Source organism: Lactobacillus xujianguonis (assembly GCF_004009905.1).
GTDB classification, from domain to species: Bacteria; Bacillota; Bacilli; order Lactobacillales; family Lactobacillaceae; genus Lactobacillus; species Lactobacillus xujianguonis.
Genome location: NZ_ML136873.1, coordinates 57,508 through 114,250 on the forward strand (window position 1 = coordinate 57,508; position 56,743 = coordinate 114,250).

Consider the following 56,743-nt stretch of genomic DNA (forward strand, 5'->3'; position numbering starts at 1 on the left):
CACTTACAACTTCGCCTGCGGGATGGATATGTTTCATGGAAAGGTTGTTGTTAAATAATGAGTATTTTTTCAAAGAAGCAAACTAAAAAAGTTGTCGTTAACGCTAAGAATCATGGCTATAAGCCCGAAGTTGTAACCTTCAAGCAAGGTAAGGAGGCCCAATTAAAATTTATTCCTTCCGATAGTATGGGCTGCATGAATGAAGTAGTTTCTAAAGATTTAAACTTTGACCAAAAGTTAGATGGTCAAAAAGAAGTAGTCATTAACATCCCCACTGACAAGCCTGGTACTTATACCTACGCTTGCTCAATGGATATGTTCCATGGAAAGGTTGTCGTTGAATAATGAAGCTTTCAAATATTAAGCGCTTCTGGATCTCCTTTATCTTGGCGATTCCAATGCTCATTCAGATGCTAGCAATGCCCTTCCACTGGATGATGCCTGGCTATAACTGGATTGCCCTAATTACCACAACGATTATTATGGCGATTTCAGCTTTGCCATATTGGAAGAGTGCCATTGCGGCCTTCAAGAAGCACGGCGCTAACATGAATACTTTAGTAGCAGCTGGGACTTCAGTTGCCTACTTCTACAGCATCTTTGCCATGCTCACTGGCCGGCCAGTTTACTTTGAAAGTGCTGCTTTCGTCACCATCTTCGTCTTACTTGGGGATGCGATGGAAGAAAAAATGCACAACAATGCTTCTAACGCCTTAGGTAAATTAATGAGTTTGCAAGCTAAAGACGCTGAAGTAATGCGGGACGGTAAGTTTGTCAAAGTTCCTTTAGACCAAGTTAAAGTCGGCGATTTGATCCGCGTTAAGCCTGGTGAAAAGATCCCAGTTGATGGCGTCATCACTGATGGGACAAGCACTCTGGACGAATCAATGGTTACTGGTGAAAGTATGCCCGTAGTTAAGCAAGTCGGCGATACCGTTGTTGGTTCAACGATTAATAGTAACGGAACCATCACCTTTAAGGCCACTAAGGTTGGCTCTGACACAATGCTGGCTCAGATTGTGGACTTAGTAAAAAAGGCCCAAACCAGTCATGCGCCAATCCAGAATTTAACGGATAAGATTTCTAATATCTTCGTACCTGCTGTCTTAATCATTGCGATTTTAACCTTCGTAATCTGGTATGCTTTCTTGAACGCTACGCCAGTTGAAGCTATGCTCTTCGCTGTTTCGGTAGTGGTGATTGCTTGTCCATGTGCCTTAGGTTTAGCTACGCCAACTGCCCTAATGGTAGGAACTGCTCGCAGTGCTAAGATGGGTGTTTTGATTAAGAACGGTGAAGTCTTACAAGAAGTCAGCAAGATCGACACTGTTGTCTTCGACAAGACTGGTACCATTACCGTTGGTAAGCCTGAAGTGACTGACGTTGTTGGAGATAAGCAAACTGTATTAACTGTCGCTGCTAGCCTAGAAGAAGCTTCTGAGCACCCTTTGGCAACAGCGATTATGAAGAAGGCTCAGGACTTAAAACTGGCTCCAAGTAAGATTAAGAACTTCGCTGCCATTGAAGGTAAAGGTGTCCGCGCTACTTATGAAGGTCAAACAGCCTTTGTCGGTAGTGACAAGTTATTAACTGATATTCAGATTGATGATGACTTAGCTAATAAGGCAACTGCTTTACAAAATGAAGCTAAGACCGTGGTTTACGTCGGCTTAGGCGAGCAGATTATCGGGTTGATCGCTATTCAAGATGTACCAAAGAAGAGCTCCAAGCAAGCTATTTCTGAATTAAAATCCCGCGTCCTGAAGACGGTTGTGCTTACTGGGGATAATGAAAAAGTGGCTCAAGCTATTGCCCAAGAAGTTGGCATTGACCAAGTAATTGCTGGCGTTTTGCCAACCGAAAAGGCGGAGCAGATTAAGAACTTGCAAGAACAAGGCCGCACTGTTGCCTTTGTCGGGGATGGGATTAACGATGCTCCTGCCCTTTCAACCGCTGATGTAGGAATTGCCATGGGTTCAGGAACCGATATTGCCATTGATTCTGGTGGAATTGTCTTAGTGCAGAATGACTTGCGCGGAGTAGTGAGAGCGCTGGATATTTCGAAGAAGACTTTCAACCGGATTAAGTTGAACCTCTTCTGGGCCTTGATCTACAACACAATTGGGATTCCGATTGCCGCTGGCTTATTCATGGGGATGGGCTTGACCCTGAGTCCGGAATTAGCTGGTTTAGCAATGGCCTTCTCATCTGTGTCTGTGGTAACCAGTTCTCTACTTTTAAATAAGACTAAAATTGCTGGTGATACATCAAAAGCGTAGCTTGAAGCTACGCTTTTTTTATTAAATCATATAAATAGCCTTGTATCTTCACGTAATCTCCTTATAATTTTAGCTGTACTTATTTTTTAGCACGTTTCACATGAAACAGTGCAAGAAAAACACGAGGGAGTTAAAAATGGATTTTTCATGGAAACAAGATCTACCTGCCGACCTACAAGCAAAGGTCGACAAGGTTGATCAAAAAATTGCTACACGTTTAAACGAAATTGACGAGCAAGTTTTCTACAATCAACAACGCGTCTTAGAATTATTCAGAAAGCACCACGTTGGTGAAGAAGACTTAGTACCATCAACTGGTTACGGCTATGATGATATTGGTCGTGACAAGATTGAACAAATCTACGCCGACTACTTCAAAGTTGACGATGCTTTAGTTAGAAACCAATTTTCTTCTGCTACTCAAGCAATTTCTGTTGGTCTCTTCAGTATGTTGCGCCCTGGCGACACGCTCTACTACTTGACTGGTACGCCTTATGACACCATTCAAGAAGTGATCGGCTTAGCTGGCAACAAGCCCGGCAATATGAAGGAATGGGGCATTAACTTCAAAGCTACTGAATTACTTGATAATGGTGAAGTGGATTACGAACAAGCGCGCAAAGACTTGCAGGACAAGTCCATCAAGGTCGTAACGATTCAACGTTCACTTGGTTACGCCGTACGTGCCAGTTTCACGATGGCCAAGATCAAGAAGATGCTTAAGTTCATCAAGGAAGTTCGTCCAGACGTGAATATTTTCATCGACAACTGCTACGGTGAATTCTCCGAATGTGAAGAACCAACCTTCTACGGTGCCGACATGATGGCTGGTTCCCTATTCAAGAATGCTGGGGCCGGAATTGTTAAAGGTGGGGCCTTCTTAGTTGGTCGCAAGGACTTAATTGAAGGTGCTGGTTCACGCTTGAACGTTCCTGGTGCAGGTAAAGGCGAAGGCCCAACTTGGGGCTTCTTGCGGGACATCTACCAAGGCTTCTTCATGGCTCCTCATACTACTGGTGAAGCCTTGAAAGGAATGATCTTCACTGCTGCTTTACTTGAAGAAATGGGCATGCAGGTTGCACCTAAATGGGATGATCCGCGAACTGATATTGTTCAAACCGTTACCTTCGGCAAGGCTGATCCAATGGTCAAGTTCTGTGCAGCTATCCAGCACTACTCACCAATGAACTCATTCGTTGATCCTATTCCTTATCACCAAGATGGTTACGAAGATGACGTGGTCATGGCATCAGGTAGTTTCACCGAAGGCTCAACCATTGAATTATCTTCTGATGGTCCTTTGCGTCCACCATACCGGCTTTACATTCAAGGTGGTTTATCATACGCTCATGACAAGATTGCCATCACTCATGCTGTGGAAGAAACTTTTTATCAAAAATAAATTTTAGTCAAAAAAGGCTACAGGGAGTTCATGCTCCTTGCAGCCTTTTTGCTTACTCATCTAACTTCTTCCAAGCCTTTTTCGATCCTCGATTGAGATCTTTCTTTAGCTTGTAATCTTGCCAATCTTTAATGAATAATAAATCCAAATTATAGCCGGCTGGATAAAGGTCTTTTGCTTGTCGCCGTAGCCTTACCCGCTTAAGCGGTACTTCCACAAAGTTTTGTTCAACGAAGACCACTACCTTACCGGCAGTTTTTGCTTTTTGATAGAAAATTGCTTCTTTATTTAAACTCTCGACAAAAACAATATCACCCTTATGAAGGTGCAGGTCTTGGCTTGCCTGTTTAATAGTCTTTTTAAAAGTAACTGTACTTTCAGCAAGTGGTAATTCACCCGTCTTTAAGATCTTAGCAGCACTCTTTAAGACGCGGTCTGACATCCCTGACCGTCCCGCAATCCACAGTGCCCGGCTCTCCCCTGCTTGGTTCATGATCAACTTATAAGTCGGTGTCAGCTTTTTTAAATCAAAGTCCATTGAAGCGGTCATGAAGGCTGGGCTCTTCACGGAATAATCTTTAATGGCGCTATAATGCGTGGTTGCGATGACTAGACAGCCTCGCAGCTGTAATTCTTGCAAAATCGCAATTGCCAGTGCGGACCCTTCATTTGGATCCGTGCCACTGCCTAACTCATCCAAGACAATCAGACTATGCTTCTGCGCTTGGGCCACAATCTGACTAATCTTGACAATTTCACCTGAAAAAGTCGACAAAGAATTATCAATGTCCTGTTGATCGCCAATCAATGAGAAAACGTGATCACAGACCGGAATCTGACACTTTTCAGCTGGTAAAAACAGTCCTAATTCAGTCATCAAGACACTTAAGGCAATGGTCTTCAAGGTAATCGTTTTCCCACCAGCATTTGGGCCAGTGATGATGAGACCACGTTGTGGTTGACCAATTTTCACTGATAAAGGAACCGGGTTAGCCAATAAGGGATGGCGCATTTCGCGTAAGACTAGTTCATTACTCGTGTTTAAATCTGGCCGGGTGCCACCGATCGCTCTAGCGTATTTCGCCCGCGCCAGAATCACATCAAGTTCAGTAATAATTTGTAAATTATGCTCAATTACTGTTAATTGCTCGAAAACTTCAGCAGTCAACATCCCTAAGATTTGCCATTCAATAGCTGAAATTTGAGCAGTGATTTGCGTTTTACGTGCAATCAAGTTAGCCGCCTTAGTCGGTTCCATGTAGACTGTTCCACCATGATTAGAGACGTCAACTACTTGTCCTGGAAAGCTTTTACGGTAATTGGCTTTTACCGGTACAGTATAATGACCATCCTTTTCTACGACCAACTTCTCTTGCAAAGCTGCTTGATATTTTTTACTCTGCAACAAGTGCTGCAAACTATTCTTTAAGTCGGCATTGATTTGCTTCACCTGCACGCGTAATCTGGCTAGGTCATGGTCAGCGTGACTAGCTACTTCTCCATGTTCCACCTTTTGATAAATTTCATCTTCAAGCTGAGTGAGAATTTCAATTTCAGTTCCATAACTAATTAAAATTGGCGCTTGTGCTTGTCGCAGTAAGAAGCGCTTCAATAGTCGGTTCACCCGAATGAAGTCGGCTACTTTTTCTAATTCGGCGGCAGACAAAACTAAGCCCTTACTTACCTTTTGCAGTAACGGCTTCAGTGAATCTGATGATACAAACGGCACATGTAATCCGCGCTGCAAGATTTCAACCATTTCGGCAGTTTCATTCAGCAGCAAAGTAGTCGCGTTTAAGCTTGTCTTCGGCGCCATTTGTGTAATCAAGCTTTTGGCTTCTGGCGTGGTGGCGTAACTGGCGACTAATTCTCTCACCCGATCAAGGCCGAGTTCATCATTATTTATTTTGTTCATTAATTCGTATCCTCAAGAAAATTCAGTGATAGTTTGACACTTTTTCTAGAGGAACAAGTATTTAAGTCCCTCTAGACTAAAATACAATGCTTAGCATATGGCATATTTCCTTTTCTATTTTTTGATTAGGTTAATGATACTATGGAAGTTAAAGATTTGCCAAGATTTTTTAGATGAAGATTAGAAAGATGTCAAAGACGATTATGATGGTTCATTATTTTTTACTTTAGCTTCATTTAAATTACTTAAAGCTAAGTTTACTTCTGCAATTGTTGCCTGCTTGTTATTCAAAACACTCTTAGCTTTTTCAATGTACCAATTATATCTAGATTGATAGAAATCTCTATTATCTCCTAACTTAGCTTGATCTAATGCTTGCTGTAACTTCATTTTATTAGATAAAGTTTCAACTTGACTTTCTTGCTTAGCCTGTTTGTAAGTATTAGCTACCCTTAATTTTGGTCCAAATGCATATCTAGTTCTGGTAGCTTTAACAAAGGCATTTTCCCAGGTATCTGTATCTTGGTAATGCCAAAAATCTTCAATTTGATAGAACAATTCCGTTTTTTTCACTAAGAATCCAAATATATATTAATTTCTTAACAGGAATTACTGTTCCACTAGCAAGTAATGCATTTTTAGTTTTTTCTTTTTGACCATTAATATCGTACACGTTATTAGTTTTGACATACACGTGAGGTGTTTTATTACATGACTTTAAATTCTGTATAACTTTAGTTTTGAGATCTAAGTTTTTAATATATTCCTCTTTAGTACCTTTAATATGATAGAAGGTTTCGTATCCTTCTGTAGGATCATCTTCTCTTAGTTCGCCTATCCCATCAATAGTAATTTTGGTCCTTGGAGATAATCTTCTTATTATTACTAAAGGATCCTTATCACCATAAACTGGAATTGATTTATTCTTAGTTTCAACTTTAAGTTCATTAACACATAAGTAATTCTTGTTTATTAAGTAAACATTAGCTGCCTTAATAAAACCACCATGTCCAATACTGTAGAATTTTTGTCTCTTAATTGTATGATATGGTAAATAATAATAGCGGTAATCTATAGTCACATAATAATATAACTTACCATACGGCTTTATTGATCTTATCTTGTCAGTATATTTAATTAAAGCGTTCTTTTTTAATTTTACAATCGGCCATAAATATCACTTTCTGCTTTTTATAGACAACAATTAAAAAAGCCTACTCTTCAACTAAGAAGAATCGACTCTTTTATGCGCACAAGTGTGTATAATAAAAGCAACGAATTTACGACAGAGGTGAGTTTCATGAGACGAGCTGTTTATCCTGCAGTTTTTGACGATTCCAAAAACGATGAAAAAGATTATTACTCAATTGATTTTCCTGATGTACCTGGAGCCTTTAGTGAAGGACATGGTCTAGCTGATTCACTCTATAACGCTGAACAAACATTGGGCTTAGCTTTATATGACATTCCAGATAACAAGTTACCTAAACCAACACCAATTGCCACTGTAGAAAAGTTCTGCAAAGTACATTACCCTAATGCTAAAGTTTATCCTGTTGCGGCTGATCTCGATGAGGCTGCTAAAGAAGTAGTGCCTGTGATGGTCCGAAAAAACACTCGAATCCCAGGTGATATTGCGGTTAGAGCAGAAAAAGCTGGGATCAATTTTTCTAAGACCTTAACCAAATCACTCGAAAAATAATTAGCAGCTTTAAATCAATAGAAAAAGCACTCTTAAGAGTGCCTTTTTTCATAGCAGCGTAATCTTCTTTCCCTTAACCTGAATGCGGCCATCTTTTTCCAGCTCTTTTAGCTTGCGGCTAAAAGTCTCCGGCGTAATGCCTAAGTAACTAGCTAAGTCTTTCTTTTTTAGCTGCAAAGTCACCGTCATCGTGCCCTGCTTCTTCTCTAAGTCCTCTAAATGCGCCATAATTCTTTCTTTGGCATCCATCGAATTACGCCGCACCGTATTTTGCTCAACGGTAATTAAACGCTGCCCAAAGTCATTAAGTAGGTTAAGCGCTAAATCGGGTGTTTCATGCAATAGTTTTTGAAAATCCTTCCGCGTCATTGAGCACACCCAAGTATCCGTAGTTGCCTGCACATAATTTTCCCTGCTTTGGTCACTAAACAGGTGCTCCTGGCCCTCAGAATCACCCTTGTTTAAGGTGCCCAAGACCACTTCTTTTCCATCTTCGTTCAAGCTATAGACCTTCGCGTGCCCCTTATCCATGACCAGCATGCCGTCTTTGCCATCAAAGGGCTGACGAATCAAACTACCTTTTGGAAAAAACTCCTGGTGAGCTGAAATCGGCACGAGTTTTTCTCTTAATTCAACGGGTAAATTTCTAAAAATTTCTGCTTTACTCAAGCAAGCTAATGGAGAATGATTTTTTTGCATTTTCCTCGCCTTTCTTGATTTAGATCAATTTTATTATAGCAAGTTCTTTCTAAAATAAAAGTTGTCAAGTGTTAGAAAAACAATTCGCTCTCAATTGGTTGTATATTAAAGATGCAACTAACAGTAGTATCTTAGAAAGGACTTTTATCATGACAAAATACATTGCACACATTACCGCCTTAAACGCTGATAAAATTGGCTGCAACCCTCACGGAACTGCCGAATTTACCGAAAATGGTGACAAATTGCACATCAAGGTTGAAATGTTCGATACCCCAAAGAACATCGAACACTGGGAACACTTCCACGGTTTCCCTGACGGCAAGGATGCTAATGTGCCAACCATGGCTCAAGACAAAAATCACGATGGCTTCATTGACTTACCAGAGACTGAAGAAGTTTCAGGAACAACGATGGTACCATTAGACGATGCACCACAAGACATGAATATTCCCCATGACGGCTATCCTGTTGCTGACAGCGAAGGTCACTACGAATACGAAATTGATGTGCCATTGAAAGACTTACAAGCTAAGTTTAAATCTGCCTTTGGTACCGACGACTTGCAATTAGACAAGCGGGTCGTTTACGTTCACGGTGTCCCAAAGGACTTAGACTTACCTGACACAGTTGGTGGTTGCGTAATGAGTTACGATGCTCATACTACTTTGCCAATTGCTGCTGGTAAGATTGAAAAAGCTTAATAATTTTCTCTAAAAACCTCATCATGTATATTTGACATTTAAGCCCCAGGAGGCTATTCCTTGGGGCTTTTTTGCATTATTCACTATCTTTTGATAAGCTATTATATATAATATTTTTTTAATTATATTTTTCAGAAGAAAGGAGCCTTTTTCTCCGCTCATGAATAAAGAAGAAAAGCAAACCTTGCCGCCTAAGAAGAGTTATAAAAAAGCACCCTTGATGCCAGTTCACCTCCGGGTGTTAGTTGCGGTTATTTTAGGTCAAATCGCCTGTGGCTACGCCTTAGGAATCTCTGGTACTGCTCTGTCTAACGCCGCTGATTACATCAAGATTAGTGACACTTGGACGGGGTTGATCGGAGCTGGTGCCTTAATTGGGCTGGCTGGGAGTTTAATCGTAGGTCGCCTATCTGATAAGATCGGTCGCCGCCGTTTGTTAATGATGAATATGTATTTCTTAGCAGCTTTACTTTATTGCACCTCTTAACCGCTAATTTCTTGCTCACCCTTACTATTAGAATCGCCATTGGTTTAATGATTGCCGTTGACTATACGGTCGGTAATGCCCTCTTGACCGAATGGCTACCTAAAGGCGAAGATAGTAAACGTCAAAGTCATTTATTGATTTACTGGACGATTGGCTTTATTATTGCTTATCTTGTCGGAAGTAATTTATCTGGTTTTGGCGCTTACACTTGGCAAGTTATTTTAGCCACTGGTGCAGTACCTGCTTTAATTACTGCCATCTTCAGATCAGTCTTTCCTTTACCAGCTTCTCCAAGTTGGTTGGCCAGTCAAGGTAAGGTTAAACGCGCTAATAAAGTCATCAAGAAGCACCTTGGTCGTAAATGGGGAATTCCTAGAAAGTTTCTCAAGCGCAACAAGCCTAAAAAAGATATTTCCTGGGGAATATTATTTAGCAAGCAATATCTTCGGCGGACTTTAGTCGGCGGAATCTTCTATGCCTGCCAAGCTTTTGCCTTCTTTGGAATCAGTATTTTCTTACCAATCCTTTTTAGAAGGAATGGGTGTTACTGACAGTAAGATTTCTGGTGTCATTTATAACGGCGGGATGTTCATCGGGGTTTTATTCGGAACTTTCATCTTCAATAAGATCAGCCGGCGCGCCTTCTTAATTAGTAACTTCTTGATTTCTGCTGTTTTAATTGGTAGCTTAGCTTTGATTCCAGGAATGAATTCAAACCTGCAATTAGGAATCTTCACTATCTTTGCTGTAATTCTTTCATCTGGCTTAGTCTTAGATTATCCATATCCAACGGAATTATTTGACATTAAGGTTCGTGGTACTGGGGGTCGGAACAGTCATCACTATTAGCCGAATTGGGGCGGCGGCTGGTACTTTCCTTTTACCTGTTTTAACTAATGTTGGTGGAGCTAATTTAGCCATGCTGGTTTGTGGCTGCGTTTTATTATTCAGCTTCATTGTCTGCCTAATTTGGGCACCTGAAACTTCACCTAAATTTATGAAAGACAAGCCACAACAATAATTATGGCTGTCAAAAAGGCGTTATCTTCTGCGATAACGCCTTTTTTGTTTACTTTTGAATTAATTTTTTATCTTTGAACTGATACTGTTTTTGGCAAAACATCTCCAAAAACTTCTGATCATGCGACACTACCAAGCAAGTGAACTGTGCTTGCTTTAATAACTTGGCAATCGCTGTGACACTTTCTGGATCAAGATAATTAGTTGGCTCATCTAGTAATAGAATTTTCTTTTCACTTAAGTACAGACTCTTCATCAGTGTTATCTTCGCCAATTCGCCACCACTTAAAACAGTTAACGGTGTATCTAAATCGGCGAATAGATCTAGTTGGACAAGCAACCGCTTTACGTCTGCTTTAGCTAAATCGGTTTCTTTGAAGAATTGTTCCACTGTTTGTTTGGATTTGGCTACTGTATCATTAAAGCCTAAATAAATCGCTTTTTGGCCCCAAGTTTGTTCAGTGAAATATTGCTCTAAGTATTTAAGTAACGTTGTTTTACCAACACCATTCTCACCCAAAATTCCTATCAGTTCTCCAGTCTTCACTGTTAAACTAGTTTCCTTTAACAATTCTTCCTTTTGCGGACTAAGTAACTGAGGAATTCTTATTTGATACGAGCGCAATTTCTCGTTAGTCGCATGAATCTTAGGCAAATAAATTTGATGCTGATAAAAACTTGCTTGCTTAGGTAACTTTTTGAGTTCTCGCTCAGCGCGTTTAACACGAGCATTTAAGCTCTTTTGCACACTATCTTTACTCTTGGTGACTAATCGGCCTGGATCATCCCTAGTCGGACGATATTGAGCAAAACGCACGCTTTTATCCCTTAGACTTGTAATCCTTGCCGTAATTTGTTTCTGAGCAATTGCTCGTTTTTCATTAAAATTAGCAACCTCTTGTGCTTCAATCTTCTGCTGCTGCACAAAATTATCATAATTACCCGGGAAATTAATTAGCTGATGCGGTCGCAAAATCAAAGTTCTTTGACATACTTGATTAACAAATGACAAATCGTGGCTTGCGATTATTATGGCGCCATCATAATGTTGCAACAGATATACCAGATTTCGGCTATTTTCTGCATCTAAATAGACCGTTGGTTCATCAAGTAAAAGAATTGACCCTGGCAACCAAATGGTATTTTCTATTAGCTCCAGCCGTTTTTCTCCTGCACTTTTTGCGTCAAATTCGCCCTCATAATCGATCTGCGGAACATAGTTAATGTCCCCGTAGCAGCGAATTTGACCGCTATCAGGCTTAATTTGACCGCAAATCAAGTTGAAAAGCGTGGACTTGCCAATCCCATTTGGCCCAATAATGGCTACTCGTTCATTTTGATTAATTGAAAAAGTTAAATCAGTAAATAAATCACGCTTTGGGTAAGCGAAACTGACATGTTGGACATTTAAAATAGTTGTTTGCTTAAATTTTGTATTTGACATTATAACCTGCTTTTTCTAAAAAAGTCAGGATCTGTCATCCTGACTAACGAACGTTGGACAGGTTTTTACGAATTCTCATAACCACACCTTATTTCTATTTAAGATGAATTTATTATAAAATTATTAAAATGAATTGTAAATAAAAAGTTGAGTGCTTACCACTCAACTCTTTTGATTATCCATCTAATTCAACTTCTTGCAGTTTCTTCATTTCATCGTAAACTTTGCCACGTTCATTAGAGTCAACTGCCAGCACTAGCATATCACCAGCCGCAATCTTGGTTTGCCCATGAGGAATGATTTCTTCGCTGCCGCGACGAATCATCTTAACTAAGGTATCCTTTGGCCAAGCAACATCAGCCACTTTTTCGTCTACTAAGCGGCTGCTTTCATAAACTGGTACTGTTAATTGATCTTCATGACCAGACGCCTTAGCCACCCCATTTTTACCTTGCATTGCGTCAGCCAAGCTATCGTAGATTGGGCGACCGCCTAACATTTCATCAACTAAGAGCGCGATAAAGGCAACCACTGCTAACGGCATTAAATGTAAAAGCGAGCCAACCATTTCAGTGATCAAGATAATTGCTGTGAACGGTGCACGAATAATCGCTGCAAACAGCCCTGCCATTGAGAAAATTACCAAGTTAACAACTAACTTTTGTGGTAATAAACCAAGTTGCACCATTAAAGTCCCATAAGTAGCTCCAATCAAAGCTCCCATGGTTAAGATTGGTAAGAAGATCCCACTTGGTAAACCTGAATCATAAGAAACGATTGAGAAAACAATTCGTAAAATAAAGAAGAACGCTAAAACGCCAACTGTAATCCAGCCCTGCGTGGTAATTGTCTTTGATAATGACAAGATTAAACGATTACCAGGACCCGTAATTAATGGCCAGAAATAAGCAATTGGCATCAAGATTGCCAACGGAATTAAGCCATGAAGCCAGCGTGGCAACGCAGTGATTTTTTGATAAACCTTTTTCAAGCTAAACAGGCTTAACTTATAGCAGTGTCCAATTAATCCTAAAACAACGCCTAATAAAAGCAAATGCCAGTACAAGCCGATTGGAAAAGAGTGGTTGTACGAAATTGCTAAGGAAGGCTTCAAGCCAAAAAAGTTAGAAACCACGAAATTAGAAGCAATCGCGCCTGCTAAGGCATTAAGCCAAACACGTGGTGAGAAGTTATGAAAGACCTCCTCAAGAACAAATAAGGCCCCTGAGAGCGGTGCACCAAAAGCAGCTGATAAACCACTGGCTGCTCCTGTTGCCAGCAATACACGCGAATTAGTTTTGGTTTGCTTAAAGCCTTCACCAACACCTTGACCGATTGATGAACCTAACTGTAGCGATGGTCCTTCTGGCCCTAAGAATAGACCGGTCCCAATGACAAGGATTCCGCCAATTAACTTCCGCCATAGAATTGGGAACCATTTAACTGACAATTTTCCTTGTAATTCAAGTTTTACTTCAGGAATCCCAGAACCACCAACGTGTGGTTGGTGCTTAACAAAATAGCCTGCAATGACGCCAACTAAGCAAAATCCAATCGCGATTACTAATAGCCACCACAGATTTTGATGAGCTAAGGCAAATAAATGTAGCCAAAAGCCTGATGTCTTTTCAATGCCAAACCTAAAAAGTCCTACTACTGCACCAGTTAAAATCCCTACAACCAGTGCTTCTAATAGCAGTGTCAAAGTCGTTGTTTTCCCGTGCTTCATAATAACCCCGCTTTTCATAAAATTCGACAGTTACTATTCTACAACAAAAAAGAGAACTCCCATAGGAATTCTCTTTTTTGTTACACGTGTAACTACTATTTTTCTTCGTACCATTCAGTATGGAATGTACCTTCACGGTCATTTCTTTGATAAGTGTGAGCACCAAAGTAATCGCGTTGACCTTGAATCATGTTTTGTGGCAAGTTTGGATTGAAAATTGATTCCAAGTAATTAAGGGCAGCGCTCGAAGTTGGCGTTGGAACACCAGCCTTAGTTGCAAATTCAACTGACTTTCTCAAAGCTGGTAAGTTTTCTTCCATCAACTTTCTGAAGTAGTCATCTTGGAACAAGTTCATGAGCTTGTCACCTTTATCGTAGGCATTTTCAATATCCTTGAGCATTGCGGAACGAATAATGCAGCCTGCTTCCCAGTCTTGGGCAATTGACTTGTAACGCAAGTCCCAGTTGTAAGCTTCAGCAGCCATCGTTAATTGTTGGAAGCCTTGAGCATAAGCAACAGCTTGAGCTAATTGCAAAGTCTTTTCAAATTCGTCAACTAAGTCACTGGAAATTTCACCCTTGTAATCAAACTTAGTAGGCTTAATACCACTCTTAACTGCCAAGTGTGCTTGCTTACTCATGAACCGAGCCATTACCGCTTCAGCAACCACTGTAATTGGAGCACCAAGAGCTACACCATCTTCAAGCATCCAGTTACCAGTGCCCTTGTATGAGGCAACATTTAAGATGTGGTCAATGATATGATCAGAAGTTAAGTCATCTTTTTGAGCTAAAACTTTAGAAGTGATTTCACTTAAGTATGCTTCAACCTTGCCGTGGTTCCACTTGTCAAAGATGGCAGACATTTCATCATTGCTCTTATGAGCAACGTCACGCAATAAGTTATAAACTTCCGCAAATTCTTGCATAATGCCGTATTCAATACCGTTGTGAACCATCTTGACATAGTGGCCTGCCCCTTCAGGGCCCATGTAGCTAACACAAGGTTGGCCTTCCTTATTCTTAGCTGCAATTGCTTCTAAGATTGGTGCAACCTCGTTATAAGCTTCTTCATCCCCACCTGGCATTAAGGCAGGACCATTCAAGGCACCTTCTTCACCACCGGAAACGCCCATTCCGATAAAGTGAATGCCATGCTTTTCCATTTCGTGGTAACGACGGTTGGTGTCGTGATAATTGGAGTTCCCACCGTCGATTAAAATATCGCCCTTATCAAGAAGTGGTAGTAACTTTTGCAAGGTTTGATCAACTGGATTACCAGCCATAATTTGAATCAAAATTTTACGTGGCTTTTCAAGAGAATTAACAAACTCTTCCCAGCTATAGCAAGGCTTTAACTTGTCATCTTCATACTTAGCAAAAGCATCAACTTCTGGCTTATCAATACTAAAGCCAGAAACTGAAAAGCCATGATTTCTTACGTTTAAAGCGAGGTTTTTACCCATAACGGATAAACCGATAACGCCAAATTGTTGCATCTTTTCATTTCCTCCATAAAAAACTCTACTACCATTATACGAGTAGAAAAGAAAAAAGCGAAATCAAAGATTTCGCTTTTTTTATTACTTTTTATCAAGCAAATTAGTGTTGTGAAGCACCTGAAGTAGTATCTGGTTCTGGATCTGGTTCTGCTTCTTCTTCATGTTGAGATGCACCTGAAGCAGCATCAGTAGCAATACCATACTTTTCAGCAAAGTAGCTGAATGGCTTCAAGTCTTCTGCTTGATACTTCTTGACGAAGGCTGGATCGTCAAGGGTGTTCAATTCAGTTGAGTAAGGCATTTCGTGAGTGTACTTAATGTCGATCAATGCAGGACCGTCAGTTTGTTTCCATTCCTTAACTGCCTTTTCGAATTCTTCCTTGGTACGAACAGTGTAACCCTTAACGTTCATACCTTCAGCAACCTTAGCCCAGTCGTTACCTGGAATAAGAACACCTGATAATGGTTGGTTTGATTCATCTTCTTGTTCTGCTTGGATGTAACCAAGAGTGTCGTTACTGAAGACAATGTTCAAAACGTGCATGTTGTAACGAGCCATAGTTAACAATTCTTGACTCATCATAGCAAAGCCACCATCACCGGCTAATTCCCAAACTTCACGGTCTGGGTAAACAGTTGCTGCAGTAAGAGCTGCTGGAGCACCGTAACCCATAGTTGCGTGTAAGCCTGAAGTAGTCCACTTTTGGTCATCGTGCATCTTAAGAAGACGTACGTGGTCCATGTTGACGTTACCAACATCGATTGCGAAGACTGCATTGTCTGCAGCTTCCTTGTTAATTACATCCCAGATTGGTTCAGGACGTACAGGCATTTCCTTTGAATCCTTGAAGCTGTCTTGCCATGCATCCCAGTTTTCACGGTCTGCCAAAGCTGCCTTGTAAAGTGGAGTTTCTTCCTTGTCTTCACCGGCATCGATGATTGCACGAAGAGCCTTCTTAGCATCAGCTAACATTGAAACATCAACTGAGTGACGCTTACCAAGCTTGTCTGAGTCAACATCAATTTGGATAACCTTAGCATCCTTAGGGAACCATAATACTGAGAATGGTGAGTTGTTACCAACCCAAACTACCAAGTCAGTGTGGCTTTGAATTTCGTTAGGAGCCTTTGAACCGATACGGCCGATAGTACCCATGTATGCTGGGAAATCATCTTCAACAATACCCTTACCAAGGTATGATGAAAGAAGTGGAGTCTTGAACTTGTTAGCAAATTCCTTCAATTCTTCACCGGCATCAGCTTCTCTAGCACCGTTACCGAAGTAAACAACTGGGTTCTTAGCTTCCTTAAGAAGCTTAACTGCGTCTTCAACTGATTCCTTAGTTGGAGCAGCGTAATTTGGCTTAACGTGGTTTTGGTAAGTTACACGGAAGTTGTCATCAATCTTTTGCCAACCAAGGTCCTTAGAAATAATTAAAACAGCAGGACCCTTCTTTGCGTAAGCTTGACGAATAGCTTCATCCATCAAAGTTGGAATTAAGTCAGCAGTCTTAGGTTGAGCGCACCATACACTAGCATCTAAGAACCACTTGTCTTCATCAAATGCTTGGAAGAAGTCAATGTCTTGACGACTAGTTGGAACGTTAGCAACGATTGCTACCATTGGAGTCTTGTCAAACTTAGCATCGTACAAACCATTGTAAAGGTGAGCAGCACCAGGACCAGCTGAACCAAAACATACACCAAGCTTACCAGTCAACTTGTATTCAGCAGAAGCAGCTAAAGCACCTGCTTCTTCATGACGGACTTCGATAAACTTGATCTTGTCCTTAAAGTCGTGAATGGCGTTCATACTTGAGTCGAATGAACCACCTGGGAAACCATAAATATGATCGATATGCCAATCATATAACACCTTTAACATAGCGTCTGCGCCGTTAATTTTTGTCATTATAAGTGCATCTCCTTAAATAAATATCATTAATCTCAATACTCATTAAAACATAAATATTCACAATTGCAAACGTTATTTATCACTACTGCCACAACGGTGTAAACGTTTTTAGAAAGAATGTGATTTCACAAACTTGAAGAATAAATAAAAATTTATGACGGCGCTTTAACTATCATTAATGTGAATTTTTTATCAATCTATTCTATTAATAACTAAAAAATTGATATATTTTTTTACTTTTTTTAAATAAAAAAATTTTTGAAATTTTTGATAATTTTACTTATCTCTAAATTATTTTCAACCGTGTTATTTTTGCTAAATGCTTTTAAATCAGTGCTTTAGCTTATTCTTCTAGGAGCAAAAGGTAACATTAATCACTGGAATGTAATTAAATTTACTGATTTTATCTAAAAGCGAATTTTTTATCCACAGAATTAAAAAAGAGCACTTGCTTTACTCAAGTGCTCTTTTATTAGACTGTTGATAATTTTTTATTTTTGAATTTTGGCGTACTTTCCGTTTTGAATGTAGACACTTAAAATAGCCAAGTCCGCTGGATTAACACCAGAGATTCTTTCAGCTTGAGCTAAGGTTTCTGGTCGAATCTTTTCAAACTTTTGCCGTGCTTCAGTTGCTAAGCCTTCAATGGCGTTGTAATCAATATCAACTGGAATTTTCTTAGCTTCTTGCCGGTGCAAACGATCAATCTGCACTTGTTCTTTCTTAATGTAACCAGCGTACTTGATATTGATTTCTACTTGTTCTTTAACATAGCGATCATCAGCCACCTTTTCGCCAGTTAATTTTTCAATATCATTAATCTTAACCCGCGGTCTTCTCAAGAACACATCTGCCTTTAAACCAGCGCTCAATGGATCTTCACCAATATTAGCCAAATAAGTTTGAACTTCTTCAGTTGGATGGATGGTAATTGCTGCTAAGCGAGCTTTAGCGTCTGCGATTTGCTTTTTCTTTTCTTCAAATTTAGCAAAACGTTCATCAGAAATTAAACCTAATTGGTGACCATATGGCGTTAAGCGCAAGTCAGCATTATCATGACGCAAAATCAGCCGATATTCAGCTCTAGAAGTTAATAAGCGGTAAGGTTCATTAGTACCCTTAGTTACCAAATCATCAATTAAAACGCCAATATAAGCCTCATCTCGGCCCAAAGTAAAGCCAGGCTTGCCTTCTGCTCTTAAAGCGGCGTTAATTCCAGCAATTAAACCTTGACCAGCTGCTTCTTCATATCCAGAAGTTCCGTTCATTTGACCAGCAGTAAAGAGATTCTTGATCTTCTTAGTTTCCAAAGTATGGGTCAATTGCCATGGATCAATGACATCATATTCAATCGCATAACCTGGGCGCATCATTTCCGCATGTTCAAGTCCTGCAACGGTATGCAGCATTTTAAGTTGCACTTCTTCAGGCATTGAAGTCGAGAAATCACCAACATAAACTTCCTTGGTATTTCTACCTTCTGGTTCAAGGAAAAGTTGGTGACGATTCTTGTCCGCAAATCTGACCACCTTAGTTTCAATTGAAGGACAATAACGTGGTCCTACGCCGACAATATCTCCAGAAAACATTGGTGAACGATCAAGATTATCATTAATAATTTCGTGCGTCACTGGATTAGTGTAAGTCATCCAGCAAGAAATTTGATCCTTTAAATAATCTTCATCCCTACTCTCGTATGAAAAGTGGCGGGGAATCTTATCACCAGGTTCTTCTTCAGTCTTTGAGTAATCAATGGTATTGCCATTTACTCGTGGAGGAGTACCAGTCTTAAACCGGCGCAACTTAAAGCCAAGTTTTTCCAAATTCTCAGATAATTTAATGGCCGGAATCGTATTGTTAGGACCAGATGAATAATTCAATTCACCAATAAAAATGCGTCCGCGAGCAGCTGTCCCCGTAGTCAAGACGACGCTTTTAGCATGATATTCGGCCCCAGTATTAGTAATTACACCGTGGCAAACACCATCTTCAACTACTAATTCATCGACCACAGCTTGACGCAAGGTCAAATTCTCAGTGTTTTCAATGACATCTTTCATGTGTTCATGATATTGCCACTTATCAGCTTGTGCCCGCAAAGCCCGGACTGCCGGACCCTTACCAGTATTTAACATCCGCATTTGAATGTAGGTCGCATCAATGTTTTTACCCATTTGCCCGCCTAAAGCATCAATTTCACGGACAACGGTTCCTTTAGCAGGCCCGCCAACTGAGGGGTTACATGGCATGAAGGCCACCATATCAAGGCCAATCGTTAGTAGCAATGTTTTTTGCCCCATATGAGCACTAGCTAAAGCTGCTTCTGAGCCAGCATGCCCTGCTCCGACAACAATTACATCATATTCATTGGAATTATAAGTTTTCATTTTATTCATACTTTTCCCCTAAAACTACTTACCTAAACAGAATTGACTAAAGAGTGCGTTAATTAATTCATCTGGCGCACTATCACCAGTAATCTCACCTAATGTATCCCAAGCACCATTAAAGTCAATTTGCGCAATATCAACTGGAATCTCATTTTCGACGGCCTTAATCACATCTTGCAATTGCTTTTTAGCCTTTTGCAATAAGCCGGCTTGCCGCTGGTTAGTGACCATCACTTGATCATTAGAGTTTTCAATTCCTGAGAAGAAGAGCTTCTTGATCAAATCTTCCAATTCATCCAAATTCTTTTCTTTCAAGATCGAAGTTGAAATTACTGGGCTATTAGTCATTTGCTGCATCTTTTCAATGGTTAACTTTTGTCCAAGATCCAACTTATTCAAGATGATAATCCGCTTTTTATTTTTCGTTTCTGCAATTAAAGCTTGATCTTCTTGGGTTAAATCTTGGCTACCATCAATTAACAGTAAAACCAAATCTGCCTGCTTGAGCGCTTTTTGCGAACGTTCAACCCCAATTTTTTCAACCTTGTCTTCCGTATGATGAATCCCAGCCGTATCGATTAACTTCAGCGGAACACCCTTAACTGAAACATATTCTTCCAAAGTATCCCGCGTAGTGCCCGCTACATCAGTAACGATCGCCTTATCACTTTGGGTTAAATAATTTAATAAAGAAGATTTACCAACATTAGGCTGACCTACAATTGCTGTCGCTAGACCGTTACGCAAAATGGTTCCTTCTTGAGCGGTTTTAAGTAAGCGGTCAATCTTCTTAATCACATCGTTAGAAGTATCAGCCATCTGTTTAGCCGTAATTTGATCAGCATCGTATTCTGGATAATCGATATTAACTTCAACGTTGGCCAAAGTATCGAGAATTTCCTTGCGCATTCCGCGAATTTTTTCTAATAAACCGCCTGCTAGTTGTCCGACAGCCACTTGCCGTGCTTTATCAGTTTTCGCACGGACAATATCCATCACACTTTCAGCTTGGGTCAAATCAATCCGGCCATTCACAAAAGCCCGTTTTGTAAATTCTCCTGGATCAGCCATCCGTGCTCCGTTAGCCAGCAATAATTGCAAAATATGGTTAGTGACTACAATCCCGCCGTGACAGTTAATTTCAACCATATCTTCACGCGTAAAAGTCTTAGGCGCTCTGAGGACCGTCACCATTACTTCATCAATGGTCTTATCAGTTTCTGGATCAATAATATGGCCATAATGAATGGTATGCGTTGCTACCTTGGTTAAATCTGCTCCTTTAAAAACATGATTAGCAATTTTAATTGCTTCTTCGCCTGACATGCGCACAATTGAAATCCCACCTTCACCAATTGGGGTTGAGATCGCGGCAATCGTATCAAATTCAGTCAAAGTTTGAGCCATCATCTATCTCCTTTTTCCAATAAAAAAAGCGCATTATGCCATCACGAACAAACCTCATGATGGATAAAGCACTTTGACTACTTTATCTAAAAATGATTTTAGATTTAATATTCAATTATTATTTGCGTCTTAAACGCTTGTAGGTTCTTCTTATACGACGTTTACGCTCACGCTCAGCCTCAGCCTTGGCTTCTTGTTCACGCTTATACTTAATTGGATTTTGTAAAATAAACGTTTGCACTGCCTGGAAGAGGTTAGAAACTACCCAGTAAAGTGTAATCGCAGATTGGAACCAAATTGCCATTACACCAACCATAATTGCCATTCCGTAGGTCATCACCTTCGTCATCATATTTTGTGATGACTTAGGAGTCGACATTTGACTAATATAGGTTGAAATAAAGGTAAAGATCATCGCCAAAATCGGCATGATGTAATATGGATCGGGTTTACTTAAATCCATCCATAAAAAGCGCCCATTTTGGAGTTGTGGCGTCCGCCAAATAGCTTGATACAAAGCATACATAACTGGTAACTGAATTACTAGTGGTAAACAACCAGTATACGGATTAACCCCAGCTTCTTTATATAGCTTATTGGTTTCTTGTGACAATAACTGTCTTGACTCTGCATCGCGTCCAGGATATTTCTTCTGTAATGCACTAACTTGTGGCTGAATTTGTTGCATCTTAGAAGTACTTCTAATTGACATTGCATTTAGAGGCAACAAAATAATTCTGACTAAAATAGTAAAGACAATAATTGTCCAGCCATAATTATTTCCAAGAAGCTTAGCAAGCCAAAGCAAAAATGCAGAAACGTAATAAACAATCCAACGATCCCACCAATTTCCACTTGTATGAGAAATTGGCGCCATTTGTTGACTGGAAGTATTAGTAGCACATCCGGTCAAAACTACCGCGATCGTCAAAACCGCAAGAATCGCAAGAAGACGTTTAACATTTTTCTTTGTTAAAATGTCTTTCACTTTTCACTTTCCTCAATTTCATCTGGCATTTCTTTCATGACGTGAGCCAAGGTCAGAGCATGAACTAAATTTTTGCGTACCTCAGTCATGTCAAAGTTGCGAGCATAAGGCCGAGTAATTACCAAAAAATCAGCTTGCGGATCAATTTCCACCTTCTTTTCGGTAAGTACTGCCCGAATGTAACGCTTGAGTCGATTGCGAACAACGGCAGTATGACCGACCTTCTTACCAACAGAAATTCCCACCCGGAAGTGTTTGTTTTCTGTTTTTTCTATCTTATAGATAACAAAAGCTCGATTAGCGATTGATTCGCCTTCTTTAAATACATGCTGAAAATCTCTTTCAGACTTTACACGATATGATTTTCTCAAAACGTTTCATTCCACTCTAGTAGACTAAAAAAACCACTGGGATTCAGTGGTTTAAGCAGATAAGACTTTTCTACCCTTTGCACGGCGTCTTGCTAAAACCTTACGGCCATTTGATGTGCTCATACGCTTCATAAAGCCGTGAACACGTGAACGGTGACGCTTCTTAGGTTGGTAAGTTCTTTTAGTTGACATAAACTGCACCTCCATTTTTATGTGCCAACTGCACAATTTCTTATCTAGAATAGCATGATTACGCAAAAAAACCAAGTATTAATTGAAAAAAGTCAAGCCCTAAAACTCCTTTTTCGGCTCTTTTTTTGTTTAAAAGCAATGTGGATAAAAGCACCCATTTTTTGTCCACAATTTAAAATCCACAGACTTTTTCTCAGTTTTTTTCACATTCAACAAGGTGTGGAAAACAAAATAAACATGCTTGTGCATAACTTCTGTATTTCAGATGTTTCTAAGTGACAAGCAAAAACATTTATGCACAACAGCCTTGTGGATAAAGAAAATAGTCATTTTTTCATTTCTTTGCTTGTGGATTACTGTATAATAATTATGCACAGTCTGTTAATTCTACTTTTAGTATTTTCGGTTGTGGAAAACTTTCAACTTCAATAATAAAAAATTTTTTATTTAGGAGGAATGTTTTTTGTTCAATATTGACGATTTTTGGCAACACTTCAATGACGAAATGCGCATTCGTTTTAATGAAGTTGCCTACAATGCTTGGTTCAAAAATACAAAACCTCTCTCCTATAACAAAAATACTCATGAGTTAAAAATTTCTGTTCAAAATCCCGTTGCAAAAGGGTATTGGGAAAAAAATCTTGCATCTCAATTAATCCAATCTGCTTACGGCTATAATGGAATGGAAATTTTACCTGTCTTTCAAATTGAAGGTGAAGCTGGGCCTGAGCGGATAGTAACTCCGGAACCGCGTCAACCAGCAAAACAAACTGTTACTCATCACCAAAATGATGAATTCACCAAAGATTTGAGTTTAAACGACAAGTACACCTTCGATAATTTTGTTCAAGGGGAAGGTAACAAGCTCGCTGCTGGTGCTGCACTGGCAGTTGCCGACAGTCCAGGTAGTTTTTATAATCCTTTGTTTATTTTTGGTGGAGTTGGTTTAGGTAAAACCCACTTAATGCAAGCGATTGGTCATCAAATGCTAGCTGAGCGACCAAATGCAAAAGTGGTTTACATTCAAAGTGAGACCTTCGTCAACGACTTTATCAATTCCATCAAAAATAAAACGCAAGACCAATTTCGGGAAAAATATCGGACTTGCGATTTACTGTTAGTGGATGATATTCAATTCTTCGCTAAAAAAGAAGGCATTCAAGAAGAGTTCTTTCATACTTTTGAGACTCTTTACAATGACCAAAAGCAAATTGTAATGACTAGTGATCGCCTGCCAACTGAAATTCCAGATCTCTCAGAGCGTTTAGTTTCAAGATTTACTTGGGGACTCCAAGTTGAAATTACTCCTCCTGATTTGGAAACTCGGATCGCCATTTTGCGGCGCAAAGCTGAAGCAGAAGGATTGACAGTGGACGACGCCACTTTAAATTACATTGCTTCACAAGTTGACACTAATATTCGTGAACTAGAAGGCGCTCTAGTAAAAGTCCAAGCTCACGCAACAATTGAAAAAGAAGATATTAATGTTAACTTAGCCCATGATGCTTTAGCCGATTTAAAACTCGTTCAAAAGAATCGCGGATTGCAAATTTCTAAGATTCAAGAAGTTGTGGCTAACTATTTCCAAACCTCAACAGAAGAATTAAAAGGTAAAAAGCGGGTACGCCAAATTGTGATTCCAAGACAAATTGCAATGTATCTTTCTCGCGAATTAACTGACGCTAGTCTACCTAAGATTGGCCAAGAATTCGGCGGAAAAGATCACACTACGGTCATGCATGCTTGCGATAAGATTAAGAATCAAATTAAGATTGATTCTGATATTAAATCGGCAGTATTTGAATTGACGCAAATGCTTGATCGCTAATTTAGCGTGTGGACAAAAGTCCTAAGTTTTGCACATGTTATTAACTTGCACTATTCCTTTAACTTGGGATTTGTGGAAGTTTTCAACAGAATACACAGGGCCTACTACTACTAAGTAATAAAATATATAATTAAATAAAATAAACGTACTCGTAATTAGGAGGCAGAAATGAAATTTACAATTAACCGTAATTTGTTCATTGAAAATTTGAATAATGTCATGCGTGCCATTTCTTCAAGAGCTACTATTCCAATTTTAAGTGGGATTAAGTTAGTTCTCTCAAATGAAGAATTGACCTTAACTGGTAGTGACACTGATATTTCAATTGAGATTAAAATTCCTGTTAGTGAAGACTTAACTGTTGAATCAACTGGATCAATTGTCTTACCAGCCCGTTTCTTCAGTGAAATTATTAAGAAACTTCCAGGTAAAGACTTCTCTTTTGAAGTAATGGAAAGTTTTCAAACTAAGATTTCTTCAGAGAACAGTGAATTCACTATTAATGGTTTAGACGCTAATAATTTCCCAAGATTGCCAGAAATTCCAGATGAAGCAACTTTCAACATCGCCGGCAAAATCTTACGCGAGATTATCAACGAAACCCAATTTGCTGTTGCTACTCAAGAAAGTCGCTTAGTTTTAAGTGGGGTACACTTTACTTTTAGTCCTAACACAATTAAAGCCGTTGCCACTGATTCTCACCGTTTGTCTGAACGTGAAATCGTTCTTGAAAATGGTCCCCAAACAGCAACTGATTTGATTATTCCAGGTAAGAGTTTGCAAGAATTATCACGCATTATCGGTGAAAGTGATCCTGAAATTACAGTATGCCCAGGGGACAATCAAGTTTTGTTCAAGAGTAATAACATTTCCTTCTACTCCCGCTTACTTGATGGTAACTATCCTGACACTGACCGCTTATTGCCAACTGAAAGCACGACTAGTGTTGAATTTGACTTAGCAGAACTTTCAAGCGCACTTGACCGGGCAAGTTTGTTGACTCATGAGGGAAGAAACAACGTAGTTGACTTAGATCTTGATGTGGAAAACCAAAAAGTTAAGTTAAGTGGTACTTCTGCTGAAATCGGTAATGTAGAAGAAGAAGTTAGCTTCAAGAATCTGGAAGGTAATAATCTTAAGATTTCATTTAACCCAGATTATTTACGTGATGCCCTCAGAGCTTCAGTTACTGATGCAGTAATTATGAAATTCACCCAACCATTACGGCCATTCACAGTTACACCAAATAAAGATGACATTCAATTTGTGCAACTAATTACGCCAGTTAGAACATTTTAATTTTGATAAGTAGACAAGGTTCACCAAATGGTGGACCTTTTTTACTGTCTTTTTACGTTAAGTCCTCAAAATTGACGTTAAATTATTTTTAACCTCAAACACTATGATCAGGTTTGGTTAACTACAAAACGCTCAAAACGCCCAAAAACGGCGTTTTAGTTTGTTTTTTACTTCATAAACGAATATAATTAGATAGGGAAATAAAGTGTATTGAAGGTGAGTGCTATCAAGGAATTTACAATCAAGGGTGAATATATTACCTTAAGCCAATTTTTAAAAGAAGAAAGTATTATTTCTTCTGGTGGCGAGGCAAAATGGTATTTGCGTGAAAATCCAGTAATTTTGAATGGTGAAAGTGAAAATCGTCGTGGCAAGAAATTGCATCCTGGCGACACGGTTCAAGTCGGTGATGCGGAATATCAATTTCGGCAAGCCTAATGTACCTAGATCATTTTAGTGTGCAAAATTACCGCAATTTGAAGCAAATCGACACGCATTTTGATCCTAACGTTAATATTTTCATTGGTAAGAATGCCCAAGGTAAGACTAATCTCTTAGAGGCAGTTTATTTTTTAGCTTTAACAAGGTCCCACCGGACAAGTAGTGACAAAGAATTGATTCACTTTGGTGATGAGTTTGCTAACGTTCGCGGGCAAGTTCATAAGAGTCAAGTGGTCTTGGATTTGAGGGCCTTAATTACCAAAAAGGGTAAAAAAGTTTGGATCAATCGAGTTGAACAAGCTAAATTGTCCAAGTATGTTGGGCAATTAAATGCGATTTTATTTTCGCCGGAAGATTTGGATTTAATTAAGGGTGCTCCTAGTTTACGACGACGCTTCATGGACCAAGAATTTGGGCAGATAAACGCAGAGTACTTGTATTTTGCCAGTAAATATCGGCAAGTTTTAATTCAAAAAAATAATTATCTTAAGCAGCTGGCTAAGGGTGAAGCAAAAGACCAGATCTTTTTGGATGTGTTGTCAGATCAATTAGCAGGAATTGCGGCCGAAGTTATTTCGCGCCGCTTTAAATTTTTAAAATATTTAAGTCATTCCGCTAGTTTAGCCTATCAAGAGATTAGTTTAGCAGGTGAAAAGTTGACATTGACTTACCACCCTTCGGTAGCAGGTATTAATGCTGACGATAGTACTGAGAGTATTTATCAAAAGGTACTAGCTAACTATCAAAAAAATAAGCAAACTGAGATTAGAAAAGGAACCACCTTGTCTGGTCCGCATCGAGATGATCTTGAATTTAAACTTGATGGCAAAAACGCCCACTTGTATGCCTCGCAAGGCCAACAACGTTCAATTGCTTTAAGCATTAAATTAGCTGAAATTAGTTTAGTGCATCATTTAAGTGGCGAATATCCGGTCCTACTCTTAGATGACGTAATGAGTGAACTTGACCATGATCGTCAAAGCGCTTTATTAAACTATATTCACGGTAAAACACAAACTTTTATTACCACTACAGATTTAGAAGGTATTTCCTGGGAAATTATCAAACAGCCGAAGATTTATCATATTGACTCCGGCAAGATTAGTTTAGAAAAGGAGAGTTAAATGGCTGATAAAAAAGAAAAACTTGAACAAGTTAAGCACTATGAAAAAGAAGCTGATAAATATAATGCTAGTCAAATTCAAGTTTTAGGTGGACTTGAAGCTGTTCGTAAGCGCCCTGGTATGTATATTGGGACTACTAGTTCACAAGGTTTACACCATTTAGTATGGGAAATTATTGATAATAGTATCGATGAACGATTAGCTGGTTTTGCTAGCAAGATCGAAGTTACTGTTAATGAAGACGGCAGCGTTACCGTACAAGATGATGGACGTGGGATTCCAGTCGATATTCAAGAGAAGACTGGTCGGCCAGCTCTAGAAACTGTCTTTACTGTTCTTCACGCCGGAGGAAAATTCGGCGGTGGCGGATACAAAGTTTCTGGTGGTTTGCACGGTGTAGGTGCCTCAGTTGTTAACGCTCTTTCCACTAAGCTAGATGTTACCGTTATGCGGGATGGTAAAAAGTATGCCATTGCCTTTGATCACGGCCGGGTTAAGGAAGAAATGAAGCAAGTGGGAACTGTGCCATTAGATCAACACGGAACGATTGTCCACTTCTATCCAGATCCTGATATTTTTACTGAAACAACCACCTTTGATGACAAGATCTTAAAGAACAGAATTCGGGAATTGGCCTTTTTGAATAAGGGCTTGAAGTTAACCTTTACTGATAAGCGGAAAGAAACTGCCGAAACTGATGTCTATAAATTTGAAGGCGGAATTAAAGAATACGTTGCCTTTTTGAACAAGGATACGGAAGTCTTATTTGATGAACCAATTTATGTTGAAAGTGACTATCAGGGCATCAACGTTGAAGTTGCTTTGCAATATACCAACGGCTATAAAACGACTTTAATGACCTTTGCCAACAACATTCACACCTATGAAGGCGGGATGCACGAAGCTGGCTTTAAGACGGCTTTAACACGGGTAGTAAACGATTATGCTCATAAAGCTAAAATCTTAAAGGATAAGGACGATAACCTTTCTGGTGAAGATATTCGTGAAGGGATGACAGCAGTAGTTTCTGTTAAGCACCCAGATCCGCAATTTGAAGGCCAGACTAAGACTAAGTTAGGTAACTCTGACGCTAGAACTGCAGTTGATAAGGCCTTTTCAGAAACCTTTAGTCGCTTCTTGATGGAAAATCCTGCTGTAGGCCGGAAGATCGTGGAAAAGGCACAATTAGCTGAACGTGCACGGACAGCTGCTAAGCGTGCGCGTGAAGTTACGCGAAAGAAGTCAGGGCTAGAAATTGCTAACTTGCCAGGTAAACTAGCTGATAACACCAGTAACGACCCAAGTATCTCAGAGTTATTCATCGTCGAAGGTAACTCTGCCGGTGGTTCTGCTAAGCAAGGACGTTCACGGTTAACGCAAGCTATTTTGCCAATTCGTGGGAAGATTTTGAACGTGGAAAAAGCCTCAATGGATCGAATTTTAGCTAACCAAGAAATTCGTTCTTTGTTTACAGCTTTAGGCACTGGCTTTGGGGCTGATTTTGACGTTTCAAAAGCCCGTTATCACAAGTTAATCATCATGACTGATGCCGATGTCGATGGGGCCCACATTAGAACTTTGCTTTTGACGCTCTTCTACAACTACATGCGTCCAATGATTGAAAAAGGATATGTTTACATCGCTCGTCCACCTCTTTACCAAGTTCGTCAAGGTAAAGTAGTGAAGTATCTTGACACTGACGAAGAGTTGCATGATTACTTAGGTAGCTTGCAACCAAGTCCTAAGCCAGTTGTTCAACGTTACAAGGGGTTAGGTGAAATGGACCCAGAACAGCTTTGGGAAACAACCATGAACCCAGAAAACCGGCGCCTTGATCGGGTTAGCCCAGAATATGCTAAAGATGCCGATGCTGTGTTTGAATTACTCATGGGTAACGAGGTTGCTCCACGGCGAGACTTCATTCAAAAGAACGCTAAATATGTTGAGAACTTGGATGCTTAGGAGGTTTTAAATGGATAACGATAATCAAATGCAGGATCATAGAATCCGCAACGTTGACTTAACTAGCACCATGCGTAGTTCATTCCTAGACTATGCGATGTCAGTTATCGTTGCACGTGCTTTGCCAGATGTACGTGATGGGTTAAAGCCCGTTCAGCGTCGTATCCTTTACGGAATGAGTGAATTAGGTGTTACCCCTGATAAGCCTTATAAAAAGAGTGCCAGAATTGTTGGGGAAGTTATGGGTAAGTTTCACCCACACGGTGACTCCTCAATTTATCTCGCAATGGCTCACATGGCACAAGAATTCTCATATCGCTACATGCTAGTTGATGGGCACGGTAACTTCGGTTCTGTCGACGGGGATGAACCAGCCGCAATGCGTTATACCGAAGCTAGAATGAGCAAGATTGCCGTTGAAATGCTTCGGGATATCAACAAAAATACGGTTGATTGGCAACGTAACTATGATGATACTGAAAATGAACCAGTAGTTTTACCAGCCAGAATCCCTAACTTGTTAGTTAACGGAGCAAATGGGATTGCCGTTGGGATGACTACCAACATTCCACCACATAACTTACGTGAAGTAATTGGTGGTTTACATATGTTGATGAAGAACCCTGATGCCACAACCAAGGACTTGATGAAAGTTATTCCTGGACCAGACTTCCCGACTGGCGGAATTATCATGGGCCGTGGCGGAATTTACCGGGCTTATGAATCTGGTAAGGGCAATATTGTTGTTCGTGCCAAAACTAATATCGAAACTGAAAAGAGTGGCCGTGAACGAATTATCGTCAGTGAAATTCCATACATGGTTAACAAGGCTGAATTGGTTAAGAAGATTGCGGATTTAGCTCGTGAAAAAATTATCGATGGGATTACCGGTGTGCGGGATGAATCCGACCAGACTGGGATGAGAATTACTATCGATATTCGCCGGGATGCCAGTGCTAGTGTAGTTTTGAATAATTTATTCAAAGAAACACAAATGCAGGCTAACTTCGGAATGAATATGGTTGCCATTGTTGATGGTGCCCCACACTTCTTAACCTTGAAGCAAATGCTTCAATACTACTTGAATCACCAAGAAGATGTGGTTACTCGCCGGACTAAGTTTGAATTAGCTAAGGCCGAAGCAAGAGCTCATATTCTTGAGGGGTTATTAATTGCCCTTGATCACATTGATGAAATTGTTAAGATTATTCGTCAAAGTGAATCTAGTGATATTGCTAAGGCAGCTTTGATCAGTCGCTTCGGTTTAGATGATAAGCAATCACAAGCTATCTTGGACATGCGGCTGGTACGGTTGACTGGTTTAGAGCGTGACAAGGTTAAGGCAGAATATAAGGATCTGCAAGCTAAGATCGCTGATTACAAAGACATTTTGGCTCACCATGAGCGGATTGATCAAATTATCTATGATGAATTACTTGATATCCAAAAACGCTTCGGTGATGATCGCCGGACTGAAATCGGTGCTAGTGAAGTAGTTTCAATTGAAGATGAAGATTTGATTGAAAAGCAAAATGTCCTTTTGACTTTAACTCACCGTGGTTACATCAAGCGGATGCCAATCACCGAATTCAAGACTCAAAACCGTGGCGGTAAAGGAATCAAGGGGATGGGTGTTCAAGATGATGACTTTATTGAACACTTAATCTACTCAAGTACGCATGATTTACTTTTGTTCTTTACTAACAAGGGCAAGGTTTACTCAAAGAAAGCCTATGAAATTCCAGAATATGGCCGGATGGCTAAAGGCTTACCAATTGTGAACTTGCTTCAGTTAGACAAGGGCGAAAAGATTCAAACCGTGATTAATATTCCTCAGGGTGCTGATGACAACTACTTGTTCTTCATCACCAAGATGGGAACCGTTAAGCGGACGCATGTCAGTGAATTTTCTAATATTAGAAATAGTGGGTTGATTGCCTTAACCCTGCGTGATGGGGATGAATTAAGCAATGTCTTAACTACTGACGGTCAACAAAATATTTTAATCGGGACGCACTTAGGTTATGCAGTAACCTTCAATGAAAGTGATGTTCGTCCAATGGGAAGAACAGCTGCCGGTGTTCGCGGAATTAACTTGCGTGATCACGATTATGTAGTTGGCTCAGAAGTAATTAAGCCAAATGATGAAGTCTTAATCATTTCCGAAAAAGGTTATGGTAAGCGGACTGCTGCTAGTGAATACCCAATTAAGGGCCGTGGCGGTAAAGGAATTAAGACCGCAAATATTAGTGAAAAGAACGGTCCACTTGCTGGCGTAACCGTTGTTGATGGTACTAAAGATATTATGGTTATTACTACCGACGGAATCATGATCCGCTTTAAGGTGGATGATGTTTCTCAAACTGGGAGAAATACGTTAGGTGTTCGGTTAATCAAAGTAACTGATAATAACCAAGTTGCTAGTTTAGCTATTGTCCCAACTGAAGAAGATCAAGAAGTTACGGACGATGATGCGGAAGCTACCGACGAAGAAGAATAAAAAGTTAAGAAAGTTTAAACATTAATTTTTAGAAAAAAATTATCAAGCATTTCTGTGTATCTAATATTAGAGGAGCAAAATTCCTCGAGGATCACGTGAATTTTGTTTGGTAATTTTTTTGGTTCTGTGCTAGAATTAGGCATTGCGAGTAATAATTTCCATTACTCCTTGTTCTTGATTTTAGCAAGAACCATTTAGTCCAGAAGGAGGTGCAATAGTTCATGGCAACTACTAAGTACGAAGTAACTTACATTATCAAGCCTGATATTGATGAAGAATCAAAGAAGGCTCTCGTTGAAAACTACGATAAGGTTATCGCAGACAACGGTGGTACTATGGTTGAATCCAAAGACTGGGGCAAGCGTCATTTTGCATACGAAATCGACAAGTATCGTGAAGGTACTTACCACATTATGACTTTCACTGCAGAAAACGCAGACGCAGTTAACGAATTCAGTCGTTTGTCAAAGATTGACAACGCCGTTTTACGTTCAATGACTGTTAAGTTAGACAAATAATTTATTATCGAAAAAAGACCGTGATTTAGGAAAGGGAGGACCTAAGTATGATTAATAGAGTTGTACTTGTTGGCCGATTAACACGTGATCCTGAATTGCGTACTACTGGGAGCGGAATCTCGGTTGCTACGTTTACTCTTGCTGTTGACCGTCAATTTACAAATAGCCAAGGTGAGAGAGGCGCAGATTTTATCAGCTGTGTAATCTGGAGAAAATCTGCAGAAAACTTCTGCAATTTTACTTCTAAAGGTTCATTAGTTGGGATTGATGGCCGAATTCAAACCAGAAGTTACGATAATAAAGACGGGCAAAGAGTTTATGTCACTGAAGTTGTCGTAGATAATTTCGCATTGCTCGAATCACGTAAGGATCGTGAAGCCCGCGGTCAAAATGGTGGTTTTACACCAAATAATAATGGAAATGCTGGCGCACAAAACACTAACAATTTCCAACCTAATAATGGCGGAGCACCTGCTGCAAATACCAATAATGCCCCTCAAGATAAGCCACAAGATCCATTTGCTGGCTCAGGGGATACCATTGATATTTCAGATGATGATCTTCCATTCTAAAAATAAAATTGAAAGAAAGGACCTAGGGATATGGCTCAACAAAGAAGAGGCGGCCGTCGTCGTCGCAAGGTTGACTACATTGCAGCTAACCACATCGACTACGTTGACTACAAGGACGTTGACCTGTTGAAACGTTTTATCTCAGAAAGAGGTAAGATTTTACCACGTCGTGTCACTGGCACTAGCGCAAAGAATCAACGTAAAGTAGCAAACGCAATTAAGAGAGCTCGTATTATGGGCTTGTTGCCATTTGTTGCTGAAGACTAATTCAGTCAAATATTAATACGTTTAAAAAGAGATCGAAGAAGTTAACTTTTCCGATCTCTTTTTTTACATTCTATCCCCTCGCTTGCCGGATACGGTATAATTAATTTGAAGAACGATACCTATTTTTAGGAAGGATCTTTCATGAAAGATTTTTTACGTAAACTTGAATTACCCGCCTTTATTCGAGACGCGCGACTCACAGCTTCTGTAGTTGTTATTCTGTGTTTATCGCTATTAGGCGCGGTACTTGGAATGATAATGAAACCTTTATTTGGGCTGGCATTATTATTGATTTTTATCTTAACGGTTGCGATTGCTATTTATGGCACTTATATTTTGGCTGGTAATGCAAATAATTTTGCGATTAACTTGTCTTACCGCATTAAGCGCAGTGAGCAAGAAGCTTTAATTAAGATGCCACTGGGGATTTTGCTGTATGATAATGAGCATCAGATTCAGTGGGTTAACCCCTACTTGCAACTTTACTTAAAAGACGATGATCTGATTGGCCATACAATTGAATCCGTTGATCCTGATTTAAATAAATTACTCAATGAAGCAATTGCTGCTAAAACCGCAGAAAATCATATGGTTCATTGGGATGGACACGAATTTGAAATGGTGGTCCAGGATGATCTGGGAGTTATCTATTTGTTAGATATCACTCGCTATGCTAAGATTGAGCGCAAGTATGAAGCTGATCGTTTAGCAATTGGATTAATCTTTATTGATAACTATGATGAATTAAGCGAAGCTATGCATGATCAGGAATTAACCAGCATGAGTTCTTATGTGCAAAATAAACTCAGTGATTATGCTAAGAAGTTTAATTCATATCTGAAGCGAATCGATGAAGATCACTTTTTGCTCTTAGCGCATATGCAAGATTTGAAGCAAATGGAACAAGACAAGTTCTCAGTGCTTGATCGAGTACGGCAAGAAACAAGCCGTAACAATACTCCATTGACACTTTCGATTGGGATCGCCTTTGGTAGTGATTCATTAACTGAAATTGCTAACCAAGCGCAATCTAACCTCGATTTAGCCTTAGGACGTGGTGGAGACCAAGTTGTTTTGCGTCAACCTGGTAAAGATGCCCGCTTCTATGGTGGTAAGTCTAATCCAATGGAAAAGCGGACTCGTGTCCGGGCCCGGATGGTTGCCCAAGCAATTACTGAATTATTCAAAGATGCCGATCGCGTCTTTGTCGTTGGTCACCAACGACCTGATATGGATTCAGTTGGTAGTGGTATTGGGGTTGTCAAAATTGCCCGTTTGCATGGCGTAACAGCTCACTTTGTACTTGATACCAGCAAGACTAATTATGATGTCGGGCGTTTAGTGGCACGGATGGCTAAAGAAAAGAAGGATGAAGATATCTTCATCAATCCAGCTGATGCCCTGAATACGGCAACTGATAAATCATTACTGGTAATGGTTGACCACTCTAAATATTCGATTACTTACTCTCAAAAGCTCTATGATCGCTTGAAGAATCGGATTATTGTGATTGATCACCACCGGCGTGGTGAAGAATTCCCAGAAAACCCAATGTTAACGTATGTTGAACCTTATGCTTCTTCAGCGTGTGAATTGGTAACGGAGATGATCGAATACCAACAGCCAGCTGGTGGGAAGCGAGTCTTAACTGACTTAGAAGCAACGGCAATGCTGGCCGGGATTGTGGTTGACTCCAAAGAATTCTCGCTGCGGACTGGCACTAGAACCTTTGATGCGGCCAGTTATTTGCGGTCAATTGGCGCTTCTTCAGCAGTGGTCAGCTCCTTACTCAAAGAAGACATTGATAGCTTCTTAGAGCGGACGCACTTAGTAGCCACTTTGAAGATGGTGCGGCCACACATGGCAGTGCTTTGCGGACCGGATGATAAAATCATTGATCCAATTGTGACAGCACAGGCAGCTGATACAGCCCTAGATTTGGAAAATGTGGGTGCCAGCTTTGCCATTACTCGGCGCAGCGCGGATACTATTGGGATCTCCGCTCGTTCAATGGGTAAGATCAACGTGCAATTAATCATGGAAAAATTGGGCGGTGGTGGTCACCTTTCCAATGCTGCAACGCAAATTAAAGGCGTTACAATTGAAGAAGCACGTGCGCAATTGCTAAAGGCAATTGATGAATATGAACAAGAAAATGAATAACAGAAAGGAATATGACAATGAAAGTTATTTTTACACAAGACGTTAGAGGCCGTGGTAAGCGTGGACAAGTTAAGAATGTCCCAGATGGTTACGCTCAAAACTACTTGATTAAGCGTGGTTTAGCTAAGGCTGCAACTAAGGGTAATATGAATACCTTGAAGCGGGTTGAAGCTAACGAAAAGGCTGCTTATGAAGCAGAAAAGGCCGAAGCTGAAAAGATTAAGGCAGTGCTTGATAAAGACGAAACTGTTGTTAACTTCAAGTCAAAGGCTGGTACTGATGCACGGCTATTTGGTTCAATCTCTAGCAAGAAGATTGTTGAAGGTTTGGAGAAGCAATACGGTATTAAGATCGACAAACGCAAATTAAGCCTTCCTGAGCCAATTAAAGCCTTGGGCTACACAAATGTACCTGTTAAGTTGTTTAAGGGCGTAGACGCTACAATTCGCGTTCATATCACCGAACAAGATTAAGACACTAAGTAAAAGTGGTTGTGATTGATGGATAACATTGTTTCTCAACAAATACCGCATGATTCAGATGCGGAAAAAGCTGTCTTAGGGGCAATCTTTATTGATCCTGAAGCAGTGGCTGAAGCTGATGCTGTTGTTCAGCCGGAAGATTTTTATGAACGAGCTAACCGCTATATTTTCCAGGCGATGTTAGATTTATCCGATCGTGGGGATGTAATTGATCCGTTAACGCTGCAGGATGAATTAACTAAGAAGAATCAGCTGGAAGATATCGGCGGGATTGCCTATGTATCACAGTTAGCAATTTCAACGCCAACCGCTGAGCACGTAACTTACTATGCACAGATCGTGCACCGGAAGGCCATGCTTAGAAGATTGATTGCTGCCAGTCAAAACATTATTAATAATGCGATGGAAGGTTCAGATGACGTGACCGACATCTTAGATGATGCCGAAAGCGAGATCATGAACGTTTCTTCAGAAAACAATACTGGTGGTTTTAGGGCAATTAAAGAAATTGTTAACTCAGCCGTTGAAGATATTAACAATATTCCGCAAGACGGTAACATGGTTACTGGTTTGCCAACAGGCTTTTCGGAACTAGATAAAATGACGACTGGATTTCATGATGATGAATTAATTATCGTGGCAGCTCGTCCTGGTGTTGGTAAGACTTCCTTTGCCTTAAACGTGGCGCAATACGTGGGCTTGCATACCGATAATACGGTTGCGATGTTCTCGCTTGAAATGAGTGGGGAACAGTTAGTGCAAAGAATGCTGGCCTCAGAAGGTTTAATTGATTCTCAGCACCTTAGAACAGGTCAACTTGATGAAAATGAATGGCGCAAGTTGATCGTGGCCTCAGGGTCTTTAGCCAATACCAGTATTTACATTGACGACACACCCGGAATTAAAATGAGTGAGATTCGGGCTAAATCGAGACGACTAGCCAAAGAAAAGGGGAAACTCGGTCTGATTGTGATTGACTACTTGCAGTTAATTGAAGGACCACGGAGTGAATCACGGCAGCAAGAAGTTTCTGCTATCTCTCGGCAATTAAAGAAGCTCGCTAAGGAGCTTCACGTGCCCGTCATTGCCCTTTCGCAGTTGTCACGGTCAGTTGAGCAGCGGCAAGATAAACGCCCTGTATTGTCCGATATTCGTGAATCTGGGTCAATTGAACAGGATGCCGACATTGTTTCTTTTCTTTACCGGGATGATTATTACCGTGATGAAGAAGACGGCGAGTCTGGCGATGATGACGGCGAAGTAGAAGCAGAAGACGATAATGGTGAAGTTGAAGTCATCATTGAAAAGAACCGTTCAGGTAGTCGAGGAACAGTCAAATTAATGTTTTCCAAGCCTTATAACCGGTTCTCGAATCTGGATTATGCGCATGATGCGCCGGATAAATAAGCATAAGTACAAAAATTTAATTACATACCCATGAAAGCCTTTACGTGTAAAGGCTTTTTTGCATATAATTAATGCAGCATATAAAACGCAGTTAGAACATAAAAAGAAAAGGATGATGAACATGGCAGATAAAAAGTATGTAGGCAGTATTGAAGCTGGTGGAACCAAGTTTATTGTTGCCGTGCAAGATGTCGCAACTGGCAAAGAAGTTGCAAGAGACCGGATCCCTACCACGACTGCTAAGGAAACTTTAGCCAAGACGGCAGAGTTTTTTAAGGAGCATCCAGTTGATGCTTTAGGAATTGGGACTTTTGGTCCGATTGATATTAACCAAAATTCACGCACCTTTGGTTATATTTTGGATACACCAAAGCCAGGTTGGTCAGGAACTAACGTGAAAGGTTATTTTGAAAAGGAATTAGGCATTCCCGTTGTCATGACGACTGACGTTAACGCTTCTTGTTATGGCGAATATATTGCGCGTGGCCGTGATAATTCTAAGTCTTACTTCTACATCACAATCGGTACTGGAATTGGTGCTGGCATTGTACAAGAAGGTAAGTTTGTGGGATTAAACAATCACCCAGAAATGGGTCATATGTTAGTTAAGACATATCCTGGTGATGACTATGAAGGACACTGTCCATTCCACGGTAACAAGTGTGCCGAAGGGATGGCTGCTGGTCCTTCAATTGAAGGACGTTTAGGTATTCCAGGTGAAAAGGTTGCCCGTGACAACAAGGTCTTCACATACATTGCCTACTATGTTGCTCAAGTTCTTTTCAACGCTTATATGGCTGCTCGTCCTGATGTGATGGTTGTTGGTGGTTCAGTTTTAACTGAAGACGACTTGGTTAAGGTACGGAAATTCTTTGATGACTTTAACAACAACTATGTTGCTACGCCAGATTTGGATAAGTTGATTGTACGTCCAGCTGTCGCAGATAACGGTTCAGCTACTTTAGGTGATTTTGAATTAGCGAAAACTGTCTTGAAATAAAAATTAATTTGCATAGACTAGAAAACTAAGAATTGCTATCGAAAAGTAATTCTTAGTTTTTTTGTAAATAAAATATTTTAGGGGATGAGCTTATGCATAAATGGATTTTTATGCAGCGACTGCAACTGGTTTTAGCTGGTTTAATTTTGGTAGTAGCTAGTATTTAGAATGGCTTAGGGATGCCGATAGCTTTGCTTATTTTCGGCATGCTCTTAGTAATCGCAGCCTTAATTTTTAATGGCTTCAAGTATGAGCAACCATGGTGGCTCACGATTAAGGAATACGTTAATGCCTTCATACCAATAGCGCTAATTTTAGCTTTAAAAATTCTATTTCACTTTGTGCTAAAGAATACTTCATTTCCTAAGCCGATAAGTATAACTATTTACAGTATCTTAGCTTTAACCCTATTTTTACCATTTTTAAAAGTAAGCCTAGTCCCACTAAGAAAATTCATTCCTAAATTATTGGCAGTGTTTATTTTATCAATCTGTGTTTTAAATCTACTAGTTACAAGTTATCATTTTAAGAATGAAATCTTGTTTGCCATTAATGATTCCAGCATTATCAACGCTTTTCTGTTTTTAGGATTTGCACTTTATTTAGGGAATAAGTGGTGGCAAACAGCTAAAATGAATTTATATTTTAGCGGTGCGTTTAAATCTCAATGGCTATTTCTGCTTATTTTGTTAGTTTTTATCATTGGGAGTTCAGTATTCAGTGCTCTAATTAATTTGACTAGTCAATTTAAAGATGCTATTTGGAATTGGACAGCCACATTTTCAATATTAAATAAATTCCCAGGCTTAAATCTCATTTTGGCTGCAATTGAAGCAGGAATTTTAGAAGAAACATTGCGCTGGCTCAATCTACGAATAGTTTTGAGTAAGTTTAGGCATCATCGTGGAAGAATAGAATTAGCGGTTTTAATTAGTGCTTTAATTTTTGCCGTTAGTCATAGCGTAAATTATTTTAGCGGACAAACAGCTGCATTAACGGCAGTTCAAATCTTTATCACTCTAGGTTTCTGCTTATTCTTAGCAGCGGTTTATCTTTATACGGGACAATTTTGGTTAATCGTTTTAATTCATGCTTGCCAAGATTGGCTCGTCTTTCGGATCAAAGTTAATCCTCTTGCAGATATGTCAGCGTCAGGGTGGTGGTTATCAATTGATCCTCATCAGTTTTTGCCTAGCTTGCTTGTCGTTTTAGTATATGGTGCTTTTACTATTGTGCTGTTAACGGGCAAGAGGAGAAGCGTGATTAAAGCTCATCTGGAAAAAATGTCTTGAAATAAAAAAAGCAAGAAAAAAGCCTGAATTCTTAACAAAAGGTTAAGTCGGGCTTTTTTAATTCTTTTCAAATGACACAGTGTCACACTTCATGTAAGATTAAGACATAAACTAAAACAAGAAAGGAGGATTGGCTATGGCTAGAGAAAATACAGGTCTCAAAGACAAAGTTGTCGGCAAGATGAAAGAAGTCGAAGGTAAGCTTACCGGCGACAAATTGCGCGAAGCCCAAGGCAAGGCGCAACAGACCAAAGGAAAAGTGAAAGATAGGATAGATGATGTTCGCAAAAACATCGAAGAACACAAGGAAGAGAAGGTGACCTAAGATGTTACATTGGTTATGGGTATTAATTGTAGGTGGCGTTATTGGCTTGATCGCAGGTGCAATCACTGGCCGCGGTCAATCAATGGGCTGGATTGCTAATATTTTAGCAGGATTGATTGGTTCTTCAATTGGCCAAGCATTGCTTGGGTCATGGGGACCACAAGTAGCCGGCATGGCTGTCGTGCCATCAATTTTAGGAGCAGTGATCTTAGTATTGATTGTTTCCTTCATTATAGGCATGATGAATGGTCGTCGCCGGACAGACTAATGAAAAAAATAAATAAAAAATGAATCCAAAAAAGGTATTTGAGTTAGCTAGCTCAAATACCTTTTTCTTCTAATTTACTTTTTGTGAAAATGATGCCCGTTAAATTTCTTCTTTTCTAGTAACTTCTTGTCTAGCTTGATATCTGGCAGATCAGGATCATAAAATTCAAAGAAAATTGGGGCCTTTTTAGAGTCTGAGCTCTTAGGGTAATCCTGGTACTGATATTCCGTACTAGTGAAGGGCACGTTGTTACTTTTGCGATAAGTTTCCCAGATATCGGTAAACATGGTGTTAAAAATTTTCCGTAACTCAGGGTCAAGGGACATTAAAACCTTACTGAGACGGTAAGTTCCTAGCAGTTTATGAGCGGTTAATTGATTAACATCGCTGATGTCTAAGTTTTCAAAAGCATTAAACAAGGCGGAGAACATCTTGCCTCGCTTGGCGTCAGGGATGGAATGGTTGAAGTGAATTAAAGAGTGACGAATAATGCGCGCACCAGTTGAAAGGCCATCAGCTAACACGAAACTATCCCGGCCAACGCGCCAACGACGTGGATCATGTTGATCAGTCATGGAAGCGTCGCATTTGATGATTAAGGTGCGTTCGGGATGGTCCAACATAGCACCAATGATTGAGCCTTCTGGGAGGTAGGTCTTTAGTTTAGGCAGGATGAGCTTAAAGCCAGGGGAAGTAAAGACTTTATGGTAAAAGCCTGGTCCATCAAAGTTGAGAGCCTTAATCACGCGATCTTGAATTTCTGGTCGTACCGCACTTAAGGCATATTGCGCAAAGTTGCCGCCCTTAGAGTGGCCGACTAAGTAGATGCGATCATTGGGGAAGTCATTAGCGATCCGGTTTAAGTAGCTAGCGGCGACATTTTGTCCGTAAACTTCCGGGGTATAGTTCATAACCATATCTTCCTGCCAACCAATCATTGTGCTGTCTGTGCCGCGGTAGGAAATTAAAATTGTTTTATCGGTTAAACGGAAAGTAGCAGCAGTAAATTGCAAGGGATGTGGTGCGGTCTCTAAGCGATTAGTCCAGTCAAGGATCTCTAAATTGCCTAGACGGGGACTGTGCGGCAATAAGAAAACTTCGGTTCCAGTTTCGTCGTGCATTTGATGTTGGAAAGAGGGGAGTTTACGCAATTGTTCTGCCACTTCAGCGAAGGTGTGGCCGACGGCTGATTCATCGCCGGGTAAGTAGATAAGTGAAGCTAAAAGAGCCGCGTCGACGCTATTAAAAGGCTTCTCGCTGAAAGAGAGGTCACCTCGCCAACGTAAGTATTCAAGTGAATTTGCCAAAAAATCTTCCTTTCTAAGATAAGTGTGATGTTATAACTTTAATTTTAGCAATTTTTTACTGCAAAAATAAAAATATGTCCCATCAAAAGGACATATTTTGAAAGAAAATTAACTTTTAAGGCTTATTTCCCGCCACGAGTATAACTAATGCGGGTGATGTCAGGATACTTCCTGAGCGCCATAATAATGTCATTCTCGTCTTGTTTATTATCGATAATGCCATCAACGTTGAAGACAATGCGTTCATCACTTACATCAAGAATCTTGACGGAGACATTTTCGACTTTATTTTCTTCAAGTTCGTGCGTAATTTGCGCCAGAATATGATGCTTGTTGACTGCTTCAATTTGAATATTAAAGCGGACATGGAGGATGATCTTATTAATTAAAGTATCATCGTGGAAAAGCATTTGCACAATAAAGAGAAAGGCTGTTGAGAGAATGCCGATGACGTACATTCCGGCACCAACTGCCATCCCGATTGCAGCAGTTGCCCAGACGCCGGCTGCAGTGGTCAAACCAGAGATTTGCTCCCGGCGTACCAGAATAGTACCGGCACCAATAAAGGAAATCCCAGTAACGATCTGAGCGGCAATTCTGGAAGGGTCTAGCGCGATATTATGCATATTAAGAATATCGGCAAAACCATATTTAGAAACAATCATGAACAAAGCAGAAGCAATCGCAACCACGATGTGGGTTCTCACCCCTGCACTTTTTCTTTGAATGGCCCGCTCATAACCAATGGCGCCACCGCAGACGGCAGCAATAATGATTCTGAGTAGCCAATCAACTTGAATTTGAAATGGAGCCAAGGTAATTAGGCTAAACATGAAATCCCTCTTTCTATTAATATTTGGATCACGGCTTCCATTTTAGTCTATTTGGCTTAAATTTACAGGTAAGAATTTTTTTGAAACTTTTTTCAAAAAACACTTGCATGGGATAGATCTATATGGTTTAATTAATACTGTTGTCGGTGAGACAACGCAAGAGTTGCTGACTTAGCTCAGTTGGCAGAGCACCTCACTAGTAATGAGGAGGTCGGAGGTTCGAACCCTCTAGTCAGCATAAATAGATTCGTTAGACATGGTTTAAACGCCATGTCTTTTTTGTTGTCTTGCATACAAGATTATTTGATACTGTGTGTCAAATGTCATACAATATAAATGAGGTGGTAAATATGGATTCAAGAGTAGATAGTAGAGTTCCAACTGATATTAAAGAAAAAGCCAGCAAAGAATTGGCCGCACACGGTTTGTCTATTTCCAGTTTTATCAGAATGGTATTATCATCAGTTGCAAATGATGGACTACCTAAATATTGGGGAATTCCTAATGCTGAGACTATGTCATCAATCGATGAAGCTATTGATGACATGAAGAATCCTCATTTAAAGAGTGCATCTTCATATGATGAGCTGGAGAAATTACTAGATGAGTAAGATAATTCCTACAAGTCGATTTAAAAAGCAAAGAAAAAAGGTTAAAAAGAATCCGCGCTGGCACAACATTTTCTATGGTGAAGTACCTTTTGAAGATGACCATCGTTCTCCTTGGCAGTACATTATTGAATGTTTTTTAAATGATGATCCAATTCCTGATTACTTTTATGAACATCCAATTACATTGACTAAGCGTCAACGCCAGGAGATTAAAAATAGATTTGGCAGTTTGACTAATCTAGACATTAGAGGATTAGATTTACATTTTGACGGTCATAACGGAGATCATTTACTCCTGTATATTAGAACGAATAAAGACATAATATATTTAGCAGGCATAGGCACTCATTCAGATTTATTTTAAAACGCTAAAACATCTAAGATGGGACTGTCAAAAAGTGGGAGATATTTTTGTTAACTAACCGTCCGCTTTTTTATGTATAATCGCTGAAGTGCATGTCGGAGTAAGAGAATTGCGAGCAGTTGATTAATTTATTAATCTTCTGCTTTTGATACGAAGTAAAAATGGTTAATCTATAAATTAAAATCAATTCTCGTTGATTCTCGTTGATTCGTGTCGATTCTCGTTCAATTCGACACGCAATTCGATAAGTAATCGCTCAACTGCTTGTCCCCGTAAGAAAAAAGCTTGTCGAGAAAGCTCGAGATTTTCGATAAGCAATAAAAAAGTACGTTTCGCTATACCTTTCAATAAAACCAACTACAATAAGAGTTGAAGAAGGCGTTTTTTATGACAAAAAGATATGAAAAAGAAGTCAAAGAAGCGGAAAGTGTATTAGAGGATAAGAAATTAACGGATAGCGAAATCTCACAAGAGTTAGTTTCTAAGGACCATCCAACTGAAAATGTGAAGCCAGCTGAGATTGATTTCTTGCGTAAAAAGCCATCTTTAGCAATGCAAATTGATTTTACCTTGTTAGGTGACCGTGCTGGATTGTCCAAGGAAGCTAAGGAAGAAGCCGCAGCTGCAGCTAAATAATGTTAGTGAAAATAAATTAAGTCCATTGCTCCATGAAAGGCAATGGACTTTTTATTTTTTTGTGAAAAGTAGCACTAACAATATGAATCCACAATCTTCCTCAACTGCTTCAAATACGCATCCTTCAAACTTTCCGGTTCAATAATTCGTACATCACTGCCTAACTTAAGTAAATATTGCACCATGTAATCTAATTCTTGCGGATTATACTGTCCAGTCAGGTAATTGGCGTTATGGTGCGTTTCAACTTTCATACTAGGATAAAGGTCGCGCAAGGCGGCCTTTTTTCCGTGTTCAGTGAGTCGACAGCGAAATTTAATGGTGCGGAAATTATTGAAGTAATTAGTTCTAATCTTAGTGAGTTCTGCAATCTTCTTAGTTTGCTTGTCAGGAGACAGTTTCAACTGTTTTAGTTTATTGCATTTGTAGATACGGTAAGTTTCACGCCTTAGATCAAAAGCCTCGGTGTACCAAAGCCCATTTTGATAAAAGATATTGGCAATCTGCAAAGTTTGCTTTTGCTCGGCTTGAGTATTCTGGCAAGTAACAGCTAGATTCTGCGTCGCAGCCTGCAACAATAAAGTTAAGTTTTGTGTGTCATCGACGGAAGGTTCACGACGATATTTCACAATATTTTGCATCTGCTTGATTTGCTTCTGGTAGTTGATCGGCAATGATTTTAGCAGTTTTTGGTAAATACTACTGAATGATTTTTTTAATGGGGTAGTAGATACCAGATCCATTGATTTTAGTGCAAAAAAGATGGCGTTGATCTCCTCAAAATTGAATTTGATGGGTACCCAGAGTTTTTCTTGGCTAATCTTGTAGCCACCGTTACGACCAACTTCTGAGTATAAAGGCAAGCCCATTTCCTCAAGCTCTGCAATGTCGCGCAGGGCAGTCCTTTCAGAAATTTTAAACTTGCTGGTTAGTTCATTTAAGTTAAAACTTTTGCGATAGGAAAGATAAATTAATTCTTGGTTAAGACGATCTGCTTTTTTCATTAATAAAATCCTTGATAAATACTGACAACTTTTGACAGGGTTTAACTGTATTATAAAGAATGCAAAGTGAAAGGATGAAGAAAATGACGAAGTTTATGAATGAAGAATTTTTAGATGTTTTATTTGATAAAGGACCTGCGACGATCGTTAGCGTGAACGGTAATCCGGCTAGCGTGGTTAACACCTGGACGCAATACATTAGCGTGGTGCGCGATGATACCCTGCTGATTCCTGCTGCGGGGATGCATTCAATTGAAAATGACTTCGAGAATGATCCTAAGCATGAGTTGACGATTGCGATTGGTTCTTACAATTATGAAGGTAAGGCCGGCATGGGTCGCGGCTACCACATTCATGGTCAGGGCGAGTTCATTACTGAGGGTGAATATTTCGAACAAATGAAGGCACAATTCGATTGGATTCGTGCAGTGTTAGTTGTGAAGATCCATGATATTGAACAGAAGATTTAGGCAATAAATCTCCAAAGTTCTTGTCCACGTAAGAAAGAAGAGCAAAACTAAAAGCAATCAGAAATGAGTTTTCAAGTCTGATTGCTTTTTTAGGTTTTTAGAAATTTGGGAATGTATTTAACGAATGAAATTATGAGGTTGTTGCTTATTCAGCTAACTTACCAACAACGTCTAAGTTAGCTAAAACTTTATCACCATGAGGAGAGTGCTTGAGTGCTTCGGTAAGATCTTGTCCTGCAAGGTTTCCATGGTGCTTGCCACCGTGCCATTCAGGAATGTCAGTGACATCGTAAACGACGCCGTTGACTGCTACATATGCTTTGTGTCCATCTTGACCGTTAAATTCTGCTAATTTATCTTTTGTAAAAATCTTTTCTGCCATGAATATCCACCTTTCTAGTAGAAACGTTAAACTAACTAATCGAATAGTACCATTATTTATTTAAAAATGCAACATTATTTTTTCGCCTAATTACAAGCATATAAGTTGAATCAGCTTACACTGCAGTATAAAATAATAATCAACTAAGTAATTGAATAGTTAAAAAGAAGGTGCTTTGATGGAAGAAAAAGAATTAGCTCATTTAACTCCTAAGCAATATGCTGTTACGCAAAAAGGCGCAACTGAGATGGCATTTACTGGGAAGTATGATGACTTTTATGAAAAGGGCATCTATGTAGATGTGGTTTCTGGAGAGCCATTATTTTCTAGTGAAGATAAGTATGATGCTGGGTGTGGTTGGCCGTCATTCACTAAGCCAATTAAGAAGCTCGACTATAAGGTTGATAAATCTTTCTTCATGAGAAGAGTGGAAGTCAGAAGTCCAGAAGCTGATTCTCATTTAGGGCATGTTTTTGATGATGGTCCGGTTGAAGAAGGCGGTTTACGTTACTGCATTAACTCAGCAGCGTTGAACTTTATTCCTTATGATGAGTTAGAAGAAAAAGGCTACGGTCAATACAAGCAATTATTTAGTTAGGGGGGATGGCAAATGGCTTTAGATACTGCAATTTTTGCTGGTGGTTGCTTTTGGTGTATGGTTGAACCTTTTGACAGCTTACCAGGCGTAGAAAAGATCGTGAGTGGTTATACTGGTGGACATGTAGCTAACCCTACTTATGAAGAAGTATGTGCGGGAAATACCGGTCATACAGAAGCTGTTGAAATTACTTATGATCCAGACAAGATGCCTTATGACAAACTGCTCCAATATTACTGGCAAGTAACCGATCCAACGGATGCAATGGGGCAATTCCAAGATCGCGGTGATCAATATCGACCAGTAATTTACTACAATTCCGAAGTACAAAAGCAAGCGGCAGAGAAATCTAAGCAAGCTTTGGCTGATAGTGGCAAATTTGATGATCCAATTGTTACGGCAATTGAACCAGCACAGCCATTTTATGCAGCCGAGGATTACCATCAAGACTTCTATAAGAAGAATCCACTTCGCTACATGATTGAAGAAGCTGGTGGCCGGGCTCGCTTTGTGAAAAAACACTGGGGTAGATAAATTAATTTAGGAGGTTAAGGTTATGGCAGAATTAACCACAAAATTATTTCTTGATGTAAAGAAGTTAGAAAAGTATCAAACTTTATTAAAGAAGCAAGTTCATTTAGAGAATAAGGCTGCATTAACTAATTTCCCTAATAACCGCATTTACAAAAAGGTGCTCAGAACTCTTAGCAAGAATGGCAATGAGTTAACTAGCAACGATTTAATTTTCAAGTATAATTTCCGGTTAAGTGAAGTTACGGACGCAGTCGCTGCTCTTACAGCCAGTGATTTAATCACTAAGGAAGATATCAGCGACACGGAATGCAAGTTGAAGTTAACCGATCAAGGTATTGCTGCAATCAAGGACTTTAATAAGAGCCGTGATGAAATTGCTCAAGCTGCTTATGGTAGTTTAACTGAAGATGAACAAAAGCAACTCGACGATTTAGTTAACAAGTTGCTTAAGGACTACGAGAGTAGAGATGTGGACTACGCTGGTTTAATTGACTTATTGCACCTCAACTAATATTAATAATTAAAAAATGGCTACTAATCGTTTGGGATCAGTAGCCATTTTTATGTTCGTAGTTTGACAAATAATTCATCAGCCAATAAAGTATTCAATATAATGATTTAATACTTTGGAGATAATATGGACAAACAATACCAATACAAGACAGAGATGTTTACAGCACTAGCGCAGATGGCCAAAGGGCTTGCAAGTGATAGTCGTTTAGTCATCTTACATTTACTATTTCAAGCTCCTAGCACGGTTGAGACACTAGCTAAAGAGAGCGGCTTGAGCGTTGCCAATACTTCAAGACATTTGCAGGTTTTAAAGCAAAGCAATTTAGTCAAGTCAGTTAAAGATGGTAACTATATCATTTACAGCTTAGCTAATTACAAAATCTATGATCTAATCAATTTATTGATTGATATTGGCGAAGATGAAATTGCTGATTTTAAGAAGGCGCAAAATACTGCCAATAGTGAACCGGGTGTCAAAACGATTTCTTTAGCCGATGCTAAAAAAATCAAGGCACATAGCTTTATGCTTGATGCCCGAACCGAGCATGAATATAACGAAGGTCATGTCGATGGAGCAGTGAATATCCCTTATACAGAAATTGAAGAGCATTTACAAGAGTTGCCTAAGAATCAACCGATTATTGTCTATTGTCGTGGTCGCTTGTGTCCAATTACTAATGATGTGACGAAAGAGCTGAATGATAATGGCTTTGAAGCTTATAGTTTAAATAATACGTGCCGCGATTGGCAAGAACTAAATTGCTAGAGTGCTTGTCTGCGTAAGAATCAGCCCGTTAGCATTTATTTATAATACGCTTTAGCAAAAGCTGTAGTGAATTATACAGTTTGTCTAAAAATGATCTTAATTACTTGTTCAAGACATGTTTTAATTTTAGCGAAAGTTAAAGACGCGTTGTATGAGATTTTTTAAAGAGGTTTCTACATGAATAAAATTGAACAATTAGTTGACCAAGTAAAAGCTGCCGATGCCATTGTTGTCGGTGCAGGTAGTGGGATGTCCAGAGCTACTGGTTTAGCCTCCTGGTACGAAGATAGTCCCTTGTACATGGACAATATGAAATATTTTGCTAAAAAATATGGCTTTCAAGGCTTATTCCAAGGATTTTATACTCGATTTGAATCAGAAGAAGAACACTGGGCTTTCTATCTGGAACTGTATAAAATGATGACCGAAATTCCGCCACAGAAGCCAACTTATGAATATTTGCGGAAATTAATTGGTGATAAACCCGTGCATTATGTCACGACTAACCAAGATATGCTCTTTACTAAATATTTCCCAGAAGAGCAGGTAAGTGAGATTCAAGGGTCATGGCATTACTTCCAAAGTTCACGTCCTGCAAGCGATCGCAAGCTTTATCCAACTAAGGGAATGCTGGACGTTTTGTACGACAAGATTGAAGATCATCGTCTGCCAAGTGATCTGATTCCACGCAGTGATGTTGATGGGGCAGCACTTATTCCGTGGGTACGTGGTCCGGAATTCTTAGAGGATCAAGAGTATTATGAAGAACACCAAAAGTGGAACAAGTTCATGGGAGAACATCGTGGTGAAAAGATCCTCTTCCTTGAAATGGGTGTGGGCCGGATGACACCGATGTTTATTCAGGAGCCATTCTGGGAAATGACACAATACATGCCTGATTCATTCTATGTGAACATTAATCCACGGGATGCCCGTACTAATCCAGCAATTGAAGATTGTTCCTTGTTAGTTGATGAAGATATCAATGATGCCTTAAAAGCAGCTAGTGAAATGATCAAATAGCTAGAGTGCTTGTCCCAGTAAGCAAAAAGAGTCTTATCGTTGCAAATAATTGCGCTGATAAGGCTCTTTTTGTAGTTAATGAAAGCTTTTAATTTAGAAACTAAGATGATGACAAATTAAGTAGTAGAGAAAGTGATGAGTCTCATTATCTTAGATTAATCTATATCTGTCTCACAAAAGCAACTTAAGTTACTTCGCAGAGTTAAGTATAAAAATGTGTTACTGAGATTAAAACATAACGGAGTTTGTGTGCTTTATTTCAGGGATACACAATTTTCGATAAACCTTTTCCGTTTATCGCTTCTTAATTATACCTACTTCTATTAGCCATTGCTAGCTAAAAGCGTGATTTTGAAGAGGTTCTATCCATTCTCTACTTGAGTGTTTCATTTTAAATAATTTACTTTAAAAGTGAAGAGCACTCTTCATTTTTCGAAACTATGCTTACAGCTAGTAGCAAACCAGTTGCTTGTCTGCGCCCATTAAATAGTATATATTGACATCATAGGTAGGGTGATAATGTTGTTATATGATACGCAGAGTCGCATAAAATACGGCTTGATTAAGGCGTTAGAGCAAAAGCCGCTGTATGATCTCAAAGATCTTGATGTCATCAAAAATGCGGAAGTTGCAAATGCCACTTTTTATAAATATTACGCAAATAAAATTGTTTTATTAAAAGATGTCGAAGCTAGTTTGTTAGCAGAACTAAAGAAGGCACTAGCAGAAGACTTGAAAGTTTGGTACCATCCTAAGCATTCTCTTTCTAAAAAGGATATTGCCCGCTTGGTGGAAAATGGTTTGAACAATACTTTGGATTTCTTCGATAAATATCATCAAGAGCTTTTAGTATTGACTTCCAATAATGGCGATCCTGTCTTGCGGCATACCTTGGTTGACGTGGTCAATCAGCGGTTGGTCCGGATCTTAAAATACTACTTCAATATCTATGAGCAAGAGGGGATGTTGGCTAAGAAGCCCAAGTTGTTTGATTATGTCGCTTATCGCTGGTCCAATGAAATTATTGATGACTTACTGTATTGGATAATCAACCGGAGTAAGATGACGTTTGATGATGCTAAACAATGTTTGAGTATGTCATTTACTCAGTCCGTGTATGAGATTGTTACGCATGGCTTTAATTAAATAGTTAAAAATGATTGGCCTAAAGGCCAATTTTTTCTGCCTAAAAGCAGCTTCATTATATTGTAAATGCTACATATTTTTAGATAATAATATATAAATACCAAATTCAAAAATTTATCCCAAATTATCGCTTCATTCTCAAGATAAAGTTGTATAATACATGTATTAATTCTTGGAAGGGGAATATAAAAATGAAATTCAAAAAGTTGTTAGTAAGTGTAGTTGTTTTAGCTGGTGCAGCTTTGACAATGACTACGATGCAAAATTCAGTCAAGGCTGATACTACTGCTAAGAGTGAAAATGCGGTCCAAACTAAGCCAATGCAAGGAGTCAAGAATCGTCCTGATTTGACTAAGAAGGGCTACATCTTACGCGTGATCAACGATAAGTACGCTGATAAGATCTATGTTGGTAAGAAGAACTACTCCAAGTCTTTAAAGAGCTTTGAACTTAAAGGTGTAAAAACTGTTAGCGCTAAGAAGGTTCAAAACGTTAAGTTCAGAGTTGAAAAAGAATTTGATTACTCAAAGCGTCATACTGGTGCGCCAGTCTTCTTACTTGCATCCAAGGATAAGAATTACTTCATTTGGACGACTCAATCAGGTTTACAATACTTCTACCTTAACAACAAGAACATGCGCGGAGTTAAGAAGGCTTTAACTAAGATTGCAAATTCTGATAACCGTCAAGTAAAGAAGGGTAAGAACAAGAAGCAATTAGACTTAGCCTTTAAAGCTGCTAAGAAGTTACGTGGTAAGCAAAAGAAGTTTGTCGTTAGTTCATTGAAAGAACTTAAGAAAGACGGCACGATGGATATTGAAGGGTCAAACTTATTACTCTTTGGTTTTTAATTAGTAAGTGAGAAACTTCTTTTTAATTAAAATATTTCTATGTGTTACACATGAAACATCTTGCAAAAAATTAAATCAGCGGTATGATTAAAACGTTAGTTGAATAGGCGATGACGTTCGCCATTAAGCGAGTAAAATCTGATGACGTCTACTATTGTGAGGGGCAGAGCCCCACTAATAGTAGACGTTTTTTAATGGAGGTAAATATGTCAGACAAAGTAAAAAACTATCTCAGCGTGGGTTTCTTTGCCTTTTTCGGTGGAGCATTGAGATGTTACTTGAATAATATTTGGGCGCAAAGTGGAACCTTCTTTGCTAATGTTACTGGCTGCTTTTTGTTAGCCTTTTTAACTTACTTCTTCTTGGAATATCGAGAGGGGCGTGATTGGCTTGCAACTGGACTTTCAACGGGCTTTGTTGGTGCTTATACTACTCTTTCAAGTTTTAAACTTGATACTCTGAAGCAATTATTAGAAGCAAGTTATTTACCAGCTGTGACCTACTTTTTATCATCAATTGTTTTTGGCTTGCTCTTTGCAGCTTTGGGTATGCTAGTTGGTAAAAAAGTAGGACAATTTTTTACGAGAAAGGCATAACAATGAACACAATTATTTTAGCAGGAATTGGGGCAATCTTTGGCGCTTGTGGACGTTACGCCATTACTAATTATGGTAAGAAAAACTGGCCTAGCTTCTTCCCATTTGCGACCTTGTTGATTAACTTAAGTGGGGCATTTTTATTAGGATTGGTTTTTGCCTTACATGTTTCACCATTTTTGTATGCTTTAATTGGCACAGGAGTCTTGGGTGGCTACACTACTTTTTCAACTTTAAATGTTGAATTGCTAGGTAAGCTAAAAGATCATCAAACCAAAAACTTTTTCTTATACTTACTTGCTTCATATTTGGGAGGACTACTGTTAGTATTTGCTGGATATTATTTAGGCAAAATATTCTAGCACAAAACTAAAGCAGCATAACTTTTAATCCTGATTGTTGACTTGTAAAAAGTAAGTGATATGATAAAAGCAAAGTTCACCAAAAACGTAGAATAGCAAAAAGGAGAAAAATTATGACTGATAAAAAGAATGAAAAGAAGACCCCACTTTTTACTTCAATCAGTGATGACAACAATTTGAGTGCTGGTGTATGTGGTCCAGATGGTTGTGAAATTGATTGGAGCAAGGCAAAGAAAAATGCAGACTCTGACAAGAAATAAGATCGCAACCTTACCACCAAATGCTGTCCTTTATTTTGATAATGACTGGTGCTCGCAATGCTACAGCGAGAATAAGGTAGTTACTGAGATTGAAAAAGTCGTTGGTGAAACTGTGCCTTTCTTTGAAGTCAATGTCACCGAATTTCCTGAGCTAGCAAGTAAGTATCAGGTACTTTCCGCACCGAGTCTTGTCTTGCTTAAGAATGGCCAAAAGGTTGATCAATTTAGTAAGTTTCTTGATCAAAACCAATTTAAAGCAGTTTTCCAATATTATTTTGGAGCTTTACAGCATTAATAATGAAGAAGGTGGAATAGTTTATGCAAAAAGATCGTGCCAATGCCTATCAAGATGCGGCTTTTGCGCAAGTGCTGCGAATTGGCAAAGCCGTCAGCAATCTAACCCGACTCAAGATAATTTTTATCTTAGATCAAGGTAAGAAGTCGGTAGAAGAGATCGCCAAGGCAATCGGAATCAGTGTTGGAACCACTTCGAAGAACCTGCAGCTTTTAAAGCAAGTTAACTTAGTTAAGGAAGAAAAAGATAAAAACTTTGTCTTTTATGCTTTAGCCAATCCGCAGGTCAGCCAGCTTTTTTCGTTATTAATTAGTTTGGCAGAAAGCTCCTTACCAGAAATGCAGTCACTTGAGGAAAATTTTGAAGTCGTACCCAAAATCACTTTGAACCAGTTAAAGGGAAAAGAATTGACCGGAACCTATATCTTGGATTTACGACCTAAAGATGAATTTGCTAACCAGCATTTGCCGCATGCGCATAATATTCCCTTTAATGAAATTGATTTTAAGAACTTACCATTTAAGAATGATGAAGATGTCGTAGTTTACTGTCGCGGTAGGCTTTGCGGAATTGCGGAAGTGGTTGGTAAAGAGCTAAAGAATCATGGCTATCAAAAGGTAAAGGTACTAAATCAGAGTGTCTCTGAATTAAAAAATTAACAGCTAAAGATTGAGTGGAAAAATTCCACTCATTTTTTTAAACAAAATAGTTGACTTACAAAAAGTTAGTGATATTATAATTATATAATTCAACGAAAGCGTAGAATAGCTAACACGAAATAATCAATGAGGTGAAAACAATGAAAGAATACGACTTAGTAGTAATTGGTGCAGGTCCTGGTGGAATGACAGCCGCTCTTTATGGAGCTCGCGCTAACTTAAAGGTAGCAATGATCGACCGTGGTGTTTATGGTGGTCAAATGAACAATACTGCTGAAGTAGAGAATTATCCTGGTTTTCCTTCAATTTTGGGTCCAGAACTAGGCGAGAAGATGTACAAGAGTACAGTCGACCAAGGTGTCGAATTCGTCTACGGCGACGTGCAAGGAATTGAATTAGGTGAAAACAAGCGCCGCATTATTAAGATGGATCCCGAAGATATTTCTGCTAAAGCAGTCATTATTGCGACTGGTTCAGATAACCGAAAATTAGGCATCCCTGGCGAAGAAGAATATAGCGGCAAAGGCGTTTCATACTGCGCAGTCTGCGATGGTGCTTTCTTCAAAGATGAAGATGTTGCCGTTGTAGGTGGTGGTGACTCAGCTATTTCAGAAGGCTTATACCTAGCTAACGTAACTAAGGACGTTAATGTGATTCACCGCCGTGATCAATTAAGAGCAGAAAAGGTTTTGCAAACCCGGGCCTTCAAGAATCCTAAGATGGAATTCACTTGGGGTAGTGTTCCTGTAGAAATTGTTGGTGACGAAAATAAGGTAACGGGCATCAAGGTGCACAACAAGAAGACTGATGAAGACAAGGTTATTCCTGCTGCAGGGGTCTTCATCTACATTGGTAATGTTCCTAACAGCCAACCATTCCAAGACTTAAACATTACTGACAAAGACGGCTGGATTATCACTAATGATCAAATGGAAACTTCCATCCCTGGAATCTATGCCATCGGTGATGTTCGGCAAAAGAAATTACGTCAGATCGTGACAGCTGTTGGAGAAGGCGGAATTGCTGGTCAAAATGCTTTCGAATATTTGAGTAGCTTAGAAGAAAACTAATTCATAACTTAAGGAGAAAAGAATGGAAATTAAATACTGGTCCGATATTGCTTGCCCATTTTGCTACATTGGCTCAACTAGAATGAAGAAGGCCATGAAAGAAGTCGGCATTTATGACGATACTGATTTGGAATTAAAATCTTTCCAATTAAATCCGATGGAAAGTAAGACTGCTAAGCCTGGCGACTATATTAACCACTTCACTGGTGGTAACAAGGCTATGGAAGATGATGCTCGTCAAAAGATGGCATACATCACCCAAATGGCTGCTGGTGAAGGCTTGGAATTTCATTTAGATAAGGTTGTGCCAACTAATACCATGGATGCCCACCGCTTGATTAAATTAGCTGAAAGCAAAGGTGATCGTGACCTAGTTGAACGAGTTATCAGCCGCTTCTACAAGGTTTACTTTACTGATGGTAAGTCAATTGCGGATCATGGAGTTTTGACTAACGCAGCAGTGAAAGCAGGCTTAGAGCGACAAGAAGTTCAGGATATTTTAAATTCTGATAAATACCCAAAGGAAGTTGTCGCTGATGAAGTTGAAGCCCAACAATTAGGCATTCAAGGCGCACCATTCTTTGTACTGAATAATAAGTATGCCATTAGCGGTGCGCAACCTTATGAGGTCTTCGTGCAAGCATTAGAAAAAGTAAAAGCTGAAGAAGCCCAAGCGTAAAAAATAAGCTCAATCATGACGATTGAGCTTATTTTTTTGACTCTATTTCTGTTTGCTTTTCACATCTTGATAACCATCTAAGACATTAGCGTAACGCGCTAAGACAAAGAGGTAATCAGATAGGCGGTTCATGTATTTCAAATTGCTGGCAGCTAACAGCTGCTGTTCTCGATTCAAAGTCACCATTGCTCGTTCTGCTTGTCTAGCAAGGGTTCGCGCGTATTGTAGGTTTGCACCTGTCACTTTACCACCAGGCAAGATAAATTCGGGAATCTTAGGTAATTTCGGTGTTAATTCATCAATCCTTTTTTCTAACGCAGCCACTTTGTCATCATTAATTCCATGCCGGCGCTTAACGACAATGTCGGCTTGTAATAAATATAAATCACGCTGAACTTCGATTAATTCATCTTGTAAGCTTGCTGTCTTTTCTGAGAGATTGGCTAGTACTACGCCTAAGTAAGATTGCAAAGAATCAATTTCTCCTAAAGCAGTAATTTGCAAGTCATCTTTCGGGACCATCTTGCCCGTTACTTGCTTAGTTAGCCCTTGGTCACCAACTTTGGTATAAATCTTGATTGTCATTAGATCACTCTTTCATAACGCTGCAAGGCTAAAGTAAGAGGTTTATAAAGCACCAGATAAAAGGCAAAATTACCAACAGCATGGTAGGTATCAAAGACTAAACCTGAGACCCAGTAGGCAAGAAAGGCAGGTAGTCCGCCGTAAATTGTCATCCCGAAGCTGACTAAAAAGCCATACTCGTAACCAAGGAAAACTGCTAGAGTGACTTGCAGTAAGAGGTGTTTTTTCAACGGTAAAATCTTGGCTACTAAGATAACGGTCAAGACGCAGCCGATATAAGCAAAAATTTGCGGAATTGTCCAAATCCCAAAACCTAAGACAATATTGGATAAAATCATGGTTAAAGCCGCCAGGATAATCCCAAAGCCGCCACCCAGCGTGAGGGTCACAATCATAATGATATCCGTTACTGGTTGCACATTCGGAATCGGAATTACCTTGAAAACTCGCAGAACTACGGCTAAGGCGGTTAAGAGGGCCAGCATCGTTAGCCGGCGCAGCTGAATTCTTTCAGTAACCATGTTTTATCACTTCACTTTAGCTAAGGTAAACTTCACGTGATCCTTGTTCTTCACTGTTTGGTCGGCAGCGCCTTTATTAGCCCACTTACCATTGATAGTGTAAGTCCAGTAGATCTTCTTCTTAGGATTTTGCTTCTTGCCAGCAATACCAGTAATGAAGCCTTTATTTTCTTCTACCTTCCAGCCCTTCTTTAAGCCAGTCATGACCTTGGCATGCTTTTTTAACTTAATTTTCTTAGTAGAAAAGTTCTTTTTCCCTTGGCGTAAAGTGTAAGTCACCGTAATACGGTTACTAGATTTGGCAGCCTTAGATTGGTTAGAGCAGCCAGAAAGGGCAAAGGTAAAAATTGTTGCAGTTGCAATTACAGCAGTCAGTTTAGTTTTCATGTTTTTTCTCCTTGTAATAAAAAATTCTTCTATTTAGTTGGGCAAGCGCCGCCAGCACAGTCACTTTGACCGACTAATTCTAAGTCTTTTTGATCATCGTTTTCTTTCATAAAGACGGCTTCGACATTACCCGTAATTTTATTAGCTTTTTCTTCGTATTTGGCCTTATCAATTGGCTCCTTAGGTGCTTGCTTTAAGCTGCCACCATAGTAGGGAAGTAGCGAAGTGGACTTAATAATGTGGCGGTATTGGTGGAGCAAGGGTTCAATTTCTTTACTTTCCTTATCTTGGAAGGTGATGGTGCAGGACACCGCATTATCAGACCAGTAGGTTTGTAAAAAGGCTTGGGTCGCAAACTGTTCCGCAATTGAAACTGTTCCCGCAGAAGCAAAGTTCTTACTGTCGGCATTAGCGGCTCGCAGTGGAAATTCCACACAAATGGTGTTCTTAGTGTAAATATCGGGTTCAGTGTAGTAGCCACATTCCTTTAAGGCTGGCAGCAGTGGATCAGAAGCTTGGAATCTAATTCTTTGAATTAAGTAACCAGCATAGTGGAAGTGCATCCCTTCAGACACACCAGCTAATTTTGCTACCGTTCCTGATGGCTTAACGGTCGTGTGCTTAACCGAAGTTTGGCAGCCTAATTCTTGGCTGTAGTCTTGATCAGCCTGCAGAATCGCTTGGTATAAGTCGTCAA

At 39.6% G+C, this 56,743-nt stretch carries 61 protein-coding genes, 1 tRNA gene, 1 pseudogene and 1 riboswitch (2 of these 64 running past the window's edge); of the genes and pseudogenes, 42 read left to right on the forward strand and 21 right to left on the reverse strand.

What is annotated here, in order from left to right:
- From EJK17_RS01870 to EJK17_RS01885, 4 genes are all read left to right on the forward strand, one after another.
- Positions 1-58, forward strand: the 3' portion of a protein-coding gene (locus tag EJK17_RS01870; protein WP_103660601.1) for a cupredoxin domain-containing protein. Its footprint begins 320 nt before the window's first position; 58 of the gene's 378 nt are visible here — the last part of the coding sequence; its start codon lies beyond the left edge, outside the window; it ends in the stop codon at positions 56-58.
- Entirely contained in the window at positions 58-345 is a 288-nt protein-coding gene (locus EJK17_RS01875; protein WP_103660600.1) for a cupredoxin domain-containing protein, read from the forward strand. The genes EJK17_RS01870 and EJK17_RS01875 overlap by 1 nt, the downstream gene beginning before the upstream one ends.
- A complete protein-coding gene (locus tag EJK17_RS01880; RefSeq protein ID WP_103660599.1) occupies positions 345-2,279 on the forward strand; it encodes a copper-translocating P-type ATPase in 1,935 nt (644 codons plus the stop codon). The genes EJK17_RS01875 and EJK17_RS01880 overlap by 1 nt, the downstream gene beginning before the upstream one ends.
- 136 nt (positions 2,280-2,415) lie before the next feature.
- Complete coding sequence (locus EJK17_RS01885) at positions 2,416-3,681, forward strand: methionine gamma-lyase family protein (protein ID WP_103660598.1); 1,266 nt, start codon at positions 2,416-2,418, stop codon at positions 3,679-3,681.
- Between the two features lie 52 nt (positions 3,682-3,733).
- On the opposite strand, the gene EJK17_RS01890 is transcribed toward EJK17_RS01885, so the two are convergent.
- The 3 genes from EJK17_RS01890 to EJK17_RS01900 form a co-directional block, all read right to left on the reverse strand.
- Entirely contained in the window at positions 3,734-5,596 is a 1,863-nt protein-coding gene (locus EJK17_RS01890) for an endonuclease MutS2 (RefSeq protein WP_103660597.1), read from the reverse strand.
- A 201-nt stretch (positions 5,597-5,797) separates the two neighbouring features.
- Complete coding sequence (locus EJK17_RS01895; protein ID WP_127796152.1) at positions 5,798-6,169, reverse strand: hypothetical protein; 372 nt, start codon at positions 6,167-6,169, stop codon at positions 5,798-5,800.
- Positions 6,138-6,677 carry a hypothetical protein gene (locus EJK17_RS01900; protein WP_103660595.1) on the reverse strand — a complete coding sequence of 180 codons (540 nt, stop codon included), beginning with the start codon at positions 6,675-6,677 and terminating at the stop codon, positions 6,138-6,140. Before EJK17_RS01900 ends, EJK17_RS01895 begins: the two co-directional genes overlap by 32 nt.
- Before the next feature lie 219 nt (positions 6,678-6,896).
- Here EJK17_RS01900 and EJK17_RS01905 point away from each other — a divergent pair, with 219 nt between their 5' ends.
- Entirely contained in the window at positions 6,897-7,298 is a 402-nt protein-coding gene (locus EJK17_RS01905) for a type II toxin-antitoxin system HicB family antitoxin (protein ID WP_103660594.1), read from the forward strand.
- 48 nt (positions 7,299-7,346) lie between these two features.
- Here the strand turns inward: EJK17_RS01905 and EJK17_RS01910 are convergent, their stop codons facing one another.
- Complete coding sequence (locus EJK17_RS01910) at positions 7,347-7,997, reverse strand: Crp/Fnr family transcriptional regulator (protein ID WP_103660593.1); 651 nt, start codon at positions 7,995-7,997, stop codon at positions 7,347-7,349.
- A gap of 149 nt (positions 7,998-8,146) precedes the next feature.
- On the opposite strand from EJK17_RS01910, the gene EJK17_RS01915 reads away from it, so the two are divergent.
- Positions 8,147-8,701 carry a hypothetical protein gene (locus EJK17_RS01915; protein ID WP_103660592.1) on the forward strand — a complete coding sequence of 185 codons (555 nt, stop codon included), beginning with the start codon at positions 8,147-8,149 and terminating at the stop codon, positions 8,699-8,701.
- Between the two features lie 160 nt (positions 8,702-8,861).
- Positions 8,862-10,209 (forward strand): annotated as a pseudogene (locus EJK17_RS01920) (MFS transporter).
- A gap of 48 nt (positions 10,210-10,257) precedes the next feature.
- Here EJK17_RS01920 and EJK17_RS01925 read toward each other — a convergent pair.
- From EJK17_RS01925 to rpmH, 9 genes are all read right to left on the reverse strand, one after another.
- Positions 10,258-11,652: an ATP-binding cassette domain-containing protein gene (locus tag EJK17_RS01925; protein WP_103660591.1), complete on the reverse strand. Its 1,395-nt coding sequence runs from the start codon at positions 11,650-11,652 to the stop codon at positions 10,258-10,260.
- Positions 11,653-11,827: 175 nt separating this feature from the next.
- Positions 11,828-13,381 (reverse strand): ClC family H(+)/Cl(-) exchange transporter, encoded by a 1,554-nt coding sequence (locus EJK17_RS01930; protein WP_127796153.1) that lies wholly within the window; start codon positions 13,379-13,381, stop codon positions 11,828-11,830.
- A gap of 95 nt (positions 13,382-13,476) precedes the next feature.
- Positions 13,477-14,880 (reverse strand): NADP-dependent phosphogluconate dehydrogenase, encoded by a 1,404-nt coding sequence (gene gndA, locus EJK17_RS01935; protein ID WP_103660589.1) that lies wholly within the window; start codon positions 14,878-14,880, stop codon positions 13,477-13,479.
- A 103-nt stretch (positions 14,881-14,983) separates the two neighbouring features.
- On the reverse strand, positions 14,984-16,795 hold the full coding sequence (gene spxB / locus EJK17_RS01940; RefSeq protein ID WP_103660588.1) for a pyruvate oxidase: 1,812 nt from the start codon (positions 16,793-16,795) through the stop codon (positions 14,984-14,986).
- Positions 16,796-17,289: 494 nt separating this feature from the next.
- Positions 17,290-19,194 (reverse strand): tRNA uridine-5-carboxymethylaminomethyl(34) synthesis enzyme MnmG, encoded by a 1,905-nt coding sequence (mnmG, locus tag EJK17_RS01945; protein ID WP_103660587.1) that lies wholly within the window; start codon positions 19,192-19,194, stop codon positions 17,290-17,292.
- A 15-nt stretch (positions 19,195-19,209) separates the two neighbouring features.
- The gene (gene mnmE / locus EJK17_RS01950) at positions 19,210-20,595 is read right to left on the reverse strand and encodes a tRNA uridine-5-carboxymethylaminomethyl(34) synthesis GTPase MnmE (RefSeq protein WP_103660586.1); all 1,386 of its coding nucleotides are present in this window, start codon (positions 20,593-20,595) and stop codon (positions 19,210-19,212) included.
- A 118-nt stretch (positions 20,596-20,713) separates the two neighbouring features.
- Entirely contained in the window at positions 20,714-21,583 is an 870-nt protein-coding gene (locus tag EJK17_RS01955; protein ID WP_103660585.1) for a YidC/Oxa1 family membrane protein insertase, read from the reverse strand.
- Positions 21,580-21,954, reverse strand: coding sequence for a ribonuclease P protein component (gene rnpA, locus EJK17_RS01960; protein WP_103660584.1), 375 nt, complete (start codon positions 21,952-21,954; stop codon positions 21,580-21,582). Before rnpA ends, EJK17_RS01955 begins: the two co-directional genes overlap by 4 nt.
- Positions 21,955-22,005: 51 nt before the next feature.
- A complete protein-coding gene (rpmH, locus tag EJK17_RS01965; RefSeq protein ID WP_004039891.1) occupies positions 22,006-22,146 on the reverse strand; it encodes a 50S ribosomal protein L34 in 141 nt (46 codons plus the stop codon).
- 463 nt (positions 22,147-22,609) lie between these two features.
- Between rpmH and dnaA the strand changes: the two genes are divergently transcribed.
- The 16 genes from dnaA to EJK17_RS02045 all read left to right on the forward strand — a co-directional run bounded on the left by dnaA (position 22,610) and on the right by EJK17_RS02045 (position 39,594).
- Positions 22,610-23,974 carry a chromosomal replication initiator protein DnaA gene (gene dnaA, locus EJK17_RS01970; RefSeq protein WP_103660583.1) on the forward strand — a complete coding sequence of 455 codons (1,365 nt, stop codon included), beginning with the start codon at positions 22,610-22,612 and terminating at the stop codon, positions 23,972-23,974.
- Positions 23,975-24,142: 168 nt separating this feature from the next.
- Positions 24,143-25,273 carry a DNA polymerase III subunit beta gene (dnaN, locus tag EJK17_RS01975; RefSeq protein WP_103660582.1) on the forward strand — a complete coding sequence of 377 codons (1,131 nt, stop codon included), beginning with the start codon at positions 24,143-24,145 and terminating at the stop codon, positions 25,271-25,273.
- Between the two features lie 216 nt (positions 25,274-25,489).
- Positions 25,490-25,711 (forward strand): S4 domain-containing protein YaaA, encoded by a 222-nt coding sequence (yaaA, locus tag EJK17_RS01980; RefSeq protein ID WP_103660655.1) that lies wholly within the window; start codon positions 25,490-25,492, stop codon positions 25,709-25,711.
- Positions 25,711-26,838, forward strand: coding sequence for a DNA replication/repair protein RecF (recF, locus tag EJK17_RS01985; RefSeq protein ID WP_103660581.1), 1,128 nt, complete (start codon positions 25,711-25,713; stop codon positions 26,836-26,838). The genes yaaA and recF overlap by 1 nt, the downstream gene beginning before the upstream one ends.
- Entirely contained in the window at positions 26,839-28,800 is a 1,962-nt protein-coding gene (gene gyrB / locus EJK17_RS01990; protein ID WP_127796154.1) for a DNA topoisomerase (ATP-hydrolyzing) subunit B, read from the forward strand.
- Positions 28,801-28,810: 10 nt separating this feature from the next.
- The gene (gyrA, locus tag EJK17_RS01995; protein WP_127796155.1) at positions 28,811-31,300 is read left to right on the forward strand and encodes a DNA gyrase subunit A; all 2,490 of its coding nucleotides are present in this window, start codon (positions 28,811-28,813) and stop codon (positions 31,298-31,300) included.
- A 221-nt stretch (positions 31,301-31,521) separates the two neighbouring features.
- On the forward strand, positions 31,522-31,818 hold the full coding sequence (gene rpsF, locus EJK17_RS02000) for a 30S ribosomal protein S6 (protein ID WP_103660578.1): 297 nt from the start codon (positions 31,522-31,524) through the stop codon (positions 31,816-31,818).
- A gap of 47 nt (positions 31,819-31,865) precedes the next feature.
- Positions 31,866-32,390, forward strand: a complete 525-nt coding sequence (ssb, locus tag EJK17_RS02005; protein WP_103660577.1) for a single-stranded DNA-binding protein — start codon at positions 31,866-31,868, stop codon at positions 32,388-32,390.
- A 30-nt stretch (positions 32,391-32,420) separates the two neighbouring features.
- Positions 32,421-32,657, forward strand: a complete 237-nt coding sequence (gene rpsR / locus EJK17_RS02010; protein WP_003549366.1) for a 30S ribosomal protein S18 — start codon at positions 32,421-32,423, stop codon at positions 32,655-32,657.
- Positions 32,658-32,798: 141 nt separating this feature from the next.
- Entirely contained in the window at positions 32,799-34,820 is a 2,022-nt protein-coding gene (locus EJK17_RS02015; protein WP_103660576.1) for a DHH family phosphoesterase, read from the forward strand.
- A gap of 17 nt (positions 34,821-34,837) precedes the next feature.
- Positions 34,838-35,293, forward strand: coding sequence for a 50S ribosomal protein L9 (rplI, locus tag EJK17_RS02020; protein WP_103660575.1), 456 nt, complete (start codon positions 34,838-34,840; stop codon positions 35,291-35,293).
- 27 nt (positions 35,294-35,320) lie between these two features.
- Entirely contained in the window at positions 35,321-36,709 is a 1,389-nt protein-coding gene (gene dnaB, locus EJK17_RS02025) for a replicative DNA helicase (protein WP_103660574.1), read from the forward strand.
- A gap of 121 nt (positions 36,710-36,830) precedes the next feature.
- On the forward strand, positions 36,831-37,709 hold the full coding sequence (locus EJK17_RS02030) for an ROK family protein (protein ID WP_103660573.1): 879 nt from the start codon (positions 36,831-36,833) through the stop codon (positions 37,707-37,709).
- Positions 37,710-37,888: 179 nt separating this feature from the next.
- Positions 37,889-39,001 carry a CPBP family intramembrane glutamic endopeptidase gene (locus tag EJK17_RS02035; protein ID WP_127796156.1) on the forward strand — a complete coding sequence of 371 codons (1,113 nt, stop codon included), beginning with the start codon at positions 37,889-37,891 and terminating at the stop codon, positions 38,999-39,001.
- 136 nt (positions 39,002-39,137) lie between these two features.
- The gene (locus EJK17_RS02040) at positions 39,138-39,326 is read left to right on the forward strand and encodes a CsbD family protein (RefSeq protein ID WP_103660571.1); all 189 of its coding nucleotides are present in this window, start codon (positions 39,138-39,140) and stop codon (positions 39,324-39,326) included.
- 1 nt (position 39,327) lies between these two features.
- A complete protein-coding gene (locus tag EJK17_RS02045) occupies positions 39,328-39,594 on the forward strand; it encodes a GlsB/YeaQ/YmgE family stress response membrane protein (RefSeq protein ID WP_103660570.1) in 267 nt (88 codons plus the stop codon).
- A gap of 74 nt (positions 39,595-39,668) precedes the next feature.
- Here EJK17_RS02045 and EJK17_RS02050 read toward each other — a convergent pair whose 3' ends face one another.
- A complete protein-coding gene (locus EJK17_RS02050; RefSeq protein WP_103660569.1) occupies positions 39,669-40,901 on the reverse strand; it encodes a DUF2974 domain-containing protein in 1,233 nt (410 codons plus the stop codon).
- Positions 40,902-41,023: 122 nt separating this feature from the next.
- Positions 41,024-41,734 (reverse strand): MgtC/SapB family protein, encoded by a 711-nt coding sequence (locus EJK17_RS02055; RefSeq protein ID WP_103660568.1) that lies wholly within the window; start codon positions 41,732-41,734, stop codon positions 41,024-41,026.
- Positions 41,735-41,899: 165 nt separating this feature from the next.
- Between EJK17_RS02055 and EJK17_RS02060 the strand changes: the two genes are divergently transcribed.
- From EJK17_RS02060 to EJK17_RS02075, 4 genes are all read left to right on the forward strand, one after another.
- Positions 41,900-41,972, forward strand: a tRNA-Thr gene (locus tag EJK17_RS02060).
- A 112-nt stretch (positions 41,973-42,084) separates the two neighbouring features.
- Positions 42,085-42,345: a type II toxin-antitoxin system RelB/DinJ family antitoxin gene (locus EJK17_RS02065; protein ID WP_103660567.1), complete on the forward strand. Its 261-nt coding sequence runs from the start codon at positions 42,085-42,087 to the stop codon at positions 42,343-42,345.
- Positions 42,338-42,709, forward strand: coding sequence for a type II toxin-antitoxin system RelE/ParE family toxin (locus EJK17_RS11595; RefSeq protein WP_103660566.1), 372 nt, complete (start codon positions 42,338-42,340; stop codon positions 42,707-42,709). Before EJK17_RS02065 ends, EJK17_RS11595 begins: the two co-directional genes overlap by 8 nt.
- 387 nt (positions 42,710-43,096) lie before the next feature.
- Positions 43,097-43,345 carry a hypothetical protein gene (locus EJK17_RS02075; RefSeq protein ID WP_127796157.1) on the forward strand — a complete coding sequence of 83 codons (249 nt, stop codon included), beginning with the start codon at positions 43,097-43,099 and terminating at the stop codon, positions 43,343-43,345.
- A 74-nt stretch (positions 43,346-43,419) separates the two neighbouring features.
- On the opposite strand, the gene EJK17_RS02080 is transcribed toward EJK17_RS02075, so the two are convergent.
- Positions 43,420-44,349 carry a helix-turn-helix transcriptional regulator gene (locus EJK17_RS02080; RefSeq protein ID WP_103660564.1) on the reverse strand — a complete coding sequence of 310 codons (930 nt, stop codon included), beginning with the start codon at positions 44,347-44,349 and terminating at the stop codon, positions 43,420-43,422.
- 83 nt (positions 44,350-44,432) lie between these two features.
- Between EJK17_RS02080 and EJK17_RS02085 the strand changes: the two genes are divergently transcribed.
- A complete protein-coding gene (locus EJK17_RS02085; RefSeq protein WP_103660563.1) occupies positions 44,433-44,819 on the forward strand; it encodes a pyridoxamine 5'-phosphate oxidase family protein in 387 nt (128 codons plus the stop codon).
- A 145-nt stretch (positions 44,820-44,964) separates the two neighbouring features.
- Here the strand turns inward: EJK17_RS02085 and EJK17_RS02090 are convergent, their stop codons facing one another.
- On the reverse strand, positions 44,965-45,201 hold the full coding sequence (locus EJK17_RS02090) for a cytochrome b5 domain-containing protein (protein WP_103660562.1): 237 nt from the start codon (positions 45,199-45,201) through the stop codon (positions 44,965-44,967).
- A gap of 178 nt (positions 45,202-45,379) precedes the next feature.
- Here EJK17_RS02090 and msrB point away from each other — a divergent pair, with 178 nt between their 5' ends.
- From msrB to EJK17_RS02155, 14 genes are all read left to right on the forward strand, one after another.
- The gene (msrB, locus tag EJK17_RS02095; protein ID WP_103660561.1) at positions 45,380-45,799 is read left to right on the forward strand and encodes a peptide-methionine (R)-S-oxide reductase MsrB; all 420 of its coding nucleotides are present in this window, start codon (positions 45,380-45,382) and stop codon (positions 45,797-45,799) included.
- A 12-nt stretch (positions 45,800-45,811) separates the two neighbouring features.
- Positions 45,812-46,333, forward strand: coding sequence for a peptide-methionine (S)-S-oxide reductase MsrA (gene msrA, locus EJK17_RS02100; protein ID WP_103660560.1), 522 nt, complete (start codon positions 45,812-45,814; stop codon positions 46,331-46,333).
- A gap of 22 nt (positions 46,334-46,355) precedes the next feature.
- Positions 46,356-46,844 (forward strand): helix-turn-helix domain-containing protein, encoded by a 489-nt coding sequence (locus EJK17_RS02105; RefSeq protein ID WP_103660559.1) that lies wholly within the window; start codon positions 46,356-46,358, stop codon positions 46,842-46,844.
- A gap of 126 nt (positions 46,845-46,970) precedes the next feature.
- Positions 46,971-47,612: an ArsR/SmtB family transcription factor gene (locus tag EJK17_RS02110; protein WP_103660558.1), complete on the forward strand. Its 642-nt coding sequence runs from the start codon at positions 46,971-46,973 to the stop codon at positions 47,610-47,612.
- 177 nt (positions 47,613-47,789) lie between these two features.
- Positions 47,790-48,635 carry an SIR2 family NAD-dependent protein deacylase gene (locus EJK17_RS02115; RefSeq protein ID WP_103660557.1) on the forward strand — a complete coding sequence of 282 codons (846 nt, stop codon included), beginning with the start codon at positions 47,790-47,792 and terminating at the stop codon, positions 48,633-48,635.
- 519 nt (positions 48,636-49,154) lie between these two features.
- Complete coding sequence (locus tag EJK17_RS02120; protein WP_103660556.1) at positions 49,155-49,781, forward strand: hypothetical protein; 627 nt, start codon at positions 49,155-49,157, stop codon at positions 49,779-49,781.
- Positions 49,782-49,972: 191 nt separating this feature from the next.
- Positions 49,973-50,632 carry a hypothetical protein gene (locus EJK17_RS02125; protein WP_103660555.1) on the forward strand — a complete coding sequence of 220 codons (660 nt, stop codon included), beginning with the start codon at positions 49,973-49,975 and terminating at the stop codon, positions 50,630-50,632.
- A 97-nt stretch (positions 50,633-50,729) separates the two neighbouring features.
- Positions 50,730-50,790: riboswitch (Fluoride riboswitch) on the forward strand.
- 48 nt (positions 50,791-50,838) lie between these two features.
- Complete coding sequence (locus tag EJK17_RS02130; protein WP_103660554.1) at positions 50,839-51,228, forward strand: fluoride efflux transporter FluC; 390 nt, start codon at positions 50,839-50,841, stop codon at positions 51,226-51,228.
- 2 nt (positions 51,229-51,230) lie between these two features.
- Positions 51,231-51,590 carry a fluoride efflux transporter CrcB gene (gene crcB, locus EJK17_RS02135; protein ID WP_103660553.1) on the forward strand — a complete coding sequence of 120 codons (360 nt, stop codon included), beginning with the start codon at positions 51,231-51,233 and terminating at the stop codon, positions 51,588-51,590.
- A 113-nt stretch (positions 51,591-51,703) separates the two neighbouring features.
- Positions 51,704-51,850 (forward strand): hypothetical protein, encoded by a 147-nt coding sequence (locus EJK17_RS11375; RefSeq protein ID WP_168180704.1) that lies wholly within the window; start codon positions 51,704-51,706, stop codon positions 51,848-51,850.
- Positions 51,828-52,145, forward strand: coding sequence for a thioredoxin family protein (locus EJK17_RS02140; protein WP_236629276.1), 318 nt, complete (start codon positions 51,828-51,830; stop codon positions 52,143-52,145). The genes EJK17_RS11375 and EJK17_RS02140 overlap by 23 nt, the downstream gene beginning before the upstream one ends.
- A 23-nt stretch (positions 52,146-52,168) precedes the next feature.
- Positions 52,169-52,804, forward strand: a complete 636-nt coding sequence (locus EJK17_RS02145) for an ArsR/SmtB family transcription factor (RefSeq protein ID WP_103660552.1) — start codon at positions 52,169-52,171, stop codon at positions 52,802-52,804.
- Between the two features lie 131 nt (positions 52,805-52,935).
- Positions 52,936-53,874 (forward strand): thioredoxin-disulfide reductase, encoded by a 939-nt coding sequence (trxB, locus tag EJK17_RS02150; RefSeq protein WP_255409159.1) that lies wholly within the window; start codon positions 52,936-52,938, stop codon positions 53,872-53,874.
- Between the two features lie 22 nt (positions 53,875-53,896).
- Positions 53,897-54,553 (forward strand): DsbA family oxidoreductase, encoded by a 657-nt coding sequence (locus EJK17_RS02155; protein WP_103660550.1) that lies wholly within the window; start codon positions 53,897-53,899, stop codon positions 54,551-54,553.
- Between the two features lie 42 nt (positions 54,554-54,595).
- Here the strand turns inward: EJK17_RS02155 and EJK17_RS02160 are convergent, their stop codons facing one another.
- The 4 genes in view from EJK17_RS02160 to nrdJ are tightly spaced (at most 29 nt apart) and all read right to left on the reverse strand, a layout consistent with a single transcriptional unit that may run on beyond the window.
- Positions 54,596-55,138 carry a cob(I)yrinic acid a,c-diamide adenosyltransferase gene (locus EJK17_RS02160; RefSeq protein WP_103660549.1) on the reverse strand — a complete coding sequence of 181 codons (543 nt, stop codon included), beginning with the start codon at positions 55,136-55,138 and terminating at the stop codon, positions 54,596-54,598.
- Entirely contained in the window at positions 55,138-55,659 is a 522-nt protein-coding gene (locus EJK17_RS11600; protein ID WP_103660548.1) for an ECF transporter S component, read from the reverse strand. The genes EJK17_RS02160 and EJK17_RS11600 overlap by 1 nt, the downstream gene beginning before the upstream one ends.
- 6 nt (positions 55,660-55,665) lie before the next feature.
- Positions 55,666-56,046 (reverse strand): DUF4430 domain-containing protein, encoded by a 381-nt coding sequence (locus tag EJK17_RS11605; protein ID WP_103660547.1) that lies wholly within the window; start codon positions 56,044-56,046, stop codon positions 55,666-55,668.
- Between the two features lie 29 nt (positions 56,047-56,075).
- A protein-coding gene (nrdJ, locus tag EJK17_RS02175; protein WP_103660546.1) for a ribonucleoside-triphosphate reductase, adenosylcobalamin-dependent crosses the window boundary here: on the reverse strand, positions 56,076-56,743 show its 3' portion. 1,561 nt of this gene lie beyond the right edge of the window; the window shows 668 of its 2,229 coding nt (coding positions 1,562-2,229); its start codon lies beyond the right edge, outside the window; its stop codon occupies positions 56,076-56,078.

What these genes read in the sequence shown, in the direction of transcription:
- EJK17_RS01890 (WP_103660597.1), bottom strand. Translation starts at nt 5,596, where the DNA reads ATGAACAAAATAAATAATGATGAACTCGGCCTTGATCGGGTGAGAGAA.
- crcB (WP_103660553.1), top strand. Translation starts at nt 51,231, where the DNA reads ATGAACACAATTATTTTAGCAGGAATTGGGGCAATCTTTGGCGCTTGT.
- rpsR (WP_003549366.1), top strand. Translation starts at nt 32,421, where the DNA reads ATGGCTCAACAAAGAAGAGGCGGCCGTCGTCGTCGCAAGGTTGACTAC.
- msrB (WP_103660561.1), top strand. Translation starts at nt 45,380, where the DNA reads ATGGAAGAAAAAGAATTAGCTCATTTAACTCCTAAGCAATATGCTGTT.
- EJK17_RS02045 (WP_103660570.1), top strand. Translation starts at nt 39,328, where the DNA reads ATGTTACATTGGTTATGGGTATTAATTGTAGGTGGCGTTATTGGCTTG.
- mnmE (WP_103660586.1), bottom strand. Translation starts at nt 20,595, where the DNA reads ATGGCTCAAACTTTGACTGAATTTGATACGATTGCCGCGATCTCAACC.
- EJK17_RS02140 (WP_236629276.1), top strand. Translation starts at nt 51,828, where the DNA reads ATGCAGACTCTGACAAGAAATAAGATCGCAACCTTACCACCAAATGCT.
- EJK17_RS02120 (WP_103660556.1), top strand. Translation starts at nt 49,155, where the DNA reads ATGTTGTTATATGATACGCAGAGTCGCATAAAATACGGCTTGATTAAG.
- EJK17_RS01930 (WP_127796153.1), bottom strand. Translation starts at nt 13,381, where the DNA reads ATGAAGCACGGGAAAACAACGACTTTGACACTGCTATTAGAAGCACTG.
- EJK17_RS02075 (WP_127796157.1), top strand. Translation starts at nt 43,097, where the DNA reads ATGACAAAAAGATATGAAAAAGAAGTCAAAGAAGCGGAAAGTGTATTA.
- EJK17_RS02130 (WP_103660554.1), top strand. Translation starts at nt 50,839, where the DNA reads ATGTCAGACAAAGTAAAAAACTATCTCAGCGTGGGTTTCTTTGCCTTT.
- gyrB (WP_127796154.1), top strand. Translation starts at nt 26,839, where the DNA reads ATGGCTGATAAAAAAGAAAAACTTGAACAAGTTAAGCACTATGAAAAA.
- EJK17_RS01910 (WP_103660593.1), bottom strand. Translation starts at nt 7,997, where the DNA reads ATGCAAAAAAATCATTCTCCATTAGCTTGCTTGAGTAAAGCAGAAATT.
- EJK17_RS11375 (WP_168180704.1), top strand. Translation starts at nt 51,704, where the DNA reads ATGACTGATAAAAAGAATGAAAAGAAGACCCCACTTTTTACTTCAATC.
- EJK17_RS01925 (WP_103660591.1), bottom strand. Translation starts at nt 11,652, where the DNA reads ATGTCAAATACAAAATTTAAGCAAACAACTATTTTAAATGTCCAACAT.
- EJK17_RS02110 (WP_103660558.1), top strand. Translation starts at nt 46,971, where the DNA reads ATGGACAAACAATACCAATACAAGACAGAGATGTTTACAGCACTAGCG.
- dnaN (WP_103660582.1), top strand. Translation starts at nt 24,143, where the DNA reads ATGAAATTTACAATTAACCGTAATTTGTTCATTGAAAATTTGAATAAT.
- EJK17_RS02145 (WP_103660552.1), top strand. Translation starts at nt 52,169, where the DNA reads ATGCAAAAAGATCGTGCCAATGCCTATCAAGATGCGGCTTTTGCGCAA.
- EJK17_RS02035 (WP_127796156.1), top strand. Translation starts at nt 37,889, where the DNA reads ATGCCGATAGCTTTGCTTATTTTCGGCATGCTCTTAGTAATCGCAGCC.
- EJK17_RS01875 (WP_103660600.1), top strand. Translation starts at nt 58, where the DNA reads ATGAGTATTTTTTCAAAGAAGCAAACTAAAAAAGTTGTCGTTAACGCT.
- EJK17_RS02065 (WP_103660567.1), top strand. Translation starts at nt 42,085, where the DNA reads ATGGATTCAAGAGTAGATAGTAGAGTTCCAACTGATATTAAAGAAAAA.
- mnmG (WP_103660587.1), bottom strand. Translation starts at nt 19,194, where the DNA reads ATGAATAAAATGAAAACTTATAATTCCAATGAATATGATGTAATTGTT.
- EJK17_RS02040 (WP_103660571.1), top strand. Translation starts at nt 39,138, where the DNA reads ATGGCTAGAGAAAATACAGGTCTCAAAGACAAAGTTGTCGGCAAGATG.
- EJK17_RS11605 (WP_103660547.1), bottom strand. Translation starts at nt 56,046, where the DNA reads ATGAAAACTAAACTGACTGCTGTAATTGCAACTGCAACAATTTTTACC.
- EJK17_RS11600 (WP_103660548.1), bottom strand. Translation starts at nt 55,659, where the DNA reads ATGGTTACTGAAAGAATTCAGCTGCGCCGGCTAACGATGCTGGCCCTC.
- EJK17_RS02105 (WP_103660559.1), top strand. Translation starts at nt 46,356, where the DNA reads ATGGCAGAATTAACCACAAAATTATTTCTTGATGTAAAGAAGTTAGAA.
- EJK17_RS01880 (WP_103660599.1), top strand. Translation starts at nt 345, where the DNA reads ATGAAGCTTTCAAATATTAAGCGCTTCTGGATCTCCTTTATCTTGGCG.
- EJK17_RS02030 (WP_103660573.1), top strand. Translation starts at nt 36,831, where the DNA reads ATGGCAGATAAAAAGTATGTAGGCAGTATTGAAGCTGGTGGAACCAAG.
- gndA (WP_103660589.1), bottom strand. Translation starts at nt 14,880, where the DNA reads ATGCAACAATTTGGCGTTATCGGTTTATCCGTTATGGGTAAAAACCTC.
- EJK17_RS02125 (WP_103660555.1), top strand. Translation starts at nt 49,973, where the DNA reads ATGAAATTCAAAAAGTTGTTAGTAAGTGTAGTTGTTTTAGCTGGTGCA.
- EJK17_RS02015 (WP_103660576.1), top strand. Translation starts at nt 32,799, where the DNA reads ATGAAAGATTTTTTACGTAAACTTGAATTACCCGCCTTTATTCGAGAC.
- EJK17_RS01885 (WP_103660598.1), top strand. Translation starts at nt 2,416, where the DNA reads ATGGATTTTTCATGGAAACAAGATCTACCTGCCGACCTACAAGCAAAG.
- EJK17_RS02085 (WP_103660563.1), top strand. Translation starts at nt 44,433, where the DNA reads ATGACGAAGTTTATGAATGAAGAATTTTTAGATGTTTTATTTGATAAA.
- rplI (WP_103660575.1), top strand. Translation starts at nt 34,838, where the DNA reads ATGAAAGTTATTTTTACACAAGACGTTAGAGGCCGTGGTAAGCGTGGA.
- EJK17_RS11595 (WP_103660566.1), top strand. Translation starts at nt 42,338, where the DNA reads ATGAGTAAGATAATTCCTACAAGTCGATTTAAAAAGCAAAGAAAAAAG.
- EJK17_RS02090 (WP_103660562.1), bottom strand. Translation starts at nt 45,201, where the DNA reads ATGGCAGAAAAGATTTTTACAAAAGATAAATTAGCAGAATTTAACGGT.
- EJK17_RS02155 (WP_103660550.1), top strand. Translation starts at nt 53,897, where the DNA reads ATGGAAATTAAATACTGGTCCGATATTGCTTGCCCATTTTGCTACATT.
- rpsF (WP_103660578.1), top strand. Translation starts at nt 31,522, where the DNA reads ATGGCAACTACTAAGTACGAAGTAACTTACATTATCAAGCCTGATATT.
- msrA (WP_103660560.1), top strand. Translation starts at nt 45,812, where the DNA reads ATGGCTTTAGATACTGCAATTTTTGCTGGTGGTTGCTTTTGGTGTATG.
- EJK17_RS02115 (WP_103660557.1), top strand. Translation starts at nt 47,790, where the DNA reads ATGAATAAAATTGAACAATTAGTTGACCAAGTAAAAGCTGCCGATGCC.
- EJK17_RS01905 (WP_103660594.1), top strand. Translation starts at nt 6,897, where the DNA reads ATGAGACGAGCTGTTTATCCTGCAGTTTTTGACGATTCCAAAAACGAT.
- EJK17_RS02055 (WP_103660568.1), bottom strand. Translation starts at nt 41,734, where the DNA reads ATGTTTAGCCTAATTACCTTGGCTCCATTTCAAATTCAAGTTGATTGG.
- rpmH (WP_004039891.1), bottom strand. Translation starts at nt 22,146, where the DNA reads ATGTCAACTAAAAGAACTTACCAACCTAAGAAGCGTCACCGTTCACGT.
- spxB (WP_103660588.1), bottom strand. Translation starts at nt 16,795, where the DNA reads ATGACAAAAATTAACGGCGCAGACGCTATGTTAAAGGTGTTATATGAT.
- EJK17_RS02160 (WP_103660549.1), bottom strand. Translation starts at nt 55,138, where the DNA reads ATGACAATCAAGATTTATACCAAAGTTGGTGACCAAGGGCTAACTAAG.
- EJK17_RS01915 (WP_103660592.1), top strand. Translation starts at nt 8,147, where the DNA reads ATGACAAAATACATTGCACACATTACCGCCTTAAACGCTGATAAAATT.
- dnaB (WP_103660574.1), top strand. Translation starts at nt 35,321, where the DNA reads ATGGATAACATTGTTTCTCAACAAATACCGCATGATTCAGATGCGGAA.
- recF (WP_103660581.1), top strand. Translation starts at nt 25,711, where the DNA reads ATGTACCTAGATCATTTTAGTGTGCAAAATTACCGCAATTTGAAGCAA.
- EJK17_RS02080 (WP_103660564.1), bottom strand. Translation starts at nt 44,349, where the DNA reads ATGAAAAAAGCAGATCGTCTTAACCAAGAATTAATTTATCTTTCCTAT.
- ssb (WP_103660577.1), top strand. Translation starts at nt 31,866, where the DNA reads ATGATTAATAGAGTTGTACTTGTTGGCCGATTAACACGTGATCCTGAA.
- gyrA (WP_127796155.1), top strand. Translation starts at nt 28,811, where the DNA reads ATGGATAACGATAATCAAATGCAGGATCATAGAATCCGCAACGTTGAC.